Consider the following 57671-nt stretch of genomic DNA (forward strand, 5'->3'; position numbering starts at 1 on the left):
CATCGCGGCGGCCCACGGATTCAAGCCGGAGTGAGGGCACACCGAGCCTAGGCGAGGTGCCGAGTGTTGGGGCGAAGACCTTTTGGTTACTTTTGGGGCGTTTGCCAAAAGTGACCCGCTGTAAGAGCGGAACCATAGGTAGCCGTTACCGAAGCAACGGATATGTACACAGCACAACACAAGCCCCCATCACCCTGGCAACGGAATCACCCTCAACGCCCTAACCGACTTATAAGAAAAACTCGAATAAATCTCCTTGACGCAAGGCAACGTCTGCAACACCTCCCGCGCAAACTCCCCAAACGACTCCAGATCCTTCGCCACCACTTCCAACAAAAAATCATAGCGCCCGGACACGTTATGACACGCCACAATCTCGGGAATCTCCAACAACCGCTGCTCAAATGCCCGAGCAATTTCCTGGGTGTGACTCTCCATCATGATGCTGACAAACGCCGTCACCCCATACCCCAATGCCTTGGGTGAGAGAATCGCCTGATACCCACTGATCACCCCGCTCTCTTCCAGGTTGCGCACCCGCCGCCAGCACGGCGAGGTCGTCAAGGAAACGCGGTCGGCCAATTCAGCCACCGTGAGACGGGCATTGCCCTGCAACGCGTTTAAAAGTGCTTTATCGGTGCGATCCAGACTGACAGGCATAACGTGCCTCTATTCATTATTTTTATGAGGTTTTCATCCAAAAACACAGGGACCAGCAGCAAATATTGCAAAGTTCATCTCTGGTTATGAGCATAGCATTGTAGGAAATAAGGAGCGTCCGACATGAACAATAAACACAATGCATTCGGCTTTTCCACCCGCGCCATCCACCACGGCTATGACCCAAAAGACCACCACGGCGCACTCGTCCCGCCGATTTATTTGTCAGCCACCTTTGCTTTCCCAACCGCTGAATACGGCGCCGCCTGTTTTGCCGGCGAAGCGAGCGGCCACTTCTATACACGTATTTCCAACCCGACCCTGGCGCTGCTGGAGTCACGCATGGCCACCTTGGAAAATGGTGAAGCTGCCGTGGCGTTCAGCTCAGGCATGGGCGCGATTGCCGCGACGTTCTGGACCCTGCTGCGCCCCGGTGATGAGGTGATCGTCAGCCAGACCCTGTACGGCTGCACGTTTGCCCTGCTGCACCATGGCATCGGTGAATTCGGTATCAAGGTGCGGCATGTCGACCTCACCGACCTCGAAGCCCTGCAAGCCGCTCTCAGCCCCGCCACCCGCATGATCTATTGTGAAACCCCGGCCAATCCCAACCTGCGACTGGTGGACATCGCCGCCGTAGCCGCCCTCGCCCACCAGCAGCCAAATGTCACCCTGGTCGTCGACAACACCTACTGCACACCCTACCTGCAACGCCCCCTCGACCTGGGCGCCGATGTGGTGGTGCATTCGGCCACCAAGTACCTCAGCGGCCACGGCGATATCACCGCGGGCATCGCCGTGAGTAGCCTGGCCCTGGCCCAGCGCATTCGCCTGCAAGGCCTCAAGGACCTGACCGGCGCAGTGATGTCGCCACAGGACGCCTCGCTGTTGATGCGCGGCCTCAAGACCCTGGCGCTGCGCATGGATCGTCATTGCAGCAACGCCCAGGCGGTGGCCGAAGCCCTGCAGGCGCACCCGGCCGTGCAGTGGGTGACCTACCCAGGATTGCGTTCTTTCCCGCAATACGAATTGGCGACACAGCAGATGAAACTGCCCGGCGGCATGATTGCCTTCGAACTCAAGGGCGGCATCGAAACCGGTCGGCGTTTCATGAATGCACTCAAGCTGTTTACCCGTGCGGTCAGCCTGGGTGATGCCGAGTCACTGGCCCAGCACCCGGCGAGCATGACCCATTCCACCTACACCCCGCAGGAACGTGAGGCGCACGGGATCAGCGAAGGGTTGGTGCGCTTGTCGGTGGGGCTTGAGGACGTGGCCGATCTGTTGGCGGACGTGCAGCAGGCACTGGCCAAATGCACACGTACGGTGACGCGTGCTTCTAAGCCTGTAAGTGTTTAATCCGTTTTTTTAAGATTGGATCCCCTTCCCGTCGCCAGGCTGTACTAGCATAGGTTCCGGCGGGAAGGACTATCACGGTAGGTTATTCGCATTGGCTTGCATCTTAATCCCCGTCGCTATAAGGCCGAATACCTGCACGCCTCATGGACGAAATGATGAACTCACAGCTGTTCCCTCATATTGGCAAAGTCATCGCCAGCACCGGCAGCCGCCATTTCCCACGCATGCTGCATGACCTGATCCTCACCCAACTGGCAGTGGACGCCACCCATATCACGCAATTGCAGGTCAGCGCCGACGGGCACACCCGTCGCAAGATCAGCCCGGTCTACACCGATTCGGTGGAGGCGTTGGGCGACGAACAACCCGCCGCGCAATTGCACCTCACCCGCCGCAAGGATGACGTGCGCTACGTGTTGTCGGTGTATCGCTCGCACCAGTCCGAAAGCTTTTCGCCCCAGGAACGCAGCATGTTGCAGGACTTTTCTACCTTGCTGCTGCCCATGGTGGAAAAACACATCGCCGCGATCCAACCGTGCCGCCAGGACAGCGACGCGGTGGTGCCGGAAAACCAAGGTATCGAAACCCTGCGCAGGCGCATTCAAGAACGACTGGTGCAGTCAGGGTTGACCTTGTCCAACCGTGAGCTTGAAGTGTGCGTGGGCCTGTTGGCCGGGCGCACGGCGCCGGAGTTGGCGGAGCAGTTGGCGTTGAAGGTCAACACCATCGAAAGCTACCTGAAACGCGCGTCGATCAAGCTGGGGATCAGCGGGCGGCATTCGTTGTTGCGGTGGATGTATGCCACTGAGGACACGCTCTCGTAAAAAACACTGCAGAAGCCGGCTTGCCGGCTCCTGCAGCGGGTTGCTCAATCTCTGGCAAGCGCCTCGATCGGATCCAGCCGCGCCGCATTCCTGGCCGGCACAAAGCCGAACACAATGCCGATCAACGTCGAACAGGCAAACGCCGTGATGATCGAGCCTAGGGAAAACACCATCTCCCATTCCTTCACAAACAACGAAAACAGAAAGCCCAGCGCGTAGGACAGCGAGATTCCGATCAGCCCGCCGATCAAACACACCATCACCGCCTCCACCAGGAACTGCTGGCGGATATCCGACTGCCGCGCCCCCACCGCCATGCGAATGCCGATCTCACGGGTACGCTCGGTGACGGACACCAGCATGATGTTCATCACGCCAATGCCCCCCACCAGCAACGAAATCACCGCGATCAACGACAGCAGCAATGCCAGGGAGCGGCTGGTTTTCTGCACCGTCTGCATGATGCTGTCGAGGTTGTTGGTGAAAAAATCCTTGGTGCCGTGGCGTTGCAGCATGAGCTTGTTGACGTTGTCTTCGACCACCTTGCTCGGCTGGCCGTCCTTGATGCGCACGGTGATGCTGTCCAGATGGCGCTGCCCCAGCAAACGCCCCGCCGCTGTTTCATAGGGCACCCACACGTTCAACGCCTTGCTGGCGGCGAACATGTTCTTATTGTCAGCGGTGACCCCGATCACGGTACACGGCAGGTTGCCCACCAGGATCACCTGGCCCAGCGGGTCAACGTTCGGGCCGAACAATCGGTGACGGGTGTTGTGGTCGATCACTACCACCTGGGCCTGGCGCCGCGCATCGCTTTCGCTGAAGGCGATACCGGCTTCGAGCTTCAAGCCCTTGACCTTGAAGTAGCGATCACTCACGCCATTGACCTGCGCATCCAGGTCGATATTGCCAAAGCGCAGCAACAGGTTGCGGCCCACCACCGGCGTGGCACTGTCGACGTAATACAGCTGGTTCAACGCGTCCACGTCCGAAGGCATCAAGGTCTCGATGGCCGAGGCGCGACTGTCGCCAAAACTGGTGCCGGAAAAGATATCGATGGTGTTGCTGCCAATCGCCTGGATGTCCTTGAGCACATAACGCTTGGCGCCTTCGCCGATGGCCGAGATCGACACCACCGAAGTGATACCGATAACGATACCGAGCATGGTCAACAAGGTGCGCATGCGGTGAGACACCAGCGCGACCCAGGCCATGTTGAAGGCCTCCTTGAACAACCCCAGGCTCGCCACCAAGCGCCGGGCGCCGCTGCGTTTTGGCTCGATGGGTGTGTCGCTGGGCAACTCCAGGCCAGCACGCTCATTGGCCTTGTCGCTGACGATCTCGCCATCGCTCACCTCGACGATACGCTGCGCATTCGCCGCAACCTTGGGGTCGTGGGTGACGATAATCACCGTGTGCCCCGCCGCGTGCAGCTCGGCGAGGATACGCATCACCTCTTTGCCGCTGTGAGTGTCAAGGGCGCCAGTGGGTTCGTCGGCGAGGATCACTTCGCCGCCGTTCATCAAGGCGCGGGCGATACTCACCCGTTGCTGTTGGCCACCGGAAAGCTGGCTAGGCCGGTGGGTGGTGTGCCCCGCCAGACCAAGGCGCGCAAGCAACTCCCGGGCCCGGCTGTGACGCGCAGTTTCCGGTGTGCCGGCATAAATCGCCGGCATTTCCACGTTGTGCAAGGCACTCAGATGCGCCAGCAAGTGGTAGCGCTGGAAGATAAAACCGAAGTAATCACGGCGCAGTTCGGCCAACTGCTCATCCCCCAGGGAACGGGTTTCGATGCCGTTGATCTTGTAGCTGCCGGCCGTGGCGTAATCCAGGCCGCCGAGGATGTTCATCAGGGTGGATTTACCGGAGCCTGAGGCGCCGATGATCGCGACCATTTCCCCAGCATGAATCGTCAGGTCGATGCCCTTGAGTGCGATGAATTCACGCTCGCCGGCCATGAAGCTACGGATGATGCCCTTGAGTTCCAGCAGTGGCTGAGTCATCCGTCAGTTCCCCGCCACAGCCGGCGTAGCGTCGCCGATCACCACGTTGTCGCCTTCGGCCAGGCCTTCGAGGATCTGCACCTTCACATTGTTGTTGATCCCGGTCTTCACCTCCCGCGACACTGCCTTGCCTTTCGCGTCCAGCACCCGCAACGAGTAGCTGCCGTCGTTGTTGCGCGCCCCCAGCGCCGCCACCGGCACCATCAGCGCGGCCTCGGCGGTGTCGAGCACAATACGTACCTGGGCGGTCATGGCGATGCGCAGGCGATGGTCGGGGTTAGGCACATCGAACAGTGCGTTGTAGAACACCGCCGTGTTCTGCTTCGGCGTGCCGGCGGTCTGGGTTTCCAGGAAGTTCTGCGGCGCCGGTTCCGTGCCGCGCAGCTTGGCGTAGTAACGCTTGTCGGCCTCGCCGAGGATGGTGAAGTACACCTGCTGGCCGGGGCTGATGTGAATCACATCCGCCTCGGAGACCTGGGCCTTGACGGTCATGGTGTCCAGGTCCGCCAGCTTGAGCAGTACCGGTGCCAGTTGGTTGGCGATCACGGTCTGGCCTTCCTGGGTGACGATGCCCACTACATCACCGTCGATGGGCGCGACGATGCGGGTGTAGGCCAGGTTGACTTTGGCGGTGTCGATCTGGATGTGGGCGCTTTTGATCTGCGCGTCCAGGGACAAGAGGTTGGCCTGTTGCACCTGGAAGGTGGATTCGGCGTCTTCGAAGTCTTGGCGGGAGACTGATTCGTCAATCTGCAGGCCTTTGTAGCGTTCGTACACGGACTTGGCCTGCTTGAGCTGGGCAGCAGTGGCGCGGCGTTGGGCCTGGAGGTTTTCTTCGTCGACCTGGGCTTTGCGCAGGGTGTTTTGCAGGATCAATGGGTCGATTTCGGCCAGCCACTGACCTTTTTTGACCTTGTCGCCGACTTTGACTTTGAGGGATTTCAGTTGGCCGGAGACTTGGGCGCCGACGTCGACCTGTTTGATGCCTTCGAGCAGGCCGGTGGCGAGGACGGCGTTTTCGATGTTGCCGCGTTCGGCGGTGGCGGTGAGGTATTGCGGTGCGTCGGCGGGAGCTTGGACCGTGTAGATGATTAGGCCTATGGCGACTGTGATTACCGTGAGCATTCCTAGTTTGCGTAGCTTTGACTTTTCCATGGGTGGCCTTTGGTCGTGTACATATCCGTTATTTAGGTAACGGGTGATATGGGTTCCGCCCTTACGGCGGGTCACTTTTGAAAAGAGCCCAAAAGTAACCAAAAGGCTCTTGCCCCAACACTCGGCACCTCGCCTAGGCTCGGTGTGCCCTCACTCCGGCCAGCGTGTTTGACGGGGCGCCTAAGATCAAAATCAAAAGCACAGCGGCCTGACAGCCGGCTTGAGTGGTGTGGAGCAAAGGCAAGGGCAAAGGCAAAGGCAAACGCAGTCCACTGTAGGAGCTGGCTTGCCGGCGATGGTCGTTAACGATGACGCCGGAACATCTGGATGATCGCGGCGTTTTCACGTTTTTCGCCGGCAAGCCGGCCCCTACAGAAGACGAAAAGCGTACCCACGATGCGAAGCGAGTCGCTTTTGCTCTGGCTTTTGATCTTCGGCGCCCCGTAAAACCACGCTGGCCGAACGCAGGCTTTGGAGCGTGGGTAACCCGGCAGGACGCCGGGTTAGCCGCGCTGGGCCAGGGATGGCCCATCGCGGCGGCCCACGCTCCAAAGCCTTCGTTCGGGCACACCGAGCCTAGGCGAGGTGCCGAGTGGTGGGGCGAAGGCCTTTTGGTTACTTTTGGGCCTTTCCAAAAGTGACCCGCTGTAAGAGCGGAACCATAAGTCGCCGTGACCGCAGCAACGGATATGTACACCAACAGCCCCCTCACGAAACAACCTCCCCAACCACCAAACCATCCACCCACCACCGCGCCAACCCAACCACATTGGGCGCCTTGAGCAACGTAAAGTGATTCCCCCCGCCATACCAAACCTGCAACCCACTCCCCTGCCGCCGCCACCCCTCAACCATCAACCCCTGCTCCCGCTGATTCCCCGCCGCATCCAACGCCGGATCCTCAGCCAACACCAACCGCACCACACCGTTAAATCGCGCACCCGGCCGATACCGCGTACGCAACGCCGCCGCATAAGTCCGCGCCGGCCCATCCATCGCATCCACAGCCGACCGCCCCGGCAACAGACCAACGCCAACCATCCCTGCGTGTAACTGCCGCCGCTGCGCCACCTCATCCGCTCCTGCAAAATCCCCCAGATCAATCCCCAGCGACATACCCGCAGACAACTGCATCGCCTCAATCAACCGCATCAACGCAGCCGTCGTCGTATAAGGCCTGACAGCGCGCTCCGGAGACTCACTGTCAATCACCGTCAACGAAGCCACCTCCCGCCCCGCCGCCTGCAACCGCAACGCCATCTCCAGCGCAACCCAGCCGCCAAACGAATGCCCCACCAAATGCACCGCCCCCTGCGGACACTCCTGCTCCAACGCCTTCAAGTAACAAGCCGCCGCCACTTCCACCTGACTATGGGGCACCGCCTCACCGTCCAACCCACGCGGCTGCAAGCCAAATAACGGCCAATCCCGCCCCAGCGCTTCACTCAAGCCAATAAACCCGGTGACGCTGTCCCCCGCCCCCGGCACACAGAACACCGGCGCATACCCCGCGCGGCCACTCTGAATCCGCAGCAAGGGCTGATGCGGGGCCTGAACCTGCGGCGTGCACGTCACCAAGGCCTCAGCCATCGCCTGACCCAGCGCCTGGATATGCGGCGCCTGCATCATGCTCTGGTGATCCCCCGGCACCGCCACCTGGCGCAATTGCCCCGGCGCCAACACCTCATTCCAACCCAGGGTTTCACTGCGCCGTGACAACTCGGTAGGCCGCTCACTCGCGCTGAACAGATGCACCGCTATCGGCAACGGAAACAGGCTGTAATGGGCCAACGCATGCCCATGCCCCACTTCCCGCTCGATATAGTTCAAGAGGTCCGCATCCGTCGTCGCTGCCATTTGCGCGTGCAGCACACCTTCATCGCGACAACGTTGCAACAGGCCTGCAAAGTCCAGCTGTCCAACCTGCGCCTCCAACTGCCCAAGGCTCGCCAGTTCATCCACACCTCCCTGTGCTTTCCAATGCGCCGTGCACTGCAACAGCAAATGCCGCTTGAGCGCGTCCGGCCCGCTCCATCGCGCCTTGCCCTGGTCAGTCATGCGCGGTACATAGCTGTCGATCAAACCGAGAAACTCAACCGGCTCATCCAGCCCCAGCAGTTGCATCGCCACTTCATAGGCAAGCACCCCGCCGAATGACCAACCGGCAACTCGGTAAGGCCCATGGGGCTGAATGCCTCGGATCAACCCGACCAGCCGCGCAGCCAGACCTTCCATCGTGTTCAGATGCGGTTCGCCCAGCGCCACGCCCGGCAAGCCATAGATCGGATAGTCACCCGGCAAATGCTGGCCCAGCGCCGGGAAATACACGTCCATACCGCTGAATTCGTGGACCAGGAACAACGGCGCTTGCGAACCACCACTGCGTACCTTGATCACCGACATGTCACGCACCGGCTCATCCGTACGCTGGCGCAGCATCGCGGCGACGGAGGCCACACTGGCATGCTGGAACAGCTCAGCCAGGGACACCTGCAACCCCGCTTCTTCCATCAGGTTGACCAGCCGGATCGCCAGCAATGAATGCCCGCCCAACTCGAAGAAACTGTCATGGCGACCAACCTGCTCCAGCTTCAGCACCTCGGTCCATAGCTGGGCCAGGGTGTGTTCCAGTCCATCGGCCGGTGCTTCAAACTCACGGCGGTTGAACGTGTCCAGGGCCGGCACCGGCAAGGCCTTGCGGTCGACCTTGCCGTTGGCGGTCAACGGCAGGTGATCCAGCGGCACAAAGGCCGACGGCACCATGTACTCCGGCAATTGGCTTTGCAGATAGGCGCGCACGCTGTCGAGGTCGACAGGCTGATCCGCCCAGGTGAAATACGCCGCCAGGCGCTTGTCGCCCGGTGCGTCTTCTCGAGCCAGCACCACCACGTCCTGGATACCGGCGAAGGTCGCCAGACGCGCTTCGATCTCGCCCAGTTCGATGCGAAAACCACGGATTTTCACCTGGTCGTCATTGCGCCCGATGCAGTCCAGCAGGCCGTCCGCCGTCCAACGGCCGAGGTCGCCGGTGCGGTACATCAAGGCACCCTCAGTCAACGGATCTCGTACAAACTTTTCAGCGGTGAGATCAGGTCGATTCAGATACCCCAAGGCCACGCCGTCTCCGCCGATGCAGATTTCACCAGTCACACCCATGGGCACCGGCTGCAAGTAAGCATCCAGCACATGGATCTGCGTATTGGAAATCGGCTGGCCGATCGGCACGCTGTCGGCCTCCTCGGCCAGCGCGCGCACCTCATAGGTGGTGGCGTAGGTGGTGGTTTCGGTCGGCCCATAGCAATGCACCAGGCGCAACGCGGGCGCCTGGGCCAACAAGCTGCGGAAGGCGGCCGGGTCGGCACGCTCGCCGCCGCACAGCAGGATGCGCAAGCCCGCCAGGGCCTGGGGAATCAGCTGCACATACTGGTTGAACAAGGCCGTGGTGACGAACAGCACCGTTGCGTCCGCCAAGGCCACGCCAAAGGCTGCAGGATCCAGCAAGGTGGCGTGGTCGATCACCTGCACCTGGCCGCCGTTGAGCAGCGGGCCCCACACGTCCATGGTGCTGGCGTCGAATGCCGGGTTGGAGGCGAAGGCCACGCGGTCGCTGGCGTTGAAGTCGGCGTAGCCGTTGTTGATCACCAACCGCGTGATGCCGCGATGGGGCACCAACACCCCTTTGGGCGTGCCGGTAGAGCCGGAGGTGTACATGATGTACGCCACGCTGTCCGAGGACTGCGACAGGTCGGGGTTGTGGCTGGGTTGTGGATCAAGGGCCAGGGTGTCCAGGTCCAGGCGTTGCACATCGTAGTCAACGGCCCTATCGCTGCGGGTCAACAACCAGACCGCGCCGCTGTCCTGCACCATGAAGCCCTGGCGTTCGACGGGTGCGTTGATGTCCAGCGGCACATAGGCGGCGGCGCATTTGAGCACGGCCAGTTGGCTGATCAGCAAGTCCAGGCAGCGCGGCAGCAGGATCGCCACGTTATCGCCGGGACGCAACCCAAGGCCCAACAGGTGATGGGCCAAGCGATTGGCGCGGGTATTCAGCTCGCCATAACTCAATGACTGCCCGCCATGCAAAGCGGCCAATGCGCCAGGACGCGCCTGGGCCTGGGCTTCAAACAGGCGTTGCACCGTGTGTTCGCGCGGGAATGATCGCGTGGTGGCGTTGAAATCCAGCAGTTGCTGGCGTTCGGCAGCAGGCAGGATCGGCCAGTGGCTGATGCCCACCGCGCTGCCCTGTTCCAACGCCTGCACCACCTGCTCCACGGCAACCTGCAAGTAGCCGCACAACCGGCGTGCGCCCTGCCCCACGACTTTCAGCGAGAACCCCTCACCCAGGTCATCCACGCTCACTGACAGGCCGTAGTTACTGTGCTCTTCCGCCTTGAGCAGCCGAATGCCCTGCCATGCTTCGCTGGCAGCCTGCGGCGCACTGTGGCGATAGTTGAACAGCGTGTCGAACAGCGGCGTCGTCGCCGGCACGTCGCTGCAACGCTGGGCCAAGGCCAGCGGCGCCTGCTCATGGCTGAGCAATTGACTGAGACGTGCATGGGTGGCCCGCAGCGCCTCGCGCACCGAGTGTTCACCCAGGTCGACCCGCAGCGGCAAGGTATTGATAAACACCCCCATGGCCCGCTCGGCGCCTTCACCACCTTGCAAGCGGCCGAGCATCACGCTGCCGAACACCACGTTGTCGCGGCCCGAGACCTTGCCCAGCACCTGGGCCCAGGCCAGGTGCATCAGGCTGGCGGCGCTGACGCCGGATTGCCGCGCTTGGGTGCGCAGGCGTTGGCTCAATTCCGCATCCAGTGGGCGTTGAATCTGCTCATTTTCGCCCAGGCGTTCGACCTGGGTCGGCTCATCGATATCACCGAGCATTTCGCGGAAGAACACTTCGTGATCCTCTGCACCGACGCGGGTCTGGGCCACATAGTTGCGGTACGGCACCGCCACGCCCAAGGTGTGTTGAGTGCCCATGAGGAACGCCTGCATCTCCTGTTGCAGGATCTCCAGGGCGATGTGGTCCATCACCAGGTGGTGGAACAGCAACGAGGCACTGTGCGCATTGACCACCAGGCGCATCAATGGCGCTTGCGCCAGATCAAGCCGTTCCGGCACCGCGCCGTGTTCGACACGCAGAGACGCCTGGCGCCACACCACCTGCACCGGTTCTTCCAGGCCGTCCCAATGGAACGACGAACGCAGGATGTCATGGCGCTGGATCACCGCCTGCAAGGCCAGGGCAAACGCTTCCAGGCGCTGTGGGCTGTCGAACGCAAATTGCGCGCGCAGCACATAGTCGTCAGCGCCTTGCACCGCACGATGCTGATACAGCATGCCGGCCTGCAACGGCGCCAGCGGGTAGATATCCTGCACATTCGCCGCGCCGCCCGGAATGCAGGCGACGATACGCTCGATGGCCGGCTGATCCAGTTGAACCAACGGCAACATATCCGGGGTGATCGCGGTGCAATCAAGCGCAATGCGATTGGCCGGCACCGCCACTTCCCGGCCCCCACCCAAGGTCGCCGCCAAGGCTGATAAGGTCGGCTGACCAAACAACACCTTCACGTCCGCCGACAACCCGAGGCGGCGCATGCGCCCCATCAGGCTCACCGCGAGCAACGAGTGTCCGCCCAACTCGAAGAAGTTGTCGTGACGGCCCACGCGCTCCACGTTGAGCAACTCGGCCCAGAGGCTGGCCAGGGCGATTTCCGTGTCGCCCTGGGGCGCTTCGTATTCGCGTACCACCACCGACTCGAGGCCCGGCGCAGGCAAGGCCTTGCGGTCGAGCTTGCCGTTGGGGCTCAGGGGCAAGCTGTCGAGGTGCACAAAGATCGCCGGCACCATGAACTCCGGCAGGTGCTGCAACAGGTGCGCGCGCAATCCGTCGATCTCGCTAAACACCCCGGTGTAGTAGGCGATCAAACGATTGTCGCGGGCGATCACGGCGGCTTCGTTGACCGGCGGATAGTCGGTGAGGCGCGACTGGATTTCCCCCAGCTCGATGCGCAGGCCACGGATTTTCACCTGGTCGTCATTGCGTCCCAGGTACTCGATCGTGCCATCCGCCAGGTAGCGGCCCACGTCGCCGGTGCGGTACAGGCGACCGTCGGTGAACGGGTCCTTGAGGAAACGCTCGGCGGTCAATTCCGGCCGGTTCAGGTAGCCGCGCGCCACTTGCACGCCGCCGATGAACAACTCGCCGACCACCCCCAACGGCACCGGCTGCATCTGTGCATCCAGCACATACATGCGGGTGTTGGCGATCGGTTTGCCAATCGGCGTGTTGTCCGGCGTCACCGGGCCGGAGCAGTTCCACGCGGTCACGTCGACGGCGGCTTCGGTCGGGCCATACAAGTTGTGCAATTCGCTGCCCGGCAACTGCTGCTTGAAGCGCCGCACCAGGCTGCCCGGCAAGGCTTCGCCGCTGCACATCACCCGCACCAACCCTTTGGCTTGGCTGACATCTCCATGGGCCAGGAACACATCCAGCATCGACGGCACGAAGTGCAGCGTGGTGATCTGCTCAGTGGCGATCACCTCGCACAGATAGGCCGGGTCTTTATGCCCGCCAGGACGCGCCATCACCAGGCACGCGCCGGTGAACAGCGGCCAGAAGAACTCCCACACCGACACGTCGAAACTGAACGGGGTTTTCTGCAAGACACGATCATGGGCATGCAGGCCATAGGCGTCCTGCATCCACAACAGGCGGTTGACCACGCCGGGATGGTCGTTGATCACGCCCTTGGGTTGGCCGGTGGAGCCGGAGGTATAGATCACATAAGCGCTGACGCCTTCTACACCGGGGTTGTCTTGACGTTGGTGCTGCCAGGTCGACCGGTCCAGATCGACTACCGGCACATCCCCCAGCACCCCTCGTGTCGCGCCCTGGGCCAACACCGCGACCGGCGCGCTGTCCTCCAGCATGTAGGCAATACGCTCCAGCGGATACGCCGGATCCAGCGGCACATAGGCCGCGCCGGCCTTGAGAATCGCGTACAACCCGATGACCATCTCCAGGCCACGTTCCACACAGATCGCGACCCGTGAATCCGGCTGAACGCCGATTTCCAGCAGGTGATGCGCCAACTGGTTGGCCCGTGCATTCAGCTCGGCATAGGTCAATACAACGTCATCAGCCTTGACGGCGATGGCATCCGGTGTCCGCGCCACCTGCGCTTCGAACATAGCGTGCACGGTCTGGTCGAGGTCATAGGTCACCTCGGTGGCATTGAAGTCGAACAGCAAATGCTGACGTTCGCGCTCATCCACCAGCGGCACCTGTTCCAGCACCGCCTGGTCGTTATCGACCATGGCCTGCAACACACGGGTGAAATAGCCGACATAACGCTGCACCGTCGACTCATCGAACAGCGCCACCGCATACTCCAGCGCGCCGATGATCGTGCCCTGCACTTCGCTCAAGTCCAAGGACAGGTCGAACTTGGCAAAATGGCTGTTCTCGACGATGCCTTCCAGGGCCAGGTCGCCCAAAGCCAGGGTTGGCGCGCTGCTGTCCTGCCAGGTCAACAGCGTCTGGAACAACGGGCTGTGGGCCAGGCTGCGCGGCGGCCGGGTGATTTCCACCACCTGCTCGAACGGCAGATCCTGATGGGCCTGGGCTTCCAACGCCAGGGCCTTGACCCGCGCCAGCAGCGCCTCGGTGCTCAGCTCGCCGGAGGTGTCGATGCGCACGGCCAAGGTGTTGACGAACAGGCCGATCAGCCCTTCCACCTCGCTGCGCGTGCGATTGGCGACGGGCGAGCCGATCACCACATCCTGTTGCCCGGACAACCGCGCGAGCAGTGAGGCCCAGGCGCTCATCAAGGTCATGTACAAGGTGGTGCCGTGGCGTTGGCTCAAGGCCTTGAGCCCGGCGGTGAGGCGTTCGTCCAGGCGCACCTCGACACTGCTGCCGGCGTAGTCCTGTTGCGCCGGACGCGGGCGGTCAGTCGGTAAGGTGAGCAAGGCCGGCGCACCGGCCAGCGCCTGCTGCCAATAGGTGCTCTGGCGATGCAACACTTCGCCGCTGAGCCACAGGCGCTGCCACACGGCAAAGTCGCCGTACTGGATCGGCAGCGGCGGCAATGGGTCGGGCTGGCCGTGGCTGAACGCCTGGTACAGCGCCATCAGTTCGCGGGTGAGCACGCCCATGGACCAGCCATCGGAAACGATGTGGTGCAGGGTCAGCAGCAACACGTGGTGGTCGTCGGCCATGACCATCAGGCGCCCGCGCAACAACGGGCCACGCTCCAGGTCGAACGGCGCCGAGGCCTCGCCGTGGATCAACGCATCCAGCGCCTGCTGGGGTTGCGGATGGCGACGCAGGTCCTGCACTTGCAGAGGCAGCACGTCTTCGGCGGGTACGATCAACACTTGGGCGTCATCGCCGTGCTGGGCGAAGCGGCTGCGCAGAGTTTCGTGGCGCGCGACGATGCGGGCCAGCGCCCGTTGCAGCGCCTCGACATGCAACTGCCCACGCAAACGCAGGCCGATAGGGATGTTGTAGGCGGTGTTGGCGCCTTCCATCAGCGCCAGGAACCACAGGCGCTGCTGGGCAAAGGACAGCGGCACTGGTTCATCGCGATTGGCCGGCAGGATATCCGGCAAGGTGCTGCGGCCAGACCGGGCCAGCACCTCGGCGACGGCCGCCAGTTCGGCGTTGGCAAACAAGTCACCGAGCAGCAACTCGACGCCGAGGCGCTGGCGGACCTGGGAGACCATGCGCATCGCTAGCAACGAGTGCCCGCCCAGTTCGAAGAAGTGATCACGGCGCCCGACGCGCTCCACATGCAGCACATCGGTCCAGATCTGCGCCAGCACGCTTTCGATTTCGCCTTCGGGTGCCGCGTACTCGCGGGTAAACACGGCGGTCATGTCCGGCGCCGGCAAGGCCTTGCGGTCGAGCTTACCGTTGGCGGTCAGGGGCAGCGCGTCCAGCTTCACGTAGGCGACCGGGACCATGTAGTCCGGCAGGTGCGCCACCAACTGGGCGCGGATATCGCCCACGGCCAACGGGTCGAGTTGGCGGTTTTCGGTGAAATACGCCACCAGCCGTTCTTCCCGCACCAGCACCACGGCTTCCTGGATGCCTGCCACTTGGTTGAGCTGGGTTTCGATTTCGCCCAGTTCGATGCGCATGCCGCGAATTTTTACCTGGTCGTCGTTGCGCCCCAGGTACTCGATGTTGCCATCCGGCAGCCAGCGCGCCAGGTCGCCGGTGCGGTACATGCGCCCAGCGTTGAAGGGATCTTGCAGGAAGCGTTCGGCGGTCAGTTCCGGGCGGTTCAGATACCCCCGCGCCACGCCGTTGCCGCCCACGTACAACTCACCGGCCACGCCCAATGGCACCGGCCGCTGTTGCTCATCCAGCAAGTAGACCGTGGCATTGGCGATAGGCTTGCCGATATGCAGTGGCTGGCCCGCCTCGACCTTGCCCGACGTCGCAACCACGGTGGCCTCGGTCGGCCCGTAGTTGTTGATCAAGTCAAAGCGCTGCGCACGGCCGAACTGGCGCAGGCGATCGCCACCGATCAGCAAGGTGCGCAGCGTGGGGTGCTCGATCTGCTGGCTGAAGGCGTACTCGGCCACCGGCGTGGGCAGGAAGCACACGTCCAACGGCTGCGTGCACCACCAGGCCAACAACGCGTCGATATCTTCGGTGCCGTCATGGGCCGGTGGCAGGTGCAGGGTCGCGCCTACACACAGCGCCGGCCAGACTTCCCAGGCCATCGCATCAAAGCCGAACCCGGCGACGCTCGCGGTGTGGCGCCCGGCGCACAGGTCGAAGGCGTTGCAGTGCCAGTCCACCAGGTTGGCCACGGTGTGATGCTCCACCATCACGCCTTTGGGCAGGCCGGTGGAGCCTGAGGTGTAGATCACATAGGCGAGGTTGGACGGGGTGACTGCCACCGTGGGGTTGCTCGCCGAATGGTGCTGCCAGGTGTAGCGGTCGAGATTGATTACCGGCACTTCCAGGGCCGGCAAGCGTGCGAGCAAGGCGTGCTGGGTCAGCACCGCCACCGGGGCGCTGTCGGTCAGCAGGTAGGTGAGGCGCTCGGCCGGGTGCGACGGGTCCACCGGCACATAACAGGCGCCGGCCTTGAGGATTGCCAGCAAGCCGGCCAGGGTGTCCAGGCCTCGGCGCGCAACGATGGCAACGCGGTCGTCCGGCTTGACCCCCAGCGCCAGCAGGTGATGGGCCAGCAGGTTGGCTTGCTGGTTAAGTTCGGCATAGGTCAGCTGACGGCCCGAATGCACAGCGGCAATCGCGTCCGGTGTGAGGGCGGCCTGGGCTTCGACGCGAGCGTGCAGCGTGGTGCCCTGGGGAAAATCCGCTTGCGTGGCGTTGAAGTGTTCCAGCAGCAAACGCTGTTCATCGGCAGGCAGCACCGAGACTTGGTTGAGCGCCGTGTGCGGCGCCTGTTCCAACGCGGTCACCAGGTTGTCCAGGGCGGTTTGCAGGTAAGCGCAGACACGCTGTGGATCGACCTGGGTGGTCGCCAGCAGACGCAGGATGAACCCTTCGCCCAGGTCATCCACGCTCAGGGTCAGCGGGTAGTTGGTGCGCTCATCCGAACGCAGCGTCTCGATGCCCTGCCACGCGGCCACGGCTTCGCTGCTGGTACCGGTGCCGCTGTGGCGATAGTTGAGCAACGCACTGAACAACGGCGTCGGCGCCACCACCCCACTGCACCGTTGCGCCAGCGCCAGGGGCGCGTGTTCGTGGCGCAGCAGCGCGGTGAGGCGCGTGTGGGTGGCCTTGACTGCGCTGCGCAGGTCGCCGCCGCCCACGTCCACACGGAATGGCAAGGTATTGATGAAAATCCCCAAGGCGCGGTCCGTGGCATGTCCACCTTGCATACGGCCCATCAGTACGGTGCCAAACACCACTTGGGATTTGCCGGCCAGCACGCTCAGTACCTGGGCCCAGCCTAGGTGGAACAGGCTGGCAACGCTGACGCCCAGCGATCGAGCCTGGGCGCGCAGGCGCTGGTTGAGCGCGTCCGACAGCGGCCAATCCAGTTCACTGATGTCACGGCCATCGCCCTGCACATCCTGCAAGCCGAAGGGCAAGGTCGGCTCGACCACATCGCCAAGCATCTGCTGGAAAAACGCCTCATGCTGTTGCTCGCTGACACCCAGCCGCGCCTGCGCCACGTAGTTGCGAAACGGCACGGCGTGGCCCAGTTGCCCGGCGTGGCCTTGCAGGAACGCCTGCATTTCATGGCGCACCACTTCCAGGGCACTGTGATCCAGGGCCATGTGATGGAACAGCAGCATCGCGACGATGCGCCCCTGCGCCGGGTCCTTCGCCCAGGCCAGGCGCAGCAGCGGCGCCTGGGTCACGTCCAGCCGGTAATGGCGGGCATCGAAGCGCGCGTGCAGTTGGGCAGCAATATCACCGTCGGCCGGGTCGAGTTCCAGCGCCTGCACCGGCAACTGCGCGCTGCGCCAGACCACTTGCGACGGCTGTTGCAATCCGTCCCAGACTACGCCAGTGCGCAGGATGTCGTGACGGTCGATCACCCCCTGAAGGGCCAGGGCAAACGCCTCGAAACGCTCGACACTGTCGAAGGCGAATTGCGACTGCATCACATAAGGGTCGCCCTGCTCGGTGCTGACGTGGTGAAACAGGATGCCTTCCTGCAGCGGCGCCAGCGGGTAGATGTCCTGGATATTCGCCACGCCGCCGTCGACCGTGGCGACGATACGGTCGATCTCCTCCTGGCTCAGGTCGGACAGGGTCAACATGGCCGGCGTGATCCGTTCGGCATTGGCCGGGATGCCATTGGCCGGCACCTCGTTTGCCGCCGAATACTCGCCGGCCTTGATCAGTTCGATCAGCGCCGGCTTGTGTTCACGCAAGGCGGCGAGGATCACCGGGTCGCTCAGCGCTTGCTTGTTGCCTTGCACCGACAACTGCTCGCCCTTGAGCGCAAGTTGCACATCCTTGGTTTTCAGCGTCGCCAGCAGTTCGAGAATGCTCACAGGACGATCTCCATTCGTTCAGTCATCGCGGCGTAGCCAGCCAGGGTCGGCTGTTCGAACAACGCACGCACATCGGCTTCCATGCCTTCCTGGCGCAAGCGCCCGATCAAGCTCACGGCGAGCAGCGAGTGCCCGCCCAGTTCAAAGAAATTGTCCTGGCGCCCTACCCGTTCCACGTTGAGAAGCTCGGCCCAGAGTTGCGCCAGGAGGATTTCGGTGTCGCCCACCGGGGCTTCGTACTCGCGCACGGTCAAGGCTTCGCTGCCCGGCGCCGGCAAGGCCTTGCGGTCGAGCTTGCCATTGGGGCTCAGCGGCAACGCGTCGAGGTGCACGAACAGCGCGGGCACCATGAAATCCGGCAGGTAGTGCAGCAGGTGTTCGCGCAGGTCCGTTGCCCGAACGCCGGTGTAGTAGGCGACGAGCCGGTCTTCACGAGCCAGCACGGCGGCCTCGTTGACCTGCGGATGTTCCAGCAGGCGTGCCTGGATCTCACCGAGTTCGATACGCAGGCCACGGATCTTCACCTGGTCGTCGTTACGGCCCAGGTACTCGATTGTGCCGTCAGGCAGGTAGCGCCCCAGGTCGCCGGTGCGGTACAGGCGGCCGTTGGTGAACGGGTCCTTGAGGAAACGTTCGGCGGTCAACTCCGGCCGATTGAGGTAGCCCCGCGCCACCTGCACGCCGCCGATGAACAACTCGCCCACCACGCCCAAGGGCACTGGCTGCATCTGTGCATCGAGCACGTACATCCGGGTGTTGGCGATGGGTTTGCCAATCGGCGTGTTGTCCGGCACGTCCGGGCGCGCACAGTTCCAGGCAGTCACGTCCACCGCCGCTTCGGTCGGGCCGTACAGGTTGTACAGGCCGATACCCGGCAGTTGCTGCTTGAAGCGCCGCACCAGGCTGCCCGGCAGGGCTTCGCCGCTGCACATCACACGTTGCAGACCCGCCGCCTGGCTGACATCACCATGGGCCAGGAACACATCGAGCATCGACGGCACAAAGTGCAATGTGGTGATCTGTTCGTTCGCGATCACCTCGCACAGATAGGCTGGGTCTTTATGCCCACCAGGACGCGCCATCACCAGGCACGCACCGGTGAACAGCGGCCAGAAGAACTCCCACACCGACACGTCGAAGCTGAACGGGGTTTTCTGCAACACCCGGTCGTGGGCCTTGAGGCCGTAGGCGTCCTGCATCCAAAACAGGCGGTTGACCACGCCAGGATGGTCGTTGATCACGCCCTTGGGCTGGCCGGTGGAACCGGAGGTGTAGATTACGTAGGCGCTGAGGGCCTGCACCTGTGGGTTATCGATAGATTGGTGCTGCCAGGTCGGACGGTCCAGATCGATCACCGGCGCGTTGCCCAGCAAACCACGCGTGGCGCCTTGGGCCAGCACCGCGACAGGCGCGCTGTCTTCCAGCATGTAGCCGATACGTTCCAGCGGATACGCCGGGTCCAGCGGCACATAGGCGGCACCGGCCTTGAGGATCGCGTACAGCCCGACCACCATGTCCAGGCCGCGCTCCAAACAAATCGCCACCCGCGAATCGGCTTGCACGCCCCTATCTATGAGGTGATGCGCCAGTTGGTTGGCCTGCGCGTTCAGTTCGGCGTAGGTCAATGCCAGCTCACCTGCCTTGACGGCGATGGCGTCCGGTGTGCGCGTCACTTGCGCTTCAAATAGGCCGTGCAGGGTCTGGTCGAGGTCATAGGCGACCTCAGTGGCGTTGAAACCCGACAGCAGTTGCTGACGTTCCTGAGCCTCCAGCACCGGCAGGCGATTGACCGCCAACTGCGGCGCCTGCTCCAGCGCGTCGACCAGCCCCTGCAAGGTCACTTGCAGATAACCGCAGAGGCGTTGCGCGCCAATCGACTTCGCGGTCATGGCAGTGAGACGGAAGCCGTCGCCCTGGTCGTCCACGTTCAGCGTCAACGGGTAGTTGGTGCGCTCCTCGCTGGCCAGGGTCTGGATGCCTTCCCAGGCCTGGGAGACTGGCGCCTGCTGGCTGTCGCTGTGGCGATAGTTGAGCATGGCGCTGAACAACGGCTGCGGCGCGGCGACGCCACTGCAACGCTGAGCCAGGGCAAGGGACGCGTGTTCATGCCCGAGCAATGCAGTCAACCGCGCATGGGTCTGCTTGACCGCCACGCGCACGCCGCTGCCATCGATGTCCACGCGCAACGGCAAGGTGTTGATAAACATGCCCAGCGCCCGGTCACTGCCTTTACCGCCTTGCATGCGCCCCAGCAACACAGTGCCGAACACTACGTTTTCCTGGCCGGAGGTGCTGGCGAGCACCCGCGCCCACGCCAGGTGGAACAGGCTGGCGGCGCTCACGCCGAGCAAGCGCGCCTGGGTCCGCAGGCGCTGGTTGAGAGTTGGGGCCAGGTTCAGCTGGACCTCTTCGATAGCATTACCGTCGCCGCGCACATCCTGCAGGCCGAATGGCAAGGTCGGTTCGCTGATATCGCCGAGCATCCCACGGAAGAACTGCTCATGTTCGTCCTCGCTGACACCCAACCGCGCCTGGGCCACGTAGTTACGGTACGGCGTGGCGTCGCCGGCAGGTGGTGGCAACCCGAGCAGGCTGGCCTGCATCTCATGGCGCACGCCGTCGAGGGCGGTGTGGTCGAGGGCGATGTGGTGGAACAACAGGATCGCGACCACGCGCTGATTGGCCGGGTCCGGCGCGTACACCAGGCGTATCAGCGGCGCCTGATGCATCGGCACACGGTACTGGCGCGGGTCGAAGCGCTGGTGCAGTTGGTCGATCACGTCCGCCTGCACCTGCAAGCGGGCCTTGCGCCACACTACTTGCAGCGGCTGGGCCAGGCCTTCCCAGACCACGGCGGTGCGCAGGATGTCGTGACGGTCGATCACCTGTTGCAGCGCCTGGGCGAAGGCATTCAAGCGGTCGAGGCTGTCGAACGCCAGGTGCGATTGCAGCAGGTAAGGGTCGCCCTGACCCGCGCTGATGTGGTGGTAGAGAATGCCCTCCTGCAACGGCGCCAGCGGGTAGATGTCCTGCACATTGGCAGCACCGCCGGGCACCTGGGCAACGACGTGGTCGATGGTCGATTGGTCGAGTTGCACCAGGGACAACAGATCCGGGGTGATACGTTGGCAGCCCGCCGGAATACGGTTTTCCGGCACCGACACATCGCGCCCACTGCCCACGGCAGCCGCCAGCGCGGCCAGGGTCGGCTGGCTGAACAGCACGCGCACATCGGCACTCAGGCCGACCTGGCGCATGCGTTCGATCAGGCTGACGGCCAGCAACGAATGGCCGCCCAGCTCGAAGAAATGGTCATGGCGCCCGACCTGCTCCACTTGCAGAACCTCGGCCCAAATGCGTGCCAGGGTGCTCTCAACCTCGCCTTGGGGTGCTTCATAATCGCGCGTCAGCAACGCCGCCTGATCCGGTTCCGGTAACGCCTTGCGGTCGAGCTTGCCGTTGGCGGTCAGGGGCAAGGTCTGCAGCTTTACATAGGCGACCGGCACCAGGGCATCCGGCAACTGGGCTTGCAGTTGCGCGCGCAGGGTATCGATATCCAGCGGTTTTTGTTCGGTGAACCAGGCAATCAAGCGCCCTTCGCGCACCAGCACCACGGCTTCGCCGACGCCGTCCAGTGCGGCCAGGCGGCTTTCGATTTCACCCAGCTCAACCCGCACGCCACGCACTTTCACCTGGTCATCGTTACGCCCCAGGTACTCGATATTGCCATCCGGCAACCAGCGCGCCAGGTCGCCGGTGCGGTACATGCGGCCCTCATTGAACGGGTCTTGCAGGAAGCGTTCGGCGCTCAGGTCCGGACGGTTCAGGTAACCGCGCGCCACGCTGCTGCCGCCGACATACAACTCGCCCGCCACCCCCACAGGCACCGGACGCAAGTGCGCGTCCAGCAGGTAGACGCTGGCATTGGCGATGGGCCGGCCGATATGCAGCACCTGCCCGGCGCGCACGCGGCCGGAGGTGGCAACTACCGTGGCTTCGGTGGGACCGTAGTTGTTGATCACTGCAAAGCGGCGTTCCTGGGTGAACTGGCGCAGCCGATCACCGCCAATCAGTAGAATGCGCAACGTGGGGTGTTGCAGGTTCTGGCTGAAGGCGTATTCGGCCACAGGCGTTGGCAGAAAGCTGACGTCCAGCGGTTGCGCCAGCCACCAGTCGAGCAATTCATCGATATTTTCATTGCCCACATCGGCCGGTGGCAGATGCAGGGTGGCACCCACGCACAGCGCCGGCCAGACCTCCCAGGCCATCGCATCAAACCCGAAACCGGCGACGCTGCTGGTGTGGCCCGTCGCATCCAGGCCAAAGGCCTCGCAGTGCCAGTGCACCAGGTTTTCCACGGTGCGGTGTTCCACCATCACACCTTTGGGCTGGCCGGTGGAGCCGGAGGTGTAGATGACGTAAGCCAAGTGCGCCGGGGTCAATGCACTCAGTTGTGGGTTGCTGACGGCCTGCTGCTGCACGCGCGGATCGTGCAGGTCGAGGCTGGTAACCGCACCCAACAGGTCGCGGGTACTGGCTTCGGCCAACACCGCCACAGGCGCGCTGTCTTTCAGCAAGTAGGCGATGCGCTCGGCGGGGTACGCCGGGTCGATAGGCACGTAGCCGGCACCGGCCTTGAGAATGCCCAGCAAGCCCACCAGCATCTGCGGGCCGCGACGGCAGCACAGGGCGACGCGATCGTCGGGCTGCACGCCCTGTTGCAACAGATGATGGGCCAACTGGTTGGCGCGAATATTGAGCTGCTGGTAGGTCAGCGATTCGCCGTCTTGCACCACGGCGATGGCGTGAGGTTGGCGCTCGGCCTGGACCTCGAATGCCCCATGCACCGTGTGGCCCTTAGGGAAATCACTGGCGGTGGCATTGAACTCGCGCAGCAGGGTTTCGCGCTCCGCTGTCGGTAGGATCGGCAATTGACTGAGTGCGGTCTTCGGTGCGTTTTCCAGCGTGTCGACCAACTGCTCGACGGCGTTATGCATATAGGCGCACATGCGCTGGGCGCCGATCTGCGGCAGCGCCAAGACGGTCAGGCCGAAGCCTTCGCCCAGGTCATCCACGCTCAAGGTCAGCGGGTAGTTGCTGCGCTCCTCACCACCGAGCAGTTGCACCCCTTCCCAGATGCCATGGCCGTCGCGGGCCATTTCGCCAGGCGTGCTGTGGCGGTAGTTGAGCAAGGCACTGAACAGCGGCGAGGCATTCGCCACGCCGCTGCAACGCTGGGCCAGCGCCAGGGACGCATGTTCGTGGCCAAGCAAGGCGCTCAAGCGCCCATGGGTCGCCTTGACCGAAACCGCCGCCGGCGCTGCTACATTGACCCGCAGCGGCAAGGTGTTGATGAACATGCCCAGCGCACGGTCCGCACCGTCACCGGCCTGCATGCGGCCCATCAATACGGTGCCGAACACCACGTCGTCACGCCCGGACACCAGACCCAGTACCTGCGCCCAGGCCAGGTGCATCAGGCTCGCCGCGCTGACGCCCAACTGCCGCGCCTGTTCGCGCACCCGCTGGGCCAGCACGGCATCCACCGGCCATTCGGCTTCTTCGATGTCACGCCCATCGCCCTGCACGTCTTGCACGCCGAACGGCAGGGTCGGCTCATCCACGTCAGCGAGCATGTCGCGGAAGAAGGCTTCGTGTTCCTCCACGCTGACACCCAGGCGCGCCTGGGCCACGTAGTTGCGGAACGGTGCCGCCTCGGGCAAGTCCTGCGCCGGGTTGAACAGGAACGTGCGCATCTCCTGGCCCACCACTTCCATGGCGGTGTGGTCCAGCGCCAGGTGGTGGAACAGCAGGATCGCCGCGACGCGGTTGTGCTGCGGATCCTGGGCGTAAACCATGCGCAGCAGCGGCGCCTGGGTGATGTCCAGGCGGTAATGGCGGGCATCGAAGCGCGCGTGCAGTTGTTCGATGACGTCGCCGTCCGCCGGGTCCAAGGCAACCTCTTGGACAACCAGTTGCGCCTCACGCCACACCACTTGCACCGGGCTGTCCAGGCCCTCCCAGACCACGCCGGTACGCAAGATGTCATGGCGGGCCACCACCTTTTGCAATGCGCCCATGAACGCGTGCAGGCGCTCGATACTGTCGAATGCCATGCGCGATTGCAGCAGGTACGGATCACCCTGCTCGGCACTGATGTGGTGGTAAAGAATGCCTTCCTGCAGCGGCGCCAGCGGGTAGATATCCTGTACGTTCGCCGCACCGCCCGGCACGTTCGCGACGATACGCGCAATAGCCGTCGGGTCGAGCTGTACCAGCGTGAGCATGGACGGCGTGATCTGGGTGCAACCCGTTGGAATGCCATTGGCCGGCACCACGACTTCCCGGCCACTGCCCACGGCGGCGGCCAGCGCCGCCAGGCTTGGCTGGCTGAACAACACACGCACATCGCAGCTGAGGCCGACCTGGCGCATGCGCTCGATCAGGCTGACCGCCAGTAATGAATGTCCGCCCAACTCAAAGAAGTGATCGTGACGACCCACGCGGTCGAGCTTGAGCACCTCCTGCCAGATCTGCGCCAGCTGGGTTTCCACTTCGCCTTCCGGCGCTTCGAAGCCACGGCTGAGCAGCGCACTCTGGTCCGGCACCGGCAGGCCCTTGCGGTCGAGCTTGCCGTTGGCGGTCAGCGGTAGCAGCTCCAGCCACACATAAGCCGACGGCACCATGTAATCCGGCAGGTGGCCTTGCAGGTGGGCGCGCAGTGTTTCGATGTCCAACGGCTCGCTAGCGGTGTAGTAGGCCACCAGGCGCTTGTCGCCGGGCTCGTCTTCACGGGCCAAGACCACAGCGTCTTTTACGCCAGGGAAGCTGGCCAGGCAGGTTTCGATCTCGCCGGGTTCAATCCGGAAACCACGGATCTTCAACTGCAGGTCATTGCGCCCCTGGTACAGCAAGGTGCCGTCGACCTGCCAGCAGGCCAGGTCACCGGTGCGGTACAGCAGGCCTTCACCAAACGGGTTCGGGATGAATTTTTCGGCGGTCAGTTGCGGCTGGTTCAGATACCCCTTGGCCACGCCCGAGCCACCAATGTACAGCTCGCCCACCACGCCCAACGGCACGGGTTGCTGGCGCCGGTCGAGCACGTAAGCCTGGGCATTCGCTATCGGGCGGCCGATGGGAATGCCGCCCTCGCCCACCGAGGTGATCTCGAAGGTGGTGGAAAAGGTGGTGGCTTCGGTAGGCCCGTAGCCGTTGAGCAGGTGCTGGGGTTTGCCGTGTTCAAGTACGCGACCAATCACCTGCGGGTCGAGCACATCGCCGCCAACGATCAGGTAGCGCAGCTGGCGGAACACCGGCATCAGCGCATCGGCGTATTGGTGGAACAGCCCGGCGGTCATCCACAACACGCTGACGGATTGCTCCTGCAATAACGACGCAAACGCCGCCTGGGACAACAGCACGCCATGCTCGACCACTACCACGCAGCCGCCATTGAGCAAAGGTGCCCATACGTCGAGGGTGCTGGCATCGAACGCCGGGTTGGAGGCGAACGCCACGCGGTCGCGCGCGTTGAATTCGGCGTAACCGTTGTTGAGCACCAGCCGCGAGATGGCGCGGTGCGGCACTTGCACGCCTTTGGGCGCCCCAGTGGAGCCGGAGGTGTAGAGGATGTAGGCGACGCTTTCGGCGGACTGCGGCAGTTCAGGGTTACGCGGCGACTGGGCATCCAGGTTCAGGTCGGCCAGGTTGTTGAGCACCCGGTGCGCACCACTGTCCTGCACGATAAACGCTTGGCGCTCGACCGGCGCGTTGACGTCCAGCGGCACATACACCGCGCCGCACTTGAGGATCGCCAGCTGGCAGATCAGCAGATCGAGGGAACGCGGCAGCGCAATCGCCACGCTTTCGCCCGGTTGCACGCCCTGGCTGAGCAAGTGGTGGGCCAGGCGGTTGGCATGCCGGTTGAGGTCGCGGTAACTCAAGGACAGCTGACCATGCACAACCGCCACGGCCTCTGGACGGGCCAGCGCCTGGGCTTCGAACAGCTGATGCACGGTGAGCTGGGACGGGTATTCACGGGCGGTGGCGTTGAAGTCCACCAGCAATTGGTGACGCTCGGCGGCCGGCAGGATCGAGACAGCCTGCAACGGCGTGGTCGCCGCCTGCTGCAACGCGGTCACCAGATGGCGCAACGCGGTGAGCATGTACTCGCCCACGCGTTGTACGTCGAGGGTCGCGACGCCCTGTACGGTGAGCGCGAAGCCCGTGCCCAGGTCATCGACGTTAAGCACCAGCGGGTAGTTGCTGCGCTCTTCGGAACTGAGAATCTGGATACCGGAGGCGGCGAACGGGCTGTCCCCCGGCGCCTCCCCCGGTGCGCTGTGGCGGTAGTTGAGCAAGGTGCTGAACAGCGGCAACGAACCCGGCACGCCGCTGCAACGCTGGGCCAGGGATAACGAGGCGTGCTCATGCCCGAGCAACTGCGCCAGGCGTGCATGGGTGGCGCGCACGCCGGCTTGCACGCCGACCGTGCCGAGGCTGACCCGCAGCGGCAAGGTGTTGATGAACATGCCCAGCGCACGGTCGGCGCCCTCGCCGCCCTGCATGCGGCCCAGCAACACGGTGCCGAACACCACGTCCTGTTGGCCCGACACCTGCCCCAGCACCTGGGCCCAGGCCAAATGCACCAGGCTGGCGGTGCTCACCCCCAATTGCCGCGCCTGTTCGCGCAAACCCAGGCTGAGTGCCGGTTCCAGCGGCAGGTGGGCGTCGAGGATGCCACTGCCGTCGCCATTCACGTCCTGCAGGCCGAAGGCCAAGGTCGGCTCATCGATATCGCCGAGCATTTCGCTGAAGAAGGCTTCGTGCTGGGCCTGGCTGACGCCGAGTCGCGCCTGGGCCACGTAGTTGCGGTACTGCACGGCGTCCGGCAGTTGTGCGCTGTTGCCAGACAGGCTGGCGCTCATTTCGTCCACCAGCACCTGCAACGCGGTGTGGTCCAGCAGGATATGGTGCAACAGCAAGATACCGACAAAACAATCCTGCTCTTGCGAGTAGGCGAAGCGCATCAGTGACGCGCGGGTCAGGTCGAGGCGGAAGTGACGCGGGTCGAAGCGTTGCTGCAATTGGGCAAGCGACTCGTCGCTGCGCTCAACGGCCAAGTTCGCCTCGCGCAAAACCACCTGCACCGGCTCGTTGAGACCCTCCCAGAGAATCGCGGTGCGCAGGATATCGTTGCGTCCGATCACGCTGTGCAGTGCCTGGCTGAACGCGTCCACCGCCAATTGGTCGTTGAAACTGAACTGCACCTGCAACACGTAGGGATCGCCCTCGGTGGTCGCCAGGTGATGGTAGAGAATGCCGGCCTGCAACGGCGCCAGGCCGTAGATGTCCTGCACGTTGCTGAGGCCACCGGATACGCTCTGGATGATATGGTCGAGCGCCGCCTGGTCGAGTTCCACCAACGGCACCATGTCCGGGGTAATGTGCTGGCTGGCCTGGGTGATCAGGTTGGCCGGGACCTGCACCTCCTGTTGCCCACCCACGGCTGCGGCCAGTGCCGCCAGGGTCGGTTGGCCGAACAGCACGCGCACATCGGCGCTGAGGTCGACCTGGCGCATGCGTTCGATCAGCTTGACCGCCAACAGCGAATGGCCGCCCAGTTCGAAGAAGTTGTCGTCACGGCCGACCTGATCGAGCTTGAGCAGGTCTTGCCAGATCGTGGCGATGGCGGTTTCCACCGCGCCTTGTGGCGCTGTATAGCCGCGACGGGCCAGGGCGTCCGCATCCGGCGCGGGGAGTGCCTTGCGGTCGAGCTTGCCGTTGGTGGTCAGCGGGAATTTATCCAGCTGCACAAAGGCGCTGGGCACCATATGCTCGGCCAGACTCTGCAGCAGATGGTCGCGCAGGTCGGCTGCCTGTAGTTCGCCTTCGGCAATCACGTAGGCCACCAGGCGCTTGTCGCCCGGTTCGTCTTCACGGGCGATCACTACGGCATCACGTACGCCAGGAGCCGTGGCCAGGCGCGCTTCGATCTCGCCCAGTTCGATGCGGAAACCGCGGATCTTCACCTGGTCATCGTTGCGCCCCAGGTATTCGACGCTGCCGTCGGCCAGCAGGCGGCCGAGGTCGCCGGTCTTGTACAGGCGCTGGCCGGTGGCCGGGTCGGCCAGGAAGCGCTCGGCGGTCAGTGCTTCACGGTTGAGGTAACCGCGCGCCACCCCGGCGCCGCCGACGTATAACTCACCGACCACCCCCAACGGCAGCGGCTCGCGACGCGCATCCAGCACGTACAGCTGCAAGTCGGGAATACGCACGCCAATCGGGCTGACGCCAACCAATTGCGCATCCGCCGCTTCAAGGGCGCGATAGGTCACATGCACGGTGGTTTCGGTGATGCCATACATGTTCACCAGTTGCGTCCCGGCGTTGATCGCCCGGGCGTACCACGGCTTGAGCATGCCCGGCTCCAGCGCCTCGCCACCGAAGATCACTTGGCGCAAGGAATGGGATTGCGGGTTCTGGCTTTGGGCAGCAATCAATTGGCGGAAGGCGCTCGGTGTCTGGTTGAGGATGCTCACGCCTGCTTCGCAGAGCAGCGAATAGCACTCATCCGGCGAGCGGCTGACCAGTTGCGGCACGATCAGCAACTGGCCGCCGTGCATCAGCGCGCCCCAGATTTCCCATACCGAGAAATCGAAGGCGAACGAGTGGAACAACGCCCAAACATCGTTGGTGTTGAAGCCGAACCAATGCTCGGTGGCCGTGAACAGGCGAGCCACCTGGCGGTGTTCGATCATCACGCCCTTGGGCTGGCCGGTGGAGCCGGAGGTGTAGATCACGTAGGCCAAATGGGCCGGGCTGACCCTGACCCGTGGGTTGACGAGGGACTCACCGCGCAAGCCATTCAGGTCTATCTGTGGCAGGTCGCCGACCAAGTGACGCGTGTTGGCTTGCACCAGCACCGCCACCGGCGTGCTGTCGGCTAGGGTGTAGGCAATGCGCTCCAACGGGTAGGCCGGGTCGATCGGCACATAGCCGGCGCCCGCCTTGAGGATGCCGAGCAAGCCAATGATCATCTCCGGGCCGCGCTCCACGCAGATCGCCACGCGGTCATCCGGGCAGATGCCTTGGGCCAGCAGGCGATGGGCAACCTGGTTGGCGCGCTCGTTCAGCTGGCGGTAGGTGAGGCGCTGGTTGTCGAAGCGCAAGGCGATGGCTTCGGGCTGGGCGGCGGCGTGGGTTTCGACTTGCTGATGGATCAGGGCGGTGTCGGCGTAGTGCGCGGGGCTTTGATTGAGGCTGTGCAGCAGGGTGTGGCGTTCGGTGTCGGGCAGGATATTCAGGCCGCTGAGCGGCATGTCCGGTCGTTGCTCCAGGGCATCAGCCAGGCTTGCCAGGGCGGTGTGCAGGTAAGTGGCAACCCGTTCGGCACCGATGGATGCGTCGACCATCACGGTCAGCGCGAAATCCTCCCCCAGGTCATCGACGTTGACGGTCAGCGGGTAGTTGGTGCGCTCCTCGGCACCCAGCACGCGGATGCCCTCGGCCACCTCGATCACCTCGGCCATGTCCGTGGCGGCGCTGTGGCGGTAGTTGAGCATGGCGCTGAACAGTGGCGTCGGTGCCGCCACGCCACTGCAACGCTGGGCCAGCGCGAGGGACGCATGTTCGTGGTTGAGCAAGGTGGTGAGGCGTTCATGCGTGGCCTTGACCCCGGCACGCACGCCCTGTTCGCCCACATCCACACGCAGGGGCAAGGTGTTGATGAACATGCCCAAGGCCCGCTCACCGCCCTCGCCCGCGCCCATGCGACCGAGCATCACGGTGCCGAACACCACTGCTTCACGCCCGGAGACCACGCCCAATACGCGGGCCAGCGCCAGGTGCATCATGCTCGCCACGCTGACGCCAAGGGGACGGGCCAGAGCGCGCAGGCGGCGGCTCAGTGTGCCGTCGACGGGGGTGCGTGCCTCGTCGATGCCCAGGCCATCACCCTGTACGTCCTGCAAACCGAAAGGCAGCGTCGGCTCATCGATGTCCGCCAGCATCTCGCGGAAGAACGCCTCGTGGGCCTGCTCGCTGACGCCATGGCGTACCTGGGCGATGTAGCTGCGAAACGGCACAGGCTCACCGGCCTGGGCGTGCTCGCCGGCCAGGTACAGCTGGATTTCATGGCGCACCACGTCCAGGGCGGTGTGATCGAGGATGGTGTGATGGAACAGCAGCGTCGCCGCTACCCGCCCAGTGAGCGAATCCTCGGCAAACACCAGTCGCAGCAGCGGCGCCTGGCCCAGGTCCATACGATAACTACGCGGATCGAAATCAACCGCCTCGCAAGACAGGCTCGCCTTGCGCCACACCACTTGCAACGGCTCGTCGAGACGCTCCCAGACCATGGAGGTGCGCAGGATATCGTGACGATCGATCACCCATTGCAGCGCTTCGGCAAACGCCTCCAGACGCCCACGGCTGTCGAACTCGAACTGCGCGTGCAACACGTACGGATCGCCCTGCTCCGCCGACAGATGGTGGTACAGCATGCCTTCCTGAAGCGGCGCCAGTGGGTAGATATCCTGCACGTTAGCCGCGCCGCCGGGGATGGCCGCAACGATTCGGTCGATGGCCGCCTGTTCGAGCCTGACCAGGGGCAGCATGTCCGGGGTGATGCGGTAGGCCGGGCTCAGCCAGTCGCCGCCATGTTCGGCGACCAGTTCGAGCAGCCGGGGCTTGTGGGCGATCAATTGATCCCACAGCGCATCGTCCAGCGCTTCGTCATCGCCGAGGATGATCAGGTCGCCTTCTTCCAGTTGCAGACGGATCGCATGGGTGGAAATCGCTGCCAATAATTCGCTGAACTGCATGGGGTAACCTGCCTGATAAGTCACGGTGGAGAAGAAAGTCCGTTTTCAGCTGCCGCTTGAATCGGGTGCTGTGCGCCCCGCATCCAAAAAGCGGGCGCAGCCGGGGGCCTGGAGAGGCTTCCGGCAGGCTTGGAAAATTAAGGGATTTGGCAGGCGGGGGGTGACATGGGAAGCGGGGACAAGGGGGGATTGGGTTGGTTCAATCTGTGGTGGGAGCACCCACCACAGCCCCATTCATGGGGTTTTCAGCTTCAGGTGACGCGCATACCACGGCCGCTTTGGCACCCGCTTGAACAAGCCCTGCAACATTCCCTCGTCTTCACCAAAAGTAATGCGCAAGGCCAGCTTCATGACCTCCGGGTCCATCTCCATCGACTTGCCCACCTGCAACCCCGGCGTGGTGCTGCAACCATGGGTGTCCGGGCCCAGCCAGGGGTCGCCGACTTCCACCCAACGGCCCGGTGCGAACCAGGCTACGCCGTTGACTTGCAGGCGCTGGACTTCGCCCGGATTGAAGCGTTCATGGGCGCGAAACCAGTCTTCGATGCGGTCGTCGATCCAGCCATGGAAATGCCAGAACACCGGGTTGACGTGGGATGAGAACGGGTCGCCGAGGAAGTCGTTTTCCGCCGCATACCAGCGTGCAGCGAAGTCGGAAGGGTCGCGCGCCATGGGCACGGGGGCACCATTGGAGGGGTCGCGCGGCACCGAGGCCCAGCGCATGTGCAGCCAGTCGTGCAGGCCCAGTTCCATCTCGGAGCCCAACTGCCCCAGGGTGAATTTGGCCAGGTAGCGTGGGTCGCGGTATTGGGACTCCCACACCTGGAAATTGCTGTGGTAGGTCTCGGCGGCCTTGATGTCACTGACCCATTGGGTGTACTCGCTGTCATCCGGCGCCCACCAGGTGGGTGGCAGCGCAAAACCATCGTGGTTGTCGAAATAGCGCAAAAAGCCCAGGCGATCACGCTCAAGGGCCGGTTGCGGCTCGGGGAATTGCGGCCACGAGGGCAGGTCCTGCAGGGACCGCGCAGTGCCGAGCATGTGGCGGTGCATGAAGAAAAAGTCGATCCCCGAACCGTTGCGGTCTTTGCGCTTGCCCCGCGCATCGCGTTCCTGGCCGCGCGGGCCGGGTTGCCAGCCGATGCCGCGCAAGGCCTCGCGCTTTTCCTCGGAGAGTTTGTGCCACTGGTCACGGGTGGCGTGCCACAGCTGGTGGAACAGCCGGTGTTCAGGGGCGATCAACCAGGCCAGCAGGGTCGGATTGAGGCCGATGCGTTGGCGGGCTTCGGGGAACCATTGTTTATGGGCGATGAAGCGGTTATCGCGCTCGACCAACGCCAGGGGGCGGTCCAGGTCGAGGATCCGCCCGCTGAGGGTGCTGCTGCCGGCGTTGGCAAAATCGGCCCAGACCTGGTCGAGGGTCATCTTGAATTCATAGGCGGGCGTACCGTCGGCCGAATCGCGGTCGATCAGCCGCCAGTAGAGCACGGCGCTCTCCCCCGTCAGCAGGTCACCCAACACCCGGTAGCGCGGCTCGCCGTCGGCGCGCAGGTGGGCGGCGGTGTCCAGGTAACCGCGCAAACCGCGTCCACGGGGCGCGATGTCGAGCAGCAGTTGCAAATCTTGCAATGGCAGCCCTTTGAGGCCGGCGTCGCGGCCTTCCAGGCGCAGGTCCCACACCCCACGCAGGGTGTTCGCAAGGTGCTGGCCGGCGGTGTCGGCCAGGTCCACCGTGGCTTCACCGGGGGTGATGGGGAATTCTTCTTCGCGCGTCAACTCGCGATGGGCATAGAAGGCGGCCGGCACCGCGGCGCCTGTCAGCGCCAGGCCTGCGATGAACCCACGTCGAGAGATGGTCATTGTCTACCTTAGGAAACGGCTTTATCAGAGCTAGAACGTTTGCCCGCCGGGGAAATTTACCGAGACGCCCTCGCCGCCTAAATTTTGCCGCCGATCACTCGTTCATCCCTGATAGCGAAGGCCTCAACTGACTGAGATGGCAATGACAAAACCACGTTCGAAAAAGGCGCTGTACATCGGCTTGCCACTGGCACTGGCCATCGGTGCCGGGGCCGGTTTCCTGGTCTGGGACCACTGGTTCAAAGGCAATGCTGGCTACCCGCTGGAGGTGATCAAGCAGGCCAATGAAATGCAGGACCGGCTGCTGTCGTTCGACAGCCATATCACCGTGCCTGTGGACTTCGGCACCGCCGGCAACGAGGCGGACAAGGACGGTGAAGGCCAGTTCGACCTGGTCAAGGCGGCCCGCGGGCGTTTGTCTGGCGCGGCATTGACCATCTTCGGCTGGCCGGAAATCTGGAACGGCCCCAACGCCCCGCACAAGCCCACCGACGGTTTTGTCGAAGCCGCGCGCAACGAGCAGGAAGTGCGCTACAAGATCATCAGCGGCATGGTGCGCGACTTCCCCAACCAGGTCGCCATCGCCTATACCCCGGATGATTTCCGGCGGCTGCACGGCGAGGGCAAGTTCGCGATCTTCATCAGCATGCTCAACGCCTACCCGCTGGGCAACGACTTGAACCAGTTGGACCTGTGGGCGGCGCGCGGCATGCGCATGTTCGGCTTCAGCTACGTGGGCAACAATGCGTGGTCGGATTCATCGCGGCCGCTGCCGTTTTTCAATGATTCCACCGACGCCCTCGACGGCCTGTCGGACATCGGCAAACAAGCGGTGCACCGCCTCAATGACCTGGGGGTGATCGTCGATGTGTCGCAAATGTCGACCAAGGCCCTGGAGCAAGTGGCGCAATTGAGCCGCACGCCAATGGTGGCGTCCCATTCGGCGCCACGCGCCTCCGTGGATATCCCGCGCAACCTGAGCGACAAAGAGCTGCAACTGATCAAAAACAGCGGCGGCGTGGTGCAGATCGTCGGCTTCTCCGCCTATCTGCGCCCGCTGAGCCAGCCGACCCAGGACAAGCTCAACACCCTGCGCACCCGCTTCGACCTGCCACCCCTGCCCAACCTGGCCGTGGCGCTGATGCCGGGCGACGCGATCATTGCCGCCTGGCCGGAACACAAGTTCGGCGAGTACGCCAGTGCACTGTACGGCATCCTCGATGAAGAGCCGAAGGCCACCCTCAAGGACCTGGGAGATGCCATCGACTACACCGTGCGCAAGATCGGTATCGACCATGTCGGCCTGTCGTCGGACTTCAATGATGGCGGCGGCGTCCAGGGTTGGAACAACGTCGGCGAAATACGCAACGTCACGGCCGAATTGATCCAGCGCGGCTACTCCGAAGCTGATATCGCCAAGCTGTGGGGAGGCAACTTCCTGCGGGTGTGGGACCAGGTACAAAAAGCCGCCAAGCCCTTGGCCAACCGTTAATTATCCAGAAGCCAGTCCATGACCGACCGCCGTACCTTTCTCAAGCAGGCTGGGGTATTTGCCGCCAGCCTGCCACTGGGCACCGCCCTGCTCCCGCAAGCCATCGCCGCCAATGCACCCACCGATGACCCATGGACGGGGCTCAAGCAACTGTTCAACCAGGACCCGACTTACCTGCACTTTTCCAACTTCCTGGTGGCGTCGCACCCCAAGCCGGTGCGCGAGGCCATCGAACGCTACCGCGCGCAGATCGATCGCAACCCAGGGTTGGCCATGGACTGGGACCTGCAGGAAACCTGGAAACGCGAAGGCCAGGTGCGCGAGTGGGCCGGTCGTTACCTGAAGGCCACCCCACCGCAAATCGCCCTGACCGGCAGTACTTCCGAAGGTTTGGCGATGATTTATGGCGGGATCAAGGTGCGACCTGACCAGGAGATCCTCACCACCGTCCACGAACACTATGCCACTGAGTTCAGCCTGGATTTCCGAGTGCGCAAGGAGCAGACCCAGGTCCGCAAGATTCGCCTGTTCGACAACGCCCACCGGGTGTCCACCGACGAAGTGCTGGGCAACATCCAGCGCAATATCCGCCCCAACACCCGCGTACTCGGCATGACCTGGGTGCAGTCCGGCAGCGGCGTGAAGCTGCCTATCGGCGAGATCGGCAAGCTGGTGGAGGAACACAACCGCAACCGTGACGACAAGGACCGCATCCTCTATGTGGTGGACGGCGTGCACGGATTCGGCGTGGAAAACCTCGACTTCCCGGACATGCACTGCGACTTTTTCATCGCCGGCACCCACAAATGGATGTTCGGCCCGCGCGGCACCGGCCTGGTCTGCGCCCGCGACCCGCAAAACAAGTACGTGACACCGATGGTGCCGACCTTCTCCGAAGACAAGGACTTCGCCACCATCATGACCCCGGGCGGCTACCACGCCTTCGAGCATCGCTGGGCGGCGGACGAGGCCTTCAAGCTGCACCTGCAATTGGGCAAGGCGCAGGTGCAGGCGCGGATTCACGCACTCAATACCGAACTGAAAGAGCAATTGCTGGCAGAGCCGAAGATCGAACTGGTCACCCCGCGCAACCCAGAACTGTCGGCGGGCTTTACCTTCTTCCGCGTCAAGGGCCAGGACAGTGATGCCGTCGCGGCCTACATGATGAAAAACCGCGTCGTGATCGACGCCGTGGACCGCGATGCCGGCCCCGTCATCCGCACCTCCCCCGGCCTACTCAACTCTTCCGCCGAGATCCAGCGCTTCATGACCCTGCTGAACCAGCGGGCGTGACGCACACCTTTTTCCCTTTGAATGAGAGGCCCACATGAACAAACCCCTCACAGCCCTGGCGCTCACCGCCCTGTGCGGCGCCTTGCTGCCCACCCTGGCCCAGGCCGCCGCACCGCAACCCGGCAAGGTGTTCAAGGATTGCAAGGACTGCCCGGAAATGGTGGTACTGTCCGCCGGCACCTTCACCATGGGCACGCCCGAGGATGAAGTCGGCCGCGAGCCGGATGAAGGCCCGATGCATGAAGTGACCTTCGCCAAGCCGTTTGCCATGAGCCGTTTTCATATCACCGCCGGCGAATGGGACAGCTACGTGCGCCAGACCGGCGTGAAGATCGCCGATGGCGACACCCGCCCCGGCCGCGAATGTATCGCCAGCAAGCCACGCTATCCCCAAGGCCCGCGCCAGCCGGCGGTGTGCATGGACATGGATGACATCAAACGCTATGTGGCCTGGCTGTCGAAAAAGACCGGCCAGCAGTACCACATGGTCAGCGAGTCCCAGCGCGAATACGCCGCGCGCGCAGGCTCAACCGGGCCGTTCCCCTTCCCGTTCGATGAAGGCAAGGACTACAGCATCGCCAAGCATGCCAACACGTACGGGCCAGCCGATGGCTACAGCTATTCGTCACCGGTCGGCAGCTACCCGCCGAATGCGTTTGGCATGTACGACATGCATGGCAACGTCTACGAGCGCGTGGCCGACTGCGAGCACCCCAACTACATCGGCGCGCCTACCGATGGCAGCGCGTGGATGGAGCCTAACTGCGAGGGTTACATGATTCGGGGTAATGACTGGGGTGAAGCGCCGGTGTTTTCGCGCTCGGGTAACCGCAACACCATCTATCCGCAGACGCGCGGGGATTGGATTGGGTTTCGGGTAGTGCGCGACCTGTAACACAGGAGACTTAATGTGGGAGCAAGCCCGCTCCCACATTTTTAACCGTGCCCGCGTTAGATTCCTTTTTGGGCCAGCAACGCCAATCCTTCATGCAACGCCGGGAACAGGCTGTTATTGAAGTTGTTCCAGCGCAACTCAAGGATGGTGTCTTGCGGCGTGATTTCGGTCTTGAGCACGTCGTGGAACACTTCACCCGAATCGATGCCGTTGTCCACGTAGTGGAAAGACGCGCCCGTGAGGTACAGCGGCTCCGATGGCGTGGTGGCCTTGGTCGCCCAATCCGTGATCGTCAAACCACGCGCACCGTACAAGGCGTTCCAGGTGGCATAGGCACCGCGGCGCTCGTACGGCGATTCAATACGGGTAATGCCCGGATGGATGTTCATGATACGGCGGGCAAATGGCGCACCGGGGCGCACCAGCTCATCCAGGATCACCAGCAAACCGTCCAGCACCACGATATCGGCCTTCAACTCCACCAGCGTGTCGTGCAGGCGACGCTCGAAGTCCTGCTTGCCGGCGATGTGTTCCGCGCTGCCCCGTGGCAGGCGTCGATAGGTCGACGGCACGCTCAACAGCAAGTCATTGACCAGGCGCCCCTGCACGCGCAGGTCGGCCGGATACAGCCACTGGCGACCCGGCTGGTAGGCGAAGCCGTAGTCGGCCACCAATTGCTGATCCCGTGGGTTCTGCTCGTCGTCGTCATACACCACGCCCACCAGGTTGTAGGCCTCGCCCAGCGGCGTGTCGTTCAGTGCGCCCGCCAGGGATTCCAGCACCGACATCATGTAGCGCTCATGGTCTTTGTACGCCACCGGCTGCCCGGCCTTGTCGGCCGCGGCATTGCGCAGGGACCACACGTACACCAGATTTTTTTTCGTCATTGTCTCGCTCTCGCTGGAAAGATCAGGCACGCGCCAATACGCGTGCGCCTACACCACAAGAACGAACCAGCCGCCGTGCAATTTATCCACCCCCTTCACCATCGGGCACACCGAGCTAAATAGTCGCGCCAATCCTTCGTTTGTCATGGGTAAGGGTCTGTGTGCCCAGCCCCCTCTTTTTCACTTTCCGGGAAGTATTTATGACCGACCCCAAGCGCGGCGCCTTCAGCGGTTTGCTCGCATTGCTCAGGCCCTTTCGCACCATCGTGACGGTCTCCGTCGCCCTGGGCATGGCCGGCGGCCTGGCCATCACGTTGCTGCTGGCGACCATCAACAATGCCCTGCACTCCTCCACCGGAATGACGCAGGGGGTGATCCTGACGTTTGCGGCGCTGTGCCTGCTGGCACTGACCAGTTCGATTGTCTCGGATATCGGCACCAACTACGTCGGCCAGAGGATTATCGCGGCCCTGCGCAAGGACCTGGGCGAAAAGGTGCTATCAGCGCCCATCGAACAGATCGAGCAGTATCGCTCCCACCGCCTGATTCCGGTGCTGACCCATGACGTTGACACCATCAGTGACTTTTCCTTCGCTTTCACTCCGCTGGCCATCGCAACGACGGTGACCCTGGGCTGCCTGGGCTATCTGGCGTACCTGTCGGTGCCGATGTTCCTGATGATGGTGGTCGCCATCATCATTGGCAGCAGCGTGCAATTCATCGCCGGCGCCAAGGGCATTCGCGGCTTCGATGAGGCCCGCGACCAGGAAGACGAGCTGCAACGCTACTATTCGGCGATTGCCTCGGGCGCCAAGGAGCTGCGCATCCACCGGCCCCGCCGCTACCGCATGAACACCCACCGCATCCAGGAAACCGCTGATCGGATCAGCGACATCCAGGTGCGCTCGGTGAACATCTATATCGTCGCCAAGACCTTCGGCTCGATGTTGTTCTTCGTGGTCATCGGCCTGGCCCTGGCGATGCAGGCCTACAACCCCAACCCGGACCCGGCGGTGATCACCGGCTTCGTGCTGGTGCTGCTGTACATGAAAGGCCCGCTGGAGCATGTGGTGGGTTACTTGCCGATCATTGGCAAGGCGCGGATTGCCTTTGCGCGCATTACCGAACTGTCCGAGCGCTTCTCGTCTCCGGAGCCTCACCTGCTGATGGACGGCAGTGAAGCCCCAAAGCCGGTCGTGAACAGCCTGGAATTGCGCGGCGTGAGCTACAGCCCGCCACCGGTCGAAGGCAGCCAGCCGTTCCACCTGGGGCCGATCAACCTGAGCATCCAACAGGGCGATATCGTGTTCATCGTGGGCGAAAACGGCTGCGGCAAGACCACCCTGATCAAACTGTTGCTGGGCCTGTATCAACCCCAGGCCGGGGAAATCCGCCTCAACGGCGAAACCGTGACCGACCCCGCGCGCGACGACTATCGCCAGCTCTTCACCACGGTATTCGCCGACTACTACCTGTTCGATGACTTGGTACAGGGCAGCGCCACGCAGTCCCTGGACAGTGCCGCCAAGTACCTGGAGCGCCTGGAAATCGCGCACAAGGTCAGCGTCAAGGACGGCGTATTCAGCACTACCGACCTGTCCACCGGCCAGCGCAAGCGCCTGGCACTCGTGAATGCCTGGCTGGAAGAACGCCCGGTGCTGGTGTTCGACGAATGGGCCGCCGACCAGGACCCAGCCTTCCGCCGCGTCTTCTACACAGAGCTGCTGCCAGACCTCAAGCGCCTGGGCAAGACCATCATCGTGATCAGCCATGACGACCGCTATTTCGATATTGCCGACCAGTTGGTGCGCCTGAGTGCAGGGAAAGTCGTTGCAGAACTGGAGCCCGCATAAATTTTTCCGGTTTATGCGAGTGCGAACGTCTCATATGCAGCAATGAGAATTAACCGCATTAAGTACCCATCTGCCAACACTTAAAAAGAGAAACATTCCATGCCAGTACGGCTTGCCCTCAGCCCATTGAGCACCGCAGTTTCCATGCGTCGGGCCTTGAAATTAAACGTCCTCCCCAGTGCCCTGGCCCTTGCGGTCAGCTTGCCGGTGGCGGGCTATGTTCAGGCGCAAGAGTTCGAATTGAACATCCCGGCGCAACCCTTGAATACGGCGCTGCAGGTATTCGGTCAACAGACCAACCTGCAGATCCTGTACAGCCCGGATACCGTCAAGGACAAGCACAGCAGCGCCGTCAGCGGCAAGCTGGACCCGGTGCAAGCCATCGAGCGCCTCCTGGGGGGGACCGGCGTGAGTTACAGCCTGCAAGGCAGCTCGATGATCATCAACGCACCCGGCTCCGGGACCGGCGCCGTGGAACTGGGCGCCACCCAGATCAATGCCAACCAACTGGGCACCATTACCGAAGGCACCGGCTCCTACACGCCGGGCACCATCGCCACCGCGACCAAGATGGTGCTGACGCCGCGCGAGACGCCGCAGTCAATTTCCGTCGTGACCCGCCAGACCATGGACGACTTCGGCCTGAACGGTATTGACGACGTGATGCGCCACACGCCCGGCATCACCGTCTCGACCTTCGACAGCGAACGCACCAACTACTACTCTCGCGGCTTCCCGATCCAGAACTTCCAGTACGACGGTGTACCCACCACGCGCAACGAAGGTTACTCGGCCGGCCAGACCCTCAGCGACATGGCGATCTACGACCGCGTCGAAATCCTCAAGGGCACCACCGGCCTGATGACCGGCGCGGGCGGCCCTGGCGGCACCATCAACCTGGTGCGTAAAAAACCCACCGCCGAATTCCAGGGCCACGTTGGCCTGGGTGCGGGTTCATGGGACAACTACCGTTCGGAGCTGGACGTCAGCGGCCCGCTGACCGACAGCGGAAACGTACGCGGGCGCGCCGTAGTGGCGTACCAGGACAAACATTCGTTCATCGACCACTATGAGCGCAAGACCAATGTCTACTACGGCATCCTCGAATTCGACCTGTCGCCGGACACCCTGCTGACGGTCGGTGCCGATTACCAGGACAGTGATCCCAAAGGTTCCAGCTGGTCCGGCAGCCGCTCGCTGTTCGATGGCGTGGGTAACGAAATCAAGTTCGACCGTGGCTACAACAACGGGCCGAAATGGAGCAGTTGGGGACAATACACCCGCAGTGTGTTCGCCACCCTGGAACACGCACTGGATAACGGCTGGATCGCCAAGGCCAACTACAGCAACCAGCTCAATGGGTATAACGCGCCACTGGGTTACGCGTCGCCGATCTCGGGGACGACCGACAGAGCGTCGGTCTATGGCTCCAAATTCACCGGCAAGACCATCAGCAACAACGGGGACTTCTATCTTTCCGGGCCGTTCAGCCTGGGGGGACGTGAGCACCAATTGGTCGTCGGCTCCTCGGTTTCGCGCTCGCACTGGGAAGGCAACGACTACTACGGCTATGAAGCGACCTATAGAGACAGCAACAACTTCCCGCTCTATGAATGGAACGGTGACAGCCTTGAACCACAATGGGGCCCGGCCCACGAGAAAGACGACATCACCCGCCAGGCGGCGGTCTACTTCTCGACACGCCTGAGCCTCACCGACGATCTGTCGCTGTTGCTGGGCTCACGCCTGACCGACTACCGCTTGACCGGTACCAACGACTCGCGTGAGACCGGCAAACTCATCCCGTATGCGGGCGTGGTGTACGACCTCAACGAAAACTTCTCGGTCTACGGCAGCTACACCTCGATCTTCATGCCGCAACAGCTGCGGCCGGACCGCAACAACAAGATGGTCGAGCCGGACGAGGGCGAGAACTACGAGATCGGCTTGAAGGGCGAATTCTACGACGGTCGCTTGAACACCAGCCTCGCCTACTTCGAGATTCATGAGTCCAATCGTGCCGAGGAAGACACCGAGTACAACAACAACATGCCGGCCAACTCGCCTGTCGAGTGGGCCTACATGGGCGTCCAGGCCACGACCAAGGGCTGGGAAGCCGAGATGTCCGGTGAACTGCTGCCGGGATGGCAAGTGCAGGCGGGTTATACCCACAAGGTGATCCGCGACGACGACGGCAAGAAGTTCTCGACCTGGGAACCACAGGACCAGCTGAACTTCTACACCAGCTACAAGCTGACCGGCGCCCTCGACAAGCTGACCATCGGTGGCGGCGCGCGCTGGCAGGGCGAGGCTTGGCAGGATGTCTACAACCGTGGCAAAAGCGTGACCCAGCGTTTCTCCCAAGACCCGTACTGGCTGGTTGACGCGATGGCGCGCTACCAGATCACCAAAAACCTGTCGGCCTCGGTCAACGTCAACAACGTGTTCGACAAGCGCTACTACACCAACATCGGCTTCTACACCTCGTCCTACTCGGGCGACCCACGCAACGTAATGTTTTCGACGCGTTGGGATTTCTGATCTGACAGGCTGAACCCCAGCACCCCCCGACACCCTGCGCAGGCCCAGCCTTCGCAGGGTGTTTTTTTATGCGTGCGGGTTCATAATCCGCCGCCCACAAAAAAGCCTCAGGTCACACCACGTGACCTGGGGCTTTCTGTTTTACCGGCCTTTACGCCATGGCCGTCACAAAGCTGCGAACGAACTCAGCGTTATCAATGATGCGTTCATGATCCACCTCAATCATCGTCGAGCGCACCACACACCCCTGGCCGATCACCCGCTCCATGCCAGCCTCGATCAGTGCCTTGTGCTGGCCCGCGCGACTCATGGCCGCCCACCAGCAGCTGACAGGCGCCTTGAGCGCCTTGAAGTCAGCCTGTTCCAGGCGTTTGAACAAGGCGCGGTCAACGTCCCAGGAGATCTGTGCTTCATTGCCATCCAGCAGCGCTTGCTTGACCTCGCGGAACGCGTCACCCAGCGAACCCTCGGCCCATTCGACAAAGCGCGTCCACTGCTGATCTTCATCCTGGCTATTCGCCTGCACGTCCTGCCACGCAGCCTCGATGGCCTCGGCAAACCCTGGGAACATCACGCCCAGCAGTGCCACGCGCCGCTCGCTGTCAGAGCGCTCACCCGCATCGGTAATCACCGCTGCGTCCCAGTATTGCGTGAGCCAGCGAGGCGGTGCCGAGTCGATCCAGCCGACAAACTCCACGTCCCTGCCCGCCCGTTCCAGGCCGTGCGCAACCTCTACCGCCAGGTTACCGCCCAGTGACCAGCCCGCTAGACGGAAAGGACCTTCGGGCTGGGCCTCCAGCAACTGCGCCGTGTAATCCTCAACCATGGCGGCCCATGCCGGGACTTCTATGCCCTCTTGCGCCAACGCACGACAGATCACACCCACCACCGGCCGCTGTTCACGCAGTGCCAGGGCCAAGGCCTTGTAGCAATGCACCGAACCGTAGCTGGGGTGGAACAGGTAAAGCGGCGTGCCTTCGGTCTGGCTGTTGAGCGGGACCAGCAACGAACGGCGCGTCGTCCCTTCCAGACAAGCGACCTGAGTGCGTACGGTCGGATTGAGCATCAACTGGCTGACCGACAGACCGATGCCGCTGGCCTTGCGAATGCGCTCCTTGAGCATCAATACCAACAGCGAATGCCCCCCCAACTCGAAGAAGTTGTCGTTCACACCCACCTGTTCCACACCAAGTACATCCGCCCAGATTGCGGCTATTTTCTGTTCCAGCTCGGTTTGCGGCGCTTCAAATGGCTGGGTCGACTGCGTGTCCGGCTTGGGCAGCGCCTTGCGGTCCAGCTTGCCGTTAGGGCTCAAGGGCATGTGCTCCAACAGCAGCCACTGCGCCGGCACCATGTAGTCTGGCAAGTGGGTGGCCAGGTGAGCGCTGAGGATTTCACGCCAGTCTTCACCTGGCTCCTGCAAGACCAGGTAACCCACCAGATGCTTGCCGTCCACGGCCAACACCGCAGCCTCACGTACCGACGGATGCTCCAGCAGCCGAGCCTCGATTTCACCCAGCTCAATACGCAGGCCGCGCAGCTTGACCTGATGGTCGATACGCCCGGCGTATTCGATCACGCCGTCGGTGCGGTAGCGGGCCAGGTCACCGGTGCGGTACAGGCGCTCGCCATTTACGAAGGGGTGCGCGATAAAGCGTTCAGCGGTCAACGCCGGCCGGCGATGGTAACCCCGCGCCAGGCCCACGCCGCCCAGGAACAGCTCGCCCAGCACGCCGGCAGGCACTGGCTCGAAATGGCTGTCGAGCACGTAGCACCCCAAGTTGGCAATCGGTTTGCCGATAGGCACCGCGTCACGGCCCTCGTCCACGCACGTCCAGTGGGTCACATCGATCGCGGCTTCCGTCGGGCCATACAGGTTGTACAACCCGGCGCGCGGAAGTTTAGCGAACACTTGCTGTTGCGCATCCACCGGCAGCGCTTCACCGCTGCACACGATGCGCTGCAAGCTAATGCAGGTCGACACCGCCGAGTCCTGCAGGAATGCCTGCAACATCGACGGCACGAAGTGCAATGTGGTGACCTGCTCTTGGTTGATCAGGCTGACCAGCTTGCCCGGATCGCGATGATCACCGGGCGCGGCGACGACCAGGCGTGAGCCGGTCATCAAGGGCCAGAAGAATTCCCAGACGGAGACGTCAAAACTGAACGGGGTTTTCTGCAACACCGTATCGCTCGCATCCAGGGCATACGCCTCCTGCATCCAGTGCAGGCGGTTGGCCAAGGCCGAATGACGGTTACCCGCACCTTTGGGCTGGCCTGTGGAACCGGAGGTGTAGATCACATACGCCAGGTTCTCGCCGTCCAGGACAACACCTGGGTTGGCGTCGCTATAGCCTTCGAAACCGCTCACCTCCAGTACCAGGGTTTCCAACCCGTGAGGAATCGGCAACTGCTCCAGCAGATGGGCCTGGGTCAACAACAGCTTCACGCCGCTGTCATCGAGCATATAGGCCAGGCGTTCACGCGGGTATTCCGGGTCCAGCGGTACATAGGCACCACCGGCCTTGAGCACTGCCAGCAGGCCTACCACCATTTCGATGGAGCGTTCTACGGCCAGGCCCACCAGCACGTCCGGGCCTACGCCGGCGGCGATCAATCGATGAGCCAGGCGGTTGGCGCGACGGTTCAGCTCGGCATAGCTCAGGCGCTGCGCACCGAACACCAGGGCCGGTGCGTCTGGCGCCAGGGCTACCTGGTCTTCGATCATCTGGTGCACGCCACGGTGCAACGGATAATCCCGCGCTGTCGCGTTCCAGTCCTCGACGATCAACTGGCGCTGAGCAGCGGGCAACGACGGCAGGTCCGCCAGGCGCTCCACCTGCGGCAGCGTCAACGCCAGCAGCAACTGCTGGAAATGCGCCGACAGGTTAACGACGTCCTGCGTGTCGAACGCGGCGTGATCGTAATTGAACTCCATCGCCAGGCGATCACCCATGGCCAGCAGTACGGTCAGCGGATAGTGAGTCTGTTCCAGGCTGTCCATCGTGCCGAAACGCAGGCCCGCCGGGGATCCTTGCTCTAACGCCTCAGACACCGGGTAGTTCTCAAATACCAGGATGCTGTCGAACAGCGCTTCGCCGCCCAGCCCTGCCCAGCGCTGGATCTCGAACAGCGGCGTGTGCTCCTGTTCACGCAGGCGCAGGTTTTGTGCCTGCACCTGCTGCAACCAATCATCCACGCTCAGCAGCGGGCTCGGCGTGGCCACCACTGGCAGCGTGTTGATGAACAACCCCACTTGCTGTTCGATACCCGGCAATTCGGCCGGGCGTCCCGCCACCGTGGCACCAAAGGCGACGGTGTCCAGGCCGGTATGACGCTGCAACAGCAACAGCCAGGCGCTTTGCACCAGGGTATTGAGCGTCACCTTGTGGCGCTGGGCAAACGCTTTGAGCTGGTCGGTGGCCGTCTGCTCCAAGGTCAGCCGGTGAACGCCATTGACTTGGGACACTTCCTGTTCGCGGGCGAGCCCACGGGACAGTCGCGTTGGCGCCTGCAAGCCCGCAAGCTGGGCTTTCCAGAAGGTCTCGCTGATGAGCGGATCCTGTGCCTGCAACCAGCCGATGTAATCGCGATAGCGTCCGTTCGGCGCGCGTAGCGATTCGCCGGCGTATTGTTGCAGCACCTCGCCAAACAGCTGCGAAGCACTCCAGCCATCCATCAGAATGTGGTGGTTGGTGTAAATCAGGTGATGGCTGTCGATGCTGGTACGCACCACGACCAGGCTCAGCAAAGGCGCCTGCTCAAGCACGAAGCCATCTGCACGAAGGGTTTGCGCCAAAGCATCGAGCGCTTCTCCGAGGTCTTCACGCTGCTGCCAATCGTGCTCGACCAAAGGCACCTGGGCCGTCTTGTAAACCACCTGCAACGGCTGCTCCAGTTCGGTCTGCCAGAGGAACCCGGTGCGCAGGATGTCGTGGTGCTCCAGAGCGACCTGCCAGGCCGCCCGGAAACGCGCCACATCCAACCCTTGCACGTCAACGCGCATCTGGTTGATGTAGTCGCCCGAGCCCTGGCCGAACAAGGATTGGAACAGCATGCCCTGCTGCATCGGCGACAGCGGGTAAATATCGTCGACCTGGCTCAACGGCAACGCCAGGCCATCCAACTGAACCTGGCTCAAGCGGGCCAGTGGGAAGTCCGACGGGGTGGCGCCGGAGTGTTCAGGCTGGCAGCAATGCTCGATCAGCGCCTTGAGCTCTTGCGCGTAGTCATCGGCCAGTTGCTGGATGCTCGCCGAATCGAACATCTGCTGGCTGAAGCTCCAGTTCAGGTTCAGCTCACCGCCATACACCTGGCCGTTGATTTCCAGCCAGTTGCCCAGCGATGCATCCGGGCTCTGGTCGCTGCCGGCGGCATCACCAGAAGGCGCAAACAAGCCCTGCTGTTCATTGCCATCAAAACTGGTATCGAACTGGCCCAGGTAGTTGAAGGTGATGCGCGGTTGCGGCAGGCGTGCCAATGCGTCACGCACATCGGGCTGGCCCAGGTAACGCAGGGCACCAAAACCGATGCCCTTGTCGGGAATCGCGCGCAGCTGCTCCTTGATGCCCTTCAATGAATCCGCCAGGGTCGAAGCCGGGGTGAGTTTTACCGGGTAGAGGCTGGTGAACCAACCGACCGTACGTGTCAGGTCGATATCCTCGAACAGGTCTTCGCGGCCATGCCCTTCCAAGCGGATCAGGGTCGAATCGTGGCCGGTCCAGCGCCCGATCACCCGCGCCAGCGCCGTCAGTAACAGGTCGTTGATTTGAGTGCGATAGGCTGCCGGGGCGTCCTGCAGCAGGCGACGGGTATGGCTGGCGTCCAGGTGCGTAGTTGCGCTGCCGGCATGGCGGTTGCTCAGGCTCGCTCCTGGCTTGGCGCTTGGCAGGTCGGCCTCGGCGCCGTGCAATTGTGCTTGCCACCACGCCAGTTCCTGGGTCAGTGCCTCGCCTTGGGCGTATTGCTGAAGACGTTGTGCCCAGTCGCGGGTGGAACTGGTCTTGGCAGGCAATGCCACTGGGGTGCCTGCGGCGAGTTGGCGATAGGCCGTTTGCAAATCCTCCAGGAGAATCCGCCACGACACGCCATCGACCACCAAGTGATGGATGACCAGCAGCAAGCGCTGCGAACCATCGTCCAATTGAACCAGCACGGCGCGCATCAGCGGGCCCTGGTCGAGATCGAGGCTGCGTTGCGCCTCCTCGCCCAAGGCCGCAAGCTCTTCAATGTCGTGCAGCGTGCTTTGCCACAACACAGTATCGGCCTGATGGTGCTCGGCCGCACGGTACAGGCCCTGCCAGCCCTGCGCGCCTTCGGCAAACCGCGAGCGTAACGCATCGTGGTGCACCAGCAACGCTTGCAAGGCCTGGGTCAATGTGGCGGCATCGAGGTGTTCGTGGGGCTGCAGCACCACCGACTGGTTCCAGTGGTGACGTTCGGCAATCTCATCGGCGAAGAAGGCTTGCTGAATCGGCAACAGCAACGTCTCGCCACTCAAGGCGGCCTGGCTGATGGTCAAGCCTTCGACACCCTGACGCGCGACGCCCGCCAGGCTTTGTACGGTCTGGTGCTGGAACAGGTCCTTGGGCGTGAACCGGATGCCCGCTTGCCGCGCACGGCTGACCACCTGGATCGAGATGATCGAATCGCCGCCCAGCTCGAAGAAGTTGTCGTTCAAGCCCACCTGCGGCAAGCGCAGCACGTCGGCCCAGATGGCGGCGAGCTGTTGTTCCAGCTCGCTTTGCGGCGCCACGTAGGCTTGTTGCAACAGGCTTGCGTCCGGTTGCGGCAAGCCTTTGCGGTCGAGCTTGCCATTGGGCGTCAGTGGCATTTGCGCCAGGAACATGAAGTACGTCGGCACCATGTAGTCCGGCAGACGGGTTTTCAAAGCGCGGCGCAGGGTTTCGCGGAACTCGGTTTCGTTGGCAGGTCCAGCATTGGCCGGCACCACGTAGGCCACCAGTTGTTTACCGGTCGGACCTTCCTGGGCGACCACCACGGTTTCGCCGACGTTATCTTGTTCACGCAGGCGCGCTTCGATCTCGCCCAGTTCGATACGGAAACCACGGATCTTCACCTGATGATCGACACGGCCGAGGTAATCCACTACCCCGTCCGGACGGCCACGGGTCAGGTCGCCGCTGCGATACACGCGGCTGCCCGGTTTGCCGAATGGGTCCGGTACAAAGCGCTCAGCCGTCAGTGCCGAACGCTCCAGATACCCTCGGGCCACGCCCTCGCCGCCCAGGTACAGCTCGCCGGCCACGCCGACAGGTTGCAGATTGAGTTGCGAGTCGAGCACGTAGCCGCTGCGGTTGCCCAGCAAGGTGCCGATTGGGGCATAAACCGCGCCGCACGGATCGCCCCGGCGGGCCTTCCACAGCAATGGCGTGACCACGGTTTCAGTCGGGCCGTAGCCGTTGAAAAGGTAGGTCGGCTTGAGCGCGCGCCAGGCCAGGTCATAGCTGGCCTGGGCGACCGCGTCACCACCAAAGCAGTACACCCGCACAGCCGGTGGGTTGCCGTCACGCTCGGCATGCTCGGCCAGCTGTTGCAGGTACACCGGCGGGAACACGGCCATGGTCACGTTGTGACGATGCATCTGTTCGTAGGTGTATTCCGGCAGCCACAGGCTGTCGTCACGGATCAACACGCTGGCGCCGTTGATCAACGGGTGCATCCAGCCTTCGTGGGAGCCGTCGAAGGCGAACGACATGAAGTGCAGTTCGCAGTCAGACGGGCTGGTTTCATAACGCTCGCCAGTGGCGATGATATGCGCCACCAACGGGCCGTGGGACACCGCAACGCCCTTAGGCATGCCGGTCGAACCCGAGGTGTAGATCACGTAAGCCAGGTTATCGCCGTCCAGCTTCACATTGGGGGCAGTATCGCTGTAGCCAGCCCATTCTTCAGTGTGGTCAATCGCCAGGCTGTCCAGGCCGTCGGCCACCGGCAGTTGCTGCTGCACCGCCGTGTGAGTCAACAGCAACTTCGCACGGCTGTCCTGCATCATGTACAGCAGACGGTCACGCGGGTATTCCACGTCCAGCGGCACATACACGCCACCGGCTTTCATCACCGCCAGGAACGCCACCATGATTTCGGCACTGCGCGGCATGGCGATGGCCACGCGCACTTCCGGGCCGACGCCACGGGCGATCAGCGCGTGGGCCAGGTGGTTGGCCTGGCGGTCCAGCTCGCCGTAGGTGAGTGTCTGTGCATCGAACTTCACCGCCACGGCCTGCGGGTTTTCCCGGGCACGGTCAGCGAACAGTTCATGGACCAACCGCTCAGCAGAGAAGCCCGAACCGCTGCGGTCCCACAGTTGCAGGATCTGCTGGCGCTCGGACGGATCGAGCAGGTTCAACTGGCCGATGCTCTGCTGCGGATCGGCAACCATGCCCTGCAGCAGGTTCAGCCAGTGCCGGGCCATGCGCTCGATGGTCGACGCATTGAACAGGTCGGTGGCGTAACCCAGGGTGGCCCAGATGTTCTCGGCGCCCTCATGCACATCCAGGTCCAGGTCGAAGTGGGCGGTCTGGCTTTCCCACTCCAACCCTTCCACCCGCAGCGTGGACAGTTGATGGGCCGTGCCGCCCAGCCGCGCTTCGGTCTGATGGTTGAACATCACTTGGAACAGCGGGTTGAGGCTCAAGCTGCGCTCGGGTTGCAGCGCTTCCACCAGTTGCTCGAATGGCAGGTCCTGATGGTCCTGGGCTTCCAGCGCGCGTTGGCGGGCCTGCTGCAACAGTTCCAACACCGAGGTCTGCTCGTCGATATCAGCCTTGAGCACCTGGGTGTTGACGAAAAAGCCCAGCAACCGCTCGGTCTCGACACGGTTGCGGTTGGCAATCGGCACGCCCACGCGCACATCTTCCTGGCCGCTGTAGCGGTGCATCAACGCCTGGAACGAGGCCAGCAACAGCATGAACATCGTCACGCCTTCACGCTGTGCCAGGCCCTTGAGGTCTGCGACCAAGGCGGGCGGCAGCTCGACAAACAGGCGCGCACCGCGATGGCTTTGCTCAGCCGGGCGCTGGTGGTCAAACGGCAGTTCGAGCACCGGTTGCTCACCGCCGAGCAACGTTTGCCAGTAGGCCAGTTGCCGTGCTTTTTCTCCGGCGTCCATCCACTCGCGCTGCCAACGGGCATAATCGGCGTATTGGATCGGCAGGGCCGGCAGTTGCACGGGCTGGCCCTGGCTGTAGGCGCTGTACAACTGCACCAGCTCATCGACCATGATCTGCATCGACCAACCATCGGAGACGATATGGTGTTGCACCAGTACCAGCACGTGTTCGTCTTCACTCAGGCACAGCAGCGTGGCGCGTAGCAACGGGCCCTCTTGCAGGTTGAACGGCCGGGCGATCTCGGCCTCGACCTGCGCCTTGACCTGCGCTTCATCGCTGCGCACCAACGCAATCTCGATGCGCGCTTCTGGCAGGATCACCTGCACCGTTTGCTCATCGCCCTGATGCAAATGCGTGCGCAGGCTTTCATGGCGCGCCACCAGGGTATCGAAGCTGCGTTGCAGGGCGTCCAGGTCCAGCTGCCCCTTGAGGCGCAAGGCGCTGGGCACGTGGTACGCGGTGCTTTCTGGGTCCAGCAGCCAGAGGAACCACTGACGCTCCTGAGCGTAGGACAACACCAACGGCAGATCGCGATTCGCCGGCACCAACGCAGGCGCGGCCGAACCACCGCGTTTGCCCTCGGTGTGCAGCGCGGCCACAAAGCCCTCCAGGCGCGGCTGCTCGAACAGCACGCGCAACGGCAACTCGATCCCCAGGTTATGCCGCAGGCGCGAGGCCACTTGCATGGCCAGCAACGAATGGCCACCGCGTTCGAAGAAATGGTCCGTCAGGCCAATGCGCTCGGCGCCGAGAATCTCGGCCCAGATCGCTGCCACCTGCTGCTCCAGCGCACTGACGGGCGCCACCCAGTGGTGGGTGACCTGGCTTGCGTCAGGACGTGGCAAGGCATGGCGGTCCAGTTTGCCGTTGGGGCTCAACGGCAAGCGCTCCAGGAACATGAAATGCGCCGGCACCATATAGTCCGGCAACTCATCGCGCAGGACAGCACGAATCTGCTCGCGCAACTCTGCGTGCTCGGACGCCGGCAGAGGGGTGACCAGGTAGGCAATCAACTGCTGGTCGGCCGCAATCACCAAGGCTTCGCGCACACTGTCTTGGGCCAGCAAGCGGGATTCGATTTCACCCAGCTCGATACGGAAACCACGCACCTTGACTTGATGGTCGATACGCCCGATGTATTCGATCACGCCGTCGGCACGGTAGCGGGCCAGGTCGCCGGTACGGTAGAGCCGCCCGCCGCCGATAGGGTCAAAGGGATCGGGAATAAAACGTTCGGCGGTCAGCCCGGCCCGGTTGAAGTAACCGCGCGCCAGCAGTGGCCCGCCAATCACCAGCTCGCCGGCCACACCGACGGGCACCGGATTCAGGCTGGCATCCAGCAGGTAGATGGCGCGGCCGTCCAATACACGACCGATCGGCATCATCTGCGTGACGGCTTCGCGCCCCTCCACATACCCCGCGCAATCCAGGGCGGTAACCGTGACGGTCGCCTCGGTGGGTCCGTAGGTGTTGAGCAGCCGCACATGGCCCAGCCCGGCATAACGCCAGGAGGCCAGCCCTTCCGGCGGCATCGCTTCGCCGCCCGCGTGCACCTGCCGCAGGCGGCCATAGTCGCGTACGCCGCGCTCGGCAAAGTCACGGGCGATCAAGTGCCAGTAGGCGGTGGTCAGGTCGACCACCGAAATCTCATGTTCGATCAGTTGCGCATAGAAGGTGTCGCTGTCCCACAGCTCACCGCCGCGCACCACCACGGCCGCACCACAGCACAGCGCCGGGTAGAGTTGCTCGACAAACCCGTCGAAGTTGAACGTACCGAACTGCAGCACGCGGTCTGCGGCGGTCAGTTCGAACAACTCGATAAACACTTCAACATGCCGCGCCAGCGAGGCCTGGTCGATGCCGACGCCTTTGGGCCGCCCGGTCGAACCGGAGGTGAACATCAGGTACGCCAGGTTCGTGGGGAACGCACGTACGGGTGGGTTGCTGTCCGGGTATTCGGCCAGCCAGTCGGCGTCGGCTTCCAGGCAAATCAGCGCCAGCCCGGCGCTGATCGGCAGGCGCTCCAGCAGCGGCTGCTGGGTCAGCAGCAGCCGCAAGCCGCTGTCCTCGATCATGCATTGCAGGCGGTCCGCCGGGTATTGCGGGTCCAGCGGGACATAGGCGCCGCCGGCCTTGAGGACCGCTAACAGCGCAACGATCATTTCCAGCGAACGGTCCACCGCTACGCCAACCAGGCTGTCGGCAGTAACGCCCTGCTCGATCAGTTTGTGCGCCAGGCGGTTGGCGCGCAGGTTCAAGTCGGCATAGGTCATGCGCCGTTGATCCATGATCAGTGCAATCGCCTGCGGCTGGCTCACCACCTGTTGCTCGAACTTATGCAGCACGCTGCTGTGGGCGGCACGCGTCGGTTGTGGCGGGTTCCACTGGTACAGCATTTGCGCCTGTTCATCACTGCCCAGGATCGGCAGGTCAGCGACACAATGACGAGCATCGCTGACCACACTCTTCAGCAGGTTCTGCCAGTGCGCGGCAAAGCGCTGCAAGGTGCTGGCATCGAACAGCGCGGTCGCGTAAGTCAGCGAAGCCAGCAGGCCTTCGTCTGACTCTTCGGTGTCCAGGCTCAGATCGAAGTGCGCCGTATGGCTGTCCCACGCCAGCCCCTCCACACGCAGGCCAGGCAATTGCTGGCCGTCACGATTGGCTTGGGCAGCCGACTGATGGTTGAACATCACCTGGAACAACGGGTTGTGGCTCAGGCTGCGCTCGGGCTGCAACGCCTCGACCAATTGCTCGAAGGGCAAGTCCTGATGCGCTTGTGCGCCCAGTGCCTGTTCCTTGACCTGCTGCAACAGCTGGGCAAAGGTCATGTGCCCGTCAATGTCGGCCTTGAGCACCTGGGTATTGACGAAAAAGCCGATCAGTTGTTCGGTTTCCAGGCGGTTGCGGTTGGCGATGGGCACGCCGACGCGGATATCCGACTGGCCGGTGTAGCGATAGAGCAGTGACTGGAACGACGCGAGCAGCACCATGAACAGCGTGGCGCCCTCGCGCTGCGCCAAGGCACGCAAGCCCTCGACCACCGACGGTTGCAGCACCAGGTCCAGGCGTGCGCCCTGATAGCTCTGCATGGCCGGGCGCGGACGATCCAGCGGCAGCTCCAACACAGGTTGCACATCGCCCAAGCGGGCACGCCAGTACGCCAGTTGGCGGTCCTTTTCACCCGCTTCCATCCAGCTACGCTGCCATTGGGCATAGTCGGCGTATTGAATCGGCAGATCCGCCAAGGTCGGCTCAAGGCCCTGGCTGTAGCCGGCATACAGGCTCACCAGCTCATCGACCATCACTTGCATCGACCAGGCATCCGAAACGATATGGTGCTGTACCAGCACCAGCACATGCTCGCGCTCGCCCAGTTGCAGCAGCTTGATGCGCAGCAACGGGCCGGCCTGCAGATCGAATGGCTGGGCGATTGCGTCTTCGACCAACGCCTGCAACTGGGCCGGCTCAGTCGAGCCCAGCACTTGATAGTCGATGATGGGCGCGGCTTGCGCGATCACGCGCTGGACAGTCTGGTGCGTGTCAGCGAAAAACACAGTCCGCAGGGTTTCGTGGCGCTGCACCAGGGTATCGAAGGCCCGTTGCAGGGCTACGCGATCCAGCGTGCCCTCTAGGCGCAACGCGGCAGGAATGTGATAGGCCGCGCTGTCCGGCTCCAGTTGCCAGAGGAACCATTGGCGCTCCTGGGCATACGACAGCAGCAGCGGCTGATCGCGGTCGGCCAAAGTGATGCGCGCAACGTCGGCGCCCTTTTCACCCAGCGCCTGCACAAACGCACCCAGTACCGGCTGCTCAAACAGGCTTTTGAGGGCCACGTCGATCGCCAATGCCTGGCGTACCCGTGACACCACGCGGGTCGCCAGTAACGAGTGACCGCCCAATTCAAAGAAATGGTCTTCAAGGCCAACCTGCGGCACACCCAGCACTTCGGCCCAGATCGAGGCCACTTGCTGGGCTTTCTCGCCAACCGGTGCCACATAGCGTTTCTGCAACAGGCTGGCATCCGGCTTCGGCAGTGCCTTGCGGTCGAGCTTGCCGTTCGGCGTCAGCGGCAGGCGTGCCAGGAATAGCATGTGCGCCGGCACCATGTAGTCCGGCAGTACGTCGCGCAACGCGGCCTTGAGTGTTTCGCGCAGGGCGCCCTGGTCGGCATCCGAGGTCGCGCTGTGCGTCACCAGATACGCCAGCAGTTGGTCATTCTCGGCCATCACCACGGCTTCGCGCACGCCACGCTGCTCGCGCAGACACGCTTCAATCTCACCCAGCTCGATTCGGAACCCACGCACCTTGACCTGATGGTCGACGCGGCCGATGTACTCGACCACGCCATCCACGCGATAGCGCGCCAGGTCGCCGGTGCGATACAGCCGCTCGCCATTGCGCGCAAACGGGTTGGGCACGAAGCGCTCGGCGGTCATGGCTGCCCGGCCGTGATAACCCCGTGCCAGGCCGACACCGCCAATCAGCAGTTCGCCACTGGCGCCGACCGGGCTTGGGGTGAGTTCGCTATTGAGGACAAACAACGAGGTGTTGGCAATCGGCCGACCGACAAAAGGCATCGGTTCAACCAGCGGGTGGGCCGCCGACCAAATGGTGGTTTCCGTCGGGCCGTACAGGTTCCACACCGCGCCGCCCTGGGCGAGCATGCGCTGGGCCAGGTCGGCCGGCAACGCTTCGCCACCGCACAGGCTCTTGACCCCGTGCAGCAAGGCACGGCGGTCACTGTCCAGCAGCATGCGCCAGGTCGACGGCGTGGCTTGCACCACGTTGATTACCTGGGCATGCACCAGGCTCAGGATCGCCTCTGGGTCCTGGGACACTGACTTGTCCGCCAGTACCACGGTGGCACCTACCGACAGCGGAACGTACAGCTCAAGGGCGAAAATATCGAAGGAGAACGTGGTCAGCGACAGCAGGCGCACGCTGGCGTCGATGCTCAGGGTCTGCGCCATGCCCAGGGTGAAGCTGCTCAGTGCGCCATGGCGCACCATCACCCCCTTGGGCTTGCCGGTGGAACCGGAGGTATAGATCACATAGGCCAGGTGTTCGCCGCTCAGCTCGACCTGCGGGTTGTCGCTGCCGTAGCACGCATCCTCCTGCTCGCTGATGAACAGCAGCTGCTGGTCGGCTGCCAGGGGCAGGCGCTCGTGCAGGTCGCCGGCGGTCAACAGGACCTGTGCGCGACTGTCTTCGAGCATGAACGCCAGCCGCTCGGCCGGAAACTGCGGGTCCAGCGGCACATAGGCGCCGCCGGCCTTGAGGGTCGCCAGCAACGCCAACACCATGTCCACCGAACGATCCAGGGCAACGGCCACCAGCACGTCCGGGCCCACACCCGCCGCACGCAGGCGATGGGCCAGGCGGTTGGCACGCTGGTTCAGGTCGGCGTAACTCAGCGCCTGGCCATTGCAGAGCAGCGCCGTTGCGTCCGGACGCATCTGTGCCTGGGCTTCAAACAGCCGATGCACCCCCGCATCCTGCGCGAATGCCTGGTGTGTGTCGTTCCAGGTGTGCACCAGTTGCTGCCATTGCGCATCGTCCAGCAACGGCAACTCGCCGACGCGGCCGTTGCAATCCTGCACCACCCGGTGCAACAGACGGTGCCAGTGCGCAAGGAAACGCTCCAGGCCCGGTGCGTCAAACAGGTCGGTGGCGTAGGTCAGGGATGCATGGATGCCGTCAGCCGACTCCTGGGTGTCGAGGTTGAGGTCGAACTGCGACGTCTTGCTGTCCCACTCCAGCCCCTGCACCTGCAGGCCCGTGACGCTGCCGCCAGCGCGCTGGGTGTCGGTCTGGTGGTTGAACATCACCTGGAACAGCGGGTTGTAGCTCAGGCTGCGCTCCGGCTGCAGTGCTTCCACCAATTGTTCGAACGGCAAGTCTTGATGCGCCTGGGCCTCGACCGCGCGCTGGCGGGTTTGTTGCAGCAGCTCGCGGAACGTCATCTGCCCGTCGATATCGGCCTTGAGGATCTGCGTATTGACAAAAAAGCCGATCAAACGCTCGGTTTCTACCCGGTTACGGTTGGCCACCGGCACACCGATGCGGATGTCGCCCTGGCCGCTGTAGCGATGCAGCACGGCCTGGAACGACGCCAGCAGCAACATGAACACCGTCACGCCTTCGCGTTGCGCCAAGCTTTTGAGACCCGCCACCAGCGACGTTTCAAGTGTCAGGTCGAGCCGCGCACCGCGGTAGCTCTGCACCGCAGGGCGTGGTCGGTCCATCGGCATCTCCAGCACCGGTTGCTCGCCACCGAGCACGCCGGTCCAATAGCCCAGCTGGCGCTCGCGCTCACCCGCCTCCATCCAGCTGCGTTGCCACAGCGCGTAGTCGGCGTACTGAATCGGCAAGGCCGGCAATTGCAGGTCCTGCCCTTGGGCATGGGCGGCGTAGAGCTGGACCAACTCGTCGACCATGACCTGCATCGACCAGCCATCAGAGACGATGTGATGCTGTACCAGCACCAGCACATGTTCCTGGGGTGCCAGGCGCAACAGCTTGACCCGTAACAGCGGGCCTTGCTGTAAATCGAACGGCTGGGCGATTTCAGCCTCCACCAGGGCCTTGAGCTGTGACTCCTGAGCATCGACCAGCGCGATGTCCACCCGCGCCTGCTCGGCAATCACCTGCAAGGCGCTGTCGCCCTCTTCCTGCAAATGCGTGCGCAGGCTTTCATGGCGCATCACCAGCGTGTCAAAACTGCGCTGCAGCGCGGCCACATCCAAGTGGCCGGTCAGGCGCAGCGCCCTGGGCACATGATAGGCGGTGCTTTGCGGCTCCAGTTGCCACAGGAACCACTGGCGTTCCTGGGCATAGGAGAGTCGAAGGGGTTCGCCTTCCTGGCGCTTGAAAACCGGGGCAATCTCAAACAGGTTGATGCCTTGCTGCTTGAGCATTACCGCCAACGCTTTCTTTTGTTGCGCCGAAAGTGACCCTACCGACTCGATTAATGCTTGCACGCCACGCCCCTCAGGAAATCAATTTATCCAAATCTTCTGCTGATAGACGTTTGAGGGCCTCCAAGGATTTAGCCAATGCGTCCTGCACCGGCGAATTATTTGTCTGCTGGGCCGCTACATGGGCACTGAACTCGGCCAGGGTCGGGGTGGTGAAGATCGATTTGACGTCGAATTCGGCGTGCAACTGCTCGCGCAGGCGCACCACCACCTGGGTGGCCAACAGCGAATGCCCGCCCAGCTCGAAGAAGTTGTCGTGCAGGCCTACCCGCTCCACGTCCAGCACTTCGGCCCAGATGGCGGCAATCTGCTGCTCCAGTTCGCTGTTCGGGGCGACGTATTCCCGGGCCTGCAAACTGGCGTCCGCCTTCGGCAGGGCCTTGCGGTCCAGCTTGCCGTTGGGGCTCAGGGGCATCTGCTCCAGCAGCATCCACTGGGCCGGGACCATATAGTCCGGCAGCTGTTGCGCCAGGTAGGCACTCAACACATCGCGCCAATCGTCGCCGGCGTTTTGCAGCACCAGGTAGCCCACCAGGTATTTGCCGTCGATCGCCAGCACAGCGGTCTCCCGCACCCAGTCGTGCTCCAACAGACGCGCTTCGATTTCGCCCAACTCGATGCGCAAGCCACGCAGCTTGACCTGATGGTCGATACGCCCGGCGTAATCGATCACACCGTCTTCGCGGTAGCGCGCCAGGTCGCCCGTGCGGTACAGGCGTTCGCCCTTGACGAACGGGTGGGCAACAAAACGCTCGGCAGTCAGGGCCGGACGGCGATGGTAACCTCGCGCCAGGCCAATGCCGCCCAGGTACAACTCGCCCAGCACACCGACGGGGACAGGTTCGAAGTTGCTGTCGAGAATGTAGCAACCGAGGTTGGCAATCGGGCGACCAATGGGCACCGCATCGCGGCG

General features: G+C 63.2%; 16 protein-coding genes (1 of these 16 running past the window's edge). 7 read left to right on the forward strand and 9 right to left on the reverse strand.

Annotated elements, in window-relative coordinates; genetic code table 11:
* Positions 1–189: 189 nt before the first annotated feature.
* Entirely contained in the window at positions 190–660 is a 471-nt protein-coding gene (locus ACP7EW_RS24100) for an Lrp/AsnC family transcriptional regulator (RefSeq protein ID WP_016976082.1), read from the reverse strand.
* Between the two features lie 123 nt (positions 661–783).
* On the opposite strand from ACP7EW_RS24100, the gene ACP7EW_RS24105 reads away from it, so the two are divergent.
* Both ACP7EW_RS24105 and ACP7EW_RS24110 read left to right on the forward strand, forming a co-directional pair.
* Positions 784–2019, forward strand: a complete 1236-nt coding sequence (locus ACP7EW_RS24105) for a methionine gamma-lyase (RefSeq protein ID WP_426220334.1) — start codon at positions 784–786, stop codon at positions 2017–2019.
* A gap of 155 nt (positions 2020–2174) precedes the next feature.
* Complete coding sequence (locus ACP7EW_RS24110; RefSeq protein ID WP_426220336.1) at positions 2175–2843, forward strand: response regulator transcription factor; 669 nt, start codon at positions 2175–2177, stop codon at positions 2841–2843.
* A gap of 44 nt (positions 2844–2887) precedes the next feature.
* Here ACP7EW_RS24110 and ACP7EW_RS24115 read toward each other — a convergent pair whose 3' ends face one another.
* The 5 genes from ACP7EW_RS24115 to ACP7EW_RS24135 all read right to left on the reverse strand — a co-directional run bounded on the left by ACP7EW_RS24115 (position 2888) and on the right by ACP7EW_RS24135 (position 32688).
* Positions 2888–4846, reverse strand: coding sequence for a MacB family efflux pump subunit (locus tag ACP7EW_RS24115; protein ID WP_426220338.1), 1959 nt, complete (start codon positions 4844–4846; stop codon positions 2888–2890).
* Between the two features lie 3 nt (positions 4847–4849).
* Positions 4850–6001: a macrolide transporter subunit MacA gene (gene macA, locus ACP7EW_RS24120; RefSeq protein WP_426220340.1), complete on the reverse strand. Its 1152-nt coding sequence runs from the start codon at positions 5999–6001 to the stop codon at positions 4850–4852.
* A gap of 708 nt (positions 6002–6709) precedes the next feature.
* The gene (locus ACP7EW_RS24125) at positions 6710–18004 is read right to left on the reverse strand and encodes an amino acid adenylation domain-containing protein (protein WP_426220342.1); all 11295 of its coding nucleotides are present in this window, start codon (positions 18002–18004) and stop codon (positions 6710–6712) included.
* Positions 18001–30828 carry an amino acid adenylation domain-containing protein gene (locus tag ACP7EW_RS24130; RefSeq protein ID WP_426220344.1) on the reverse strand — a complete coding sequence of 4276 codons (12828 nt, stop codon included), beginning with the start codon at positions 30826–30828 and terminating at the stop codon, positions 18001–18003. Before ACP7EW_RS24130 ends, ACP7EW_RS24125 begins: the two co-directional genes overlap by 4 nt.
* Before the next feature lie 234 nt (positions 30829–31062).
* Complete coding sequence (locus ACP7EW_RS24135) at positions 31063–32688, reverse strand: PvdJ/PvdD/PvdP-like protein (RefSeq protein ID WP_426220346.1); 1626 nt, start codon at positions 32686–32688, stop codon at positions 31063–31065.
* Between the two features lie 142 nt (positions 32689–32830).
* Here ACP7EW_RS24135 and pvdM point away from each other — a divergent pair, with 142 nt between their 5' ends.
* From pvdM to ACP7EW_RS24150, 3 genes are read left to right on the forward strand one after another with little or no spacing between them, the layout of a single operon-like run.
* A complete protein-coding gene (pvdM, locus tag ACP7EW_RS24140) occupies positions 32831–34180 on the forward strand; it encodes a pyoverdine-tailoring dipeptidase-like protein PvdM (RefSeq protein WP_426220348.1) in 1350 nt (449 codons plus the stop codon).
* Between the two features lie 18 nt (positions 34181–34198).
* Positions 34199–35473 carry an aminotransferase class V-fold PLP-dependent enzyme gene (locus ACP7EW_RS24145; protein WP_426220350.1) on the forward strand — a complete coding sequence of 425 codons (1275 nt, stop codon included), beginning with the start codon at positions 34199–34201 and terminating at the stop codon, positions 35471–35473.
* Between the two features lie 34 nt (positions 35474–35507).
* A complete protein-coding gene (locus ACP7EW_RS24150) occupies positions 35508–36368 on the forward strand; it encodes a formylglycine-generating enzyme family protein (protein WP_426220352.1) in 861 nt (286 codons plus the stop codon).
* Positions 36369–36424: 56 nt separating this feature from the next.
* Here the strand turns inward: ACP7EW_RS24150 and ACP7EW_RS24155 are convergent, their stop codons facing one another.
* A complete protein-coding gene (locus tag ACP7EW_RS24155; RefSeq protein WP_426220354.1) occupies positions 36425–37255 on the reverse strand; it encodes a N(5)-hydroxyornithine transformylase PvdF in 831 nt (276 codons plus the stop codon).
* Between the two features lie 200 nt (positions 37256–37455).
* Between ACP7EW_RS24155 and ACP7EW_RS24160 the strand changes: the two genes are divergently transcribed.
* Together ACP7EW_RS24160 and ACP7EW_RS24165 are read left to right on the forward strand one after the other, a co-directional pair.
* Positions 37456–39108: a cyclic peptide export ABC transporter gene (locus tag ACP7EW_RS24160; protein WP_426220356.1), complete on the forward strand. Its 1653-nt coding sequence runs from the start codon at positions 37456–37458 to the stop codon at positions 39106–39108.
* Between the two features lie 99 nt (positions 39109–39207).
* Positions 39208–41649, forward strand: coding sequence for a TonB-dependent siderophore receptor (locus ACP7EW_RS24165; RefSeq protein WP_038846626.1), 2442 nt, complete (start codon positions 39208–39210; stop codon positions 41647–41649).
* Positions 41650–41800: 151 nt separating this feature from the next.
* Here the strand turns inward: ACP7EW_RS24165 and ACP7EW_RS24170 are convergent, their stop codons facing one another.
* Together ACP7EW_RS24170 and ACP7EW_RS24175 are read right to left on the reverse strand one after the other, a co-directional pair.
* Entirely contained in the window at positions 41801–56761 is a 14961-nt protein-coding gene (locus ACP7EW_RS24170) for a non-ribosomal peptide synthase/polyketide synthase (protein ID WP_426220361.1), read from the reverse strand.
* A 10-nt stretch (positions 56762–56771) separates the two neighbouring features.
* On the reverse strand, positions 56772–57671 hold the final stretch of the coding sequence (locus tag ACP7EW_RS24175) for an amino acid adenylation domain-containing protein (protein ID WP_426220363.1). Its footprint extends 6882 nt past the window's final position; the window shows 900 of its 7782 coding nt (coding positions 6883–7782); its start codon lies beyond the right edge, outside the window; its stop codon occupies positions 56772–56774.

Source organism: Pseudomonas sp. DWRC2-2 (genome assembly GCF_049897885.1).
GTDB lineage: Bacteria > Pseudomonadota > Gammaproteobacteria > Pseudomonadales > Pseudomonadaceae > Aquipseudomonas > Aquipseudomonas azotoformans_A.

Excerpts from the sequence above, each read along its gene's own strand:
- ACP7EW_RS24135 (WP_426220346.1), bottom strand. The coding sequence starts at position 32,688 with ATGACCATCTCTCGACGTGGGTTCATCGCAGGCCTGGCGCTGACAGGC.
- ACP7EW_RS24115 (WP_426220338.1), bottom strand. The coding sequence starts at position 4,846 with ATGACTCAGCCACTGCTGGAACTCAAGGGCATCATCCGTAGCTTCATG.
- ACP7EW_RS24155 (WP_426220354.1), bottom strand. The coding sequence starts at position 37,255 with ATGACGAAAAAAAATCTGGTGTACGTGTGGTCCCTGCGCAATGCCGCG.
- ACP7EW_RS24105 (WP_426220334.1), top strand. The coding sequence starts at position 784 with ATGAACAATAAACACAATGCATTCGGCTTTTCCACCCGCGCCATCCAC.
- ACP7EW_RS24150 (WP_426220352.1), top strand. The coding sequence starts at position 35,508 with ATGAACAAACCCCTCACAGCCCTGGCGCTCACCGCCCTGTGCGGCGCC.
- ACP7EW_RS24160 (WP_426220356.1), top strand. The coding sequence starts at position 37,456 with ATGACCGACCCCAAGCGCGGCGCCTTCAGCGGTTTGCTCGCATTGCTC.
- ACP7EW_RS24130 (WP_426220344.1), bottom strand. The coding sequence starts at position 30,828 with ATGCAGTTCAGCGAATTATTGGCAGCGATTTCCACCCATGCGATCCGT.
- ACP7EW_RS24165 (WP_038846626.1), top strand. The coding sequence starts at position 39,208 with ATGCCAGTACGGCTTGCCCTCAGCCCATTGAGCACCGCAGTTTCCATG.
- ACP7EW_RS24145 (WP_426220350.1), top strand. The coding sequence starts at position 34,199 with ATGACCGACCGCCGTACCTTTCTCAAGCAGGCTGGGGTATTTGCCGCC.
- macA (WP_426220340.1), bottom strand. The coding sequence starts at position 6,001 with ATGGAAAAGTCAAAGCTACGCAAACTAGGAATGCTCACGGTAATCACA.
- ACP7EW_RS24100 (WP_016976082.1), bottom strand. The coding sequence starts at position 660 with ATGCCTGTCAGTCTGGATCGCACCGATAAAGCACTTTTAAACGCGTTG.
- ACP7EW_RS24110 (WP_426220336.1), top strand. The coding sequence starts at position 2,175 with ATGAACTCACAGCTGTTCCCTCATATTGGCAAAGTCATCGCCAGCACC.
- pvdM (WP_426220348.1), top strand. The coding sequence starts at position 32,831 with ATGACAAAACCACGTTCGAAAAAGGCGCTGTACATCGGCTTGCCACTG.